Origin of the sequence: Bacteroides sp. AM16-13 (assembly GCF_003602705.1) — a bacterium.
Taxonomy (GTDB): Bacteria; Bacteroidota; Bacteroidia; order Bacteroidales; family Bacteroidaceae; genus Bacteroides; species Bacteroides xylanisolvens.
In genome coordinates this window covers 115,344-173,014 of the sequence record NZ_QTLK01000013.1, presented here as the reverse complement: position 1 = coordinate 173,014, position 57,671 = coordinate 115,344, and the positions used below count along the sequence as shown (strand labels likewise).

The 57,671-nt window shown below is 41.8% G+C and carries 42 protein-coding genes and 1 tRNA gene (2 of these 43 cut by a window edge); 21 read left to right on the top strand and 22 right to left on the bottom strand.

Annotated features, from left to right (window positions below; translation table 11 throughout):
* On the top strand, positions 1 to 77 hold the 3' end of the coding sequence (locus DW173_RS12650; RefSeq protein ID WP_004314595.1) for an RsmD family RNA methyltransferase. 457 nt of this gene lie to the left of the window's left edge; the window shows 77 of its 534 coding nt (coding positions 458–534); its start codon lies beyond the left edge, outside the window; the stop codon is at positions 75 to 77.
* Between the two features lie 24 nt (positions 78 to 101).
* Here the strand turns inward: DW173_RS12650 and cls are convergent, their stop codons facing one another.
* The 3 genes from cls to DW173_RS12635 form a co-directional block, all read right to left on the bottom strand.
* Positions 102 to 1,541: a cardiolipin synthase gene (gene cls / locus DW173_RS12645; RefSeq protein WP_061447537.1), complete on the bottom strand. Its 1,440-nt coding sequence runs from the start codon at positions 1,539 to 1,541 to the stop codon at positions 102 to 104.
* 132 nt (positions 1,542 to 1,673) lie between these two features.
* On the bottom strand, positions 1,674 to 4,595 hold the full coding sequence (locus DW173_RS12640) for a TonB-dependent receptor (protein ID WP_004311007.1): 2,922 nt from the start codon (positions 4,593 to 4,595) through the stop codon (positions 1,674 to 1,676).
* Positions 4,596 to 4,678: 83 nt separating this feature from the next.
* Positions 4,679 to 5,083: a hypothetical protein gene (locus tag DW173_RS12635; protein ID WP_004305412.1), complete on the bottom strand. Its 405-nt coding sequence runs from the start codon at positions 5,081 to 5,083 to the stop codon at positions 4,679 to 4,681.
* An 80-nt stretch (positions 5,084 to 5,163) separates the two neighbouring features.
* Here DW173_RS12635 and aroB point away from each other — a divergent pair, with 80 nt between their 5' ends.
* The gene (aroB, locus tag DW173_RS12630) at positions 5,164 to 6,225 is read left to right on the top strand and encodes a 3-dehydroquinate synthase (RefSeq protein ID WP_008020580.1); all 1,062 of its coding nucleotides are present in this window, start codon (positions 5,164 to 5,166) and stop codon (positions 6,223 to 6,225) included.
* A gap of 112 nt (positions 6,226 to 6,337) precedes the next feature.
* On the opposite strand, the gene DW173_RS12625 is transcribed toward aroB, so the two are convergent.
* Positions 6,338 to 7,207 (bottom strand): helix-turn-helix domain-containing protein, encoded by an 870-nt coding sequence (locus DW173_RS12625; RefSeq protein WP_004314597.1) that lies wholly within the window; start codon positions 7,205 to 7,207, stop codon positions 6,338 to 6,340.
* 463 nt (positions 7,208 to 7,670) lie between these two features.
* Here DW173_RS12625 and DW173_RS12620 point away from each other — a divergent pair.
* The 3 genes from DW173_RS12620 to DW173_RS12610 all read left to right on the top strand — a co-directional run bounded on the left by DW173_RS12620 (position 7,671) and on the right by DW173_RS12610 (position 9,586).
* A tRNA-Pro gene (locus DW173_RS12620) sits at positions 7,671 to 7,745 on the top strand.
* Positions 7,746 to 7,802: 57 nt separating this feature from the next.
* Positions 7,803 to 9,023, top strand: coding sequence for an S-adenosylmethionine:tRNA ribosyltransferase-isomerase (locus DW173_RS12615; protein ID WP_004314598.1), 1,221 nt, complete (start codon positions 7,803 to 7,805; stop codon positions 9,021 to 9,023).
* 44 nt (positions 9,024 to 9,067) lie between these two features.
* Positions 9,068 to 9,586 (top strand): NUDIX hydrolase, encoded by a 519-nt coding sequence (locus DW173_RS12610; protein WP_120144521.1) that lies wholly within the window; start codon positions 9,068 to 9,070, stop codon positions 9,584 to 9,586.
* On the opposite strand, the gene DW173_RS12605 is transcribed toward DW173_RS12610, so the two are convergent.
* A complete protein-coding gene (locus DW173_RS12605) occupies positions 9,564 to 10,106 on the bottom strand; it encodes a glutathione peroxidase (protein WP_120067214.1) in 543 nt (180 codons plus the stop codon). The two genes, DW173_RS12610 and DW173_RS12605, sit on opposite strands and share 23 nt — an antisense overlap.
* A 210-nt stretch (positions 10,107 to 10,316) precedes the next feature.
* Between DW173_RS12605 and DW173_RS12600 the strand changes: the two genes are divergently transcribed.
* The 4 genes from DW173_RS12600 to DW173_RS12585 all read left to right on the top strand — a co-directional run bounded on the left by DW173_RS12600 (position 10,317) and on the right by DW173_RS12585 (position 17,536).
* Positions 10,317 to 14,642: a CusA/CzcA family heavy metal efflux RND transporter gene (locus tag DW173_RS12600; RefSeq protein ID WP_120144520.1), complete on the top strand. Its 4,326-nt coding sequence runs from the start codon at positions 10,317 to 10,319 to the stop codon at positions 14,640 to 14,642.
* A gap of 62 nt (positions 14,643 to 14,704) precedes the next feature.
* Entirely contained in the window at positions 14,705 to 15,598 is an 894-nt protein-coding gene (locus tag DW173_RS12595; protein ID WP_120144519.1) for an efflux RND transporter periplasmic adaptor subunit, read from the top strand.
* 70 nt (positions 15,599 to 15,668) lie between these two features.
* Complete coding sequence (locus tag DW173_RS12590; RefSeq protein WP_004313051.1) at positions 15,669 to 16,736, top strand: sensor histidine kinase; 1,068 nt, start codon at positions 15,669 to 15,671, stop codon at positions 16,734 to 16,736.
* Between the two features lie 5 nt (positions 16,737 to 16,741).
* Positions 16,742 to 17,536 carry a LytR/AlgR family response regulator transcription factor gene (locus DW173_RS12585; protein WP_004311025.1) on the top strand — a complete coding sequence of 265 codons (795 nt, stop codon included), beginning with the start codon at positions 16,742 to 16,744 and terminating at the stop codon, positions 17,534 to 17,536.
* Positions 17,537 to 17,943: 407 nt separating this feature from the next.
* Here DW173_RS12585 and DW173_RS12580 read toward each other — a convergent pair whose 3' ends face one another.
* The 17 genes from DW173_RS12580 to DW173_RS12500 all read right to left on the bottom strand — a co-directional run bounded on the left by DW173_RS12580 (position 17,944) and on the right by DW173_RS12500 (position 47,891).
* Entirely contained in the window at positions 17,944 to 19,890 is a 1,947-nt protein-coding gene (locus DW173_RS12580) for a glycoside hydrolase family 97 protein (protein ID WP_120144518.1), read from the bottom strand.
* A 103-nt stretch (positions 19,891 to 19,993) separates the two neighbouring features.
* Positions 19,994 to 22,351, bottom strand: a complete 2,358-nt coding sequence (locus tag DW173_RS12575; protein ID WP_199722839.1) for a GH92 family glycosyl hydrolase — start codon at positions 22,349 to 22,351, stop codon at positions 19,994 to 19,996.
* Positions 22,352 to 22,361: 10 nt separating this feature from the next.
* Entirely contained in the window at positions 22,362 to 23,156 is a 795-nt protein-coding gene (locus tag DW173_RS12570; RefSeq protein ID WP_008020566.1) for a basic secretory family protein, read from the bottom strand.
* A gap of 13 nt (positions 23,157 to 23,169) precedes the next feature.
* Positions 23,170 to 25,512 (bottom strand): GH92 family glycosyl hydrolase, encoded by a 2,343-nt coding sequence (locus DW173_RS12565; RefSeq protein WP_049701844.1) that lies wholly within the window; start codon positions 25,510 to 25,512, stop codon positions 23,170 to 23,172.
* Between the two features lie 6 nt (positions 25,513 to 25,518).
* Positions 25,519 to 27,804 carry a GH92 family glycosyl hydrolase gene (locus DW173_RS12560; protein ID WP_120144517.1) on the bottom strand — a complete coding sequence of 762 codons (2,286 nt, stop codon included), beginning with the start codon at positions 27,802 to 27,804 and terminating at the stop codon, positions 25,519 to 25,521.
* A 249-nt stretch (positions 27,805 to 28,053) separates the two neighbouring features.
* Entirely contained in the window at positions 28,054 to 29,679 is a 1,626-nt protein-coding gene (locus DW173_RS12555; protein WP_087318128.1) for a RagB/SusD family nutrient uptake outer membrane protein, read from the bottom strand.
* Positions 29,680 to 29,706: 27 nt separating this feature from the next.
* Positions 29,707 to 32,844, bottom strand: coding sequence for a SusC/RagA family TonB-linked outer membrane protein (locus tag DW173_RS12550; RefSeq protein WP_055235515.1), 3,138 nt, complete (start codon positions 32,842 to 32,844; stop codon positions 29,707 to 29,709).
* 282 nt (positions 32,845 to 33,126) lie between these two features.
* A complete protein-coding gene (locus DW173_RS12545) occupies positions 33,127 to 37,086 on the bottom strand; it encodes a helix-turn-helix domain-containing protein (protein WP_120144526.1) in 3,960 nt (1,319 codons plus the stop codon).
* A gap of 819 nt (positions 37,087 to 37,905) precedes the next feature.
* On the bottom strand, positions 37,906 to 39,294 hold the full coding sequence (glmM, locus tag DW173_RS12540) for a phosphoglucosamine mutase (protein WP_004313060.1): 1,389 nt from the start codon (positions 39,292 to 39,294) through the stop codon (positions 37,906 to 37,908).
* A 37-nt stretch (positions 39,295 to 39,331) separates the two neighbouring features.
* Positions 39,332 to 40,021, bottom strand: coding sequence for a DUF4827 domain-containing protein (locus DW173_RS12535; RefSeq protein ID WP_049701840.1), 690 nt, complete (start codon positions 40,019 to 40,021; stop codon positions 39,332 to 39,334).
* Positions 40,022 to 40,139: 118 nt separating this feature from the next.
* Positions 40,140 to 41,177 carry a DHH family phosphoesterase gene (locus DW173_RS12530; protein ID WP_120144516.1) on the bottom strand — a complete coding sequence of 346 codons (1,038 nt, stop codon included), beginning with the start codon at positions 41,175 to 41,177 and terminating at the stop codon, positions 40,140 to 40,142.
* A gap of 46 nt (positions 41,178 to 41,223) precedes the next feature.
* Entirely contained in the window at positions 41,224 to 43,371 is a 2,148-nt protein-coding gene (locus tag DW173_RS12525) for a ComEC/Rec2 family competence protein (protein WP_120144515.1), read from the bottom strand.
* A gap of 119 nt (positions 43,372 to 43,490) precedes the next feature.
* Positions 43,491 to 43,733: a hypothetical protein gene (locus DW173_RS12520; protein ID WP_008020549.1), complete on the bottom strand. Its 243-nt coding sequence runs from the start codon at positions 43,731 to 43,733 to the stop codon at positions 43,491 to 43,493.
* A 76-nt stretch (positions 43,734 to 43,809) separates the two neighbouring features.
* A complete protein-coding gene (gene rpe / locus DW173_RS12515) occupies positions 43,810 to 44,460 on the bottom strand; it encodes a ribulose-phosphate 3-epimerase (RefSeq protein ID WP_049701837.1) in 651 nt (216 codons plus the stop codon).
* A 67-nt stretch (positions 44,461 to 44,527) separates the two neighbouring features.
* Positions 44,528 to 45,499 carry a methionyl-tRNA formyltransferase gene (gene fmt / locus DW173_RS12510; protein WP_120144525.1) on the bottom strand — a complete coding sequence of 324 codons (972 nt, stop codon included), beginning with the start codon at positions 45,497 to 45,499 and terminating at the stop codon, positions 44,528 to 44,530.
* 34 nt (positions 45,500 to 45,533) lie between these two features.
* On the bottom strand, positions 45,534 to 47,327 hold the full coding sequence (locus DW173_RS12505; RefSeq protein WP_004313072.1) for a chloride channel protein: 1,794 nt from the start codon (positions 47,325 to 47,327) through the stop codon (positions 45,534 to 45,536).
* Positions 47,328 to 47,891, bottom strand: a complete 564-nt coding sequence (locus DW173_RS12500; RefSeq protein ID WP_004313073.1) for an L-threonylcarbamoyladenylate synthase — start codon at positions 47,889 to 47,891, stop codon at positions 47,328 to 47,330.
* A 314-nt stretch (positions 47,892 to 48,205) separates the two neighbouring features.
* Here DW173_RS12500 and DW173_RS12495 point away from each other — a divergent pair, with 314 nt between their 5' ends.
* The 12 genes from DW173_RS12495 to DW173_RS12440 form a co-directional block, all read left to right on the top strand.
* Positions 48,206 to 48,637: an acyl-CoA thioesterase gene (locus DW173_RS12495; RefSeq protein ID WP_004313074.1), complete on the top strand. Its 432-nt coding sequence runs from the start codon at positions 48,206 to 48,208 to the stop codon at positions 48,635 to 48,637.
* A 158-nt stretch (positions 48,638 to 48,795) separates the two neighbouring features.
* Positions 48,796 to 50,319, top strand: coding sequence for a histidine ammonia-lyase (gene hutH, locus DW173_RS12490; RefSeq protein ID WP_008641972.1), 1,524 nt, complete (start codon positions 48,796 to 48,798; stop codon positions 50,317 to 50,319).
* A 1-nt stretch (position 50,320) separates the two neighbouring features.
* The gene (gene fabG, locus DW173_RS12485; RefSeq protein WP_008020540.1) at positions 50,321 to 51,049 is read left to right on the top strand and encodes a 3-oxoacyl-ACP reductase FabG; all 729 of its coding nucleotides are present in this window, start codon (positions 50,321 to 50,323) and stop codon (positions 51,047 to 51,049) included.
* A gap of 26 nt (positions 51,050 to 51,075) precedes the next feature.
* Entirely contained in the window at positions 51,076 to 52,299 is a 1,224-nt protein-coding gene (locus DW173_RS12480) for a beta-ketoacyl-[acyl-carrier-protein] synthase family protein (RefSeq protein ID WP_120144514.1), read from the top strand.
* Between the two features lie 21 nt (positions 52,300 to 52,320).
* Positions 52,321 to 52,572, top strand: a complete 252-nt coding sequence (locus tag DW173_RS12475; RefSeq protein ID WP_004305450.1) for an acyl carrier protein — start codon at positions 52,321 to 52,323, stop codon at positions 52,570 to 52,572.
* Between the two features lie 2 nt (positions 52,573 to 52,574).
* On the top strand, positions 52,575 to 53,510 hold the full coding sequence (locus DW173_RS12470; RefSeq protein ID WP_008020537.1) for an acyltransferase: 936 nt from the start codon (positions 52,575 to 52,577) through the stop codon (positions 53,508 to 53,510).
* Positions 53,497 to 54,567 carry a methyltransferase gene (locus DW173_RS12465; protein WP_008020535.1) on the top strand — a complete coding sequence of 357 codons (1,071 nt, stop codon included), beginning with the start codon at positions 53,497 to 53,499 and terminating at the stop codon, positions 54,565 to 54,567. The genes DW173_RS12470 and DW173_RS12465 overlap by 14 nt, the downstream gene beginning before the upstream one ends.
* Positions 54,564 to 54,998, top strand: coding sequence for a hydroxymyristoyl-ACP dehydratase (locus DW173_RS12460; protein WP_120144524.1), 435 nt, complete (start codon positions 54,564 to 54,566; stop codon positions 54,996 to 54,998). Before DW173_RS12465 ends, DW173_RS12460 begins: the two co-directional genes overlap by 4 nt.
* A complete protein-coding gene (locus DW173_RS12455; protein WP_008020530.1) occupies positions 54,995 to 55,438 on the top strand; it encodes an acyl-CoA thioesterase in 444 nt (147 codons plus the stop codon). The genes DW173_RS12460 and DW173_RS12455 overlap by 4 nt, the downstream gene beginning before the upstream one ends.
* Positions 55,423 to 57,273: a beta-ketoacyl synthase N-terminal-like domain-containing protein gene (locus tag DW173_RS12450; RefSeq protein WP_120144513.1), complete on the top strand. Its 1,851-nt coding sequence runs from the start codon at positions 55,423 to 55,425 to the stop codon at positions 57,271 to 57,273. Before DW173_RS12455 ends, DW173_RS12450 begins: the two co-directional genes overlap by 16 nt.
* Positions 57,266 to 57,547 carry a phosphopantetheine-binding protein gene (locus tag DW173_RS12445; RefSeq protein ID WP_008020527.1) on the top strand — a complete coding sequence of 94 codons (282 nt, stop codon included), beginning with the start codon at positions 57,266 to 57,268 and terminating at the stop codon, positions 57,545 to 57,547. The genes DW173_RS12450 and DW173_RS12445 overlap by 8 nt, the downstream gene beginning before the upstream one ends.
* A 3-nt stretch (positions 57,548 to 57,550) precedes the next feature.
* On the top strand, positions 57,551 to 57,671 hold the 5' end (the start) of the coding sequence (locus DW173_RS12440) for a beta-ketoacyl-[acyl-carrier-protein] synthase family protein (RefSeq protein ID WP_120144512.1). 1,187 nt of this gene lie beyond the right edge of the window; 121 of the gene's 1,308 nt are visible here — the first part of the coding sequence; it begins with the start codon at positions 57,551 to 57,553; its stop codon lies beyond the right edge, outside the window.

Here is a 57,671-nt window from a genome sequence, read left to right as displayed (position 1 = left end):
ATAATAATTTCGAAGAAAATCCACATTTCCTTGAGAGAAGGGTGTATGGAAGTGTGAACTTCTCACTATTCAGATAAGATCCAAATACAATTTCATCCTTATTAAAGTAGCGGAGCCAATAAACGCACGATAGACTCCACAGCTTTTTGTCTCCACGAACGTCTGCCCCAATTCTTCAAAAAGATCTGTGTACTTTCGCGCTGGTCCTGAAGAAATATTTCTTTCATTTCAAGGGCAGTTTCTACGTCATACATAAAAGCATTCACCTCAAAGTTATGCTCAAAGCTACGGAAGTCAACATTGGTAGAGCCTACAGTGGAAAGCATATCATCTGAAACCATCAGCTTAGAATGTAGAAAACCTTTCTTATAAAAATAGACCTTAACACCTGCCTGCATCACATCTGCCAAATAAGAACGCGATCCAAGATGAGTTATCCAGTTATCTGCACGTTCCGGTAACATCAAGCGTATATCCACCCCAGACAATGCTGCTGTTTGCATAGCTGCTAATATTGGTTCTGTAGGCAAAAAATAAGGTGTTTGCATATAGAAATATTTTTTTGCACTGGTAATGGCAACAGTCAATCCCTGCATGATTTCTTTCCATGGCCCGATAGGCTCACTCGTGACAATTTGCACTAAAGAACTTCCGCAAGAGTCAATCTTCGGAAAATAACGGGAAGCGGTTATCAACGTACGGTCTACAAAATACCAATCAAGCAAAAAAGCCGTTTGTAAACCATGCACTGCCTTGCCTTCCAACATGATATGCGTATCTCGCCAAATCCCCCAAGAAAAGCCACGCATATAACGTTCTGCCAGGTTCATTCCCCCAACGAAGCCCACGCGTCCGTCAATAACGACAATCTTTCTATGGTTGCGGTAATTCACCCTACTGGTAAATAAGGGAAAACGTACTTTCAAAAAGCTCCTGACTTCAATACCGGCATTGCGCATTTCTTCAAAAAAACGGTTAGGCACATGCCAGCAACCTACATCATCATAGATAACCCGTACTTCAACCCCGTGAGAAGCTTTTTCTATCAGCACATCCCTGACCATACGCCCGATAGCGTCATCTTCAAAGATGTAATATTCCATGTGGATATGCTGCTTCGCTTTTTGCAGTTCACGCAACAATGATTGAAGTTTGGTATATCCTTCGGTATAGACTGCCACACGGTTCCCCTCAAATGGAAACGCTTGATTCGTTTGCTGGAAAAGCTGAATAAGACGGGAGTATTCATAAGGAACGTCCGAACAATCCTGTGCGAGATATTCGGCCATTGGTTTCTTCAATAAGCGGTCGTAGCTTTTTTGCCCAATGATACGTTCGCGACGTTGACTCCGCCCAAAGAAAAAATAAAAGACAAGTCCGACAATAGGAAGGAAAAGTAATATGAGTATCCATGCCATGGTTTTAACCGGATTCCGGTTGTCAAGAATGATGATGACAATCGTACCGATAATGGCTCCAAAATAAAGAATATCAAAAGCCACTGTTGCTATCTGGCTAAGCATATAGTTCCAATCAATCATAGGAATCTCCTTTCATACGGATACTAAACAACAAATATAGAGTAAATTCTCGGATTAACAAAGAAGTCCCGGCAACAACATTGAATCGTTGTGCCGGGACTTCCTGTTTTTATTTAAACCTATTACTCTGCTTTAGTGTGGTCTGCCACCTCCAAAGCCACCACGCGGGCCACGAGGTCCACCACCATCAAAACCGCCATGACGCATATTGCCGCGAGCTTCTTTATTTCCAAAAACATTCAGACGATAAGAGAAACGAAGCATGCAGTAGCTATTAATTCCGTTATATTCAGAAACAGAACGCATATCGGCTGTTAACGAACGGCTGATATTAGATTGCTGCCGCAGAATATCATATACTTCAAAACTGATGGTTGCGGCATTGCCTTTCAGGAAGTTTTGGGCAATCTGTGCATTCCAAATAAGTTCATTCTTATTCATACTGGCATCACGATAACCACGACGAGCGTTATTAGTGATATTGGTAGACAACGTCATACTCCAAGGTAAAGAGATATTAGTACTTGCACCATAACCAAATGTATAGGGTTCTTGATTGTTTTCCGGACGCAGTTGATTTCGCTCAAAGTTATAGTTGATTGAACCATTCAAGGTAAATTCAAACCAGTCGTTACGGAAAGTTCCATTCAAATTCTCTCCGAAAGTCAGTGTCGTACTAGTGTTCTTGTCATTTATTTTAGTATCGTCATTAAAAAGATAAGAAACCGCATTGGTATAATTAGCACGGGAAAAAGAATTTATGGTAAACCGCTTGTCTCTCAATGCTGTATTGAATCCAAACATTCCCATCGCATTCCAGTTTCCGTTGATATTCTCCGGTTTAACAGTCACTCCACCAGTACTCTGATTATAAGTAGTGGCATTAGTAATGCTATTTTGAGTCATATTCAAGTTTGCATGAGCCATCATGCCACGCTGTTTATCTGCATTATAAGTATTATAAAACAAACGCATAGAATGAGAGAAAGAAGGTTTCAATCCCGGATTACCCTTACGGATATTCAACGGATTAGAGTCATCAGTTACATCAAGCAAATTTTCCATACTCGGCTGGCTTGCACGTCCCCGATAGGTAAAGCGCAACTGGCTGACTTTAGAAAATCTGTAACGAAAATCAACGTTAGGAGCAAAATTGAACACATTTCTTTTTACCACAGTATCTACTTCGGCCTTCTTATAATCCAATCTGGTGTTCTGCGGTTGCAAAGATACTCCAAAGTTCAATCTATATTTCTCGCGGATAATATTTAGTCCTGCATTAATATCATGGTTATAATATTTATATTGAGCATACTTACTCAAATCTCTATCTTTATTCTCTTCATATCCTACAGGCAGGCCATCACCAAAATTCCAAAACCAATCCTGTCCTTTATCGGCATCAGGAATCAAGCTGTATGTACTTCTGTCACTTTCACTATATTTATATTGAAATTTATAGCGGAACTGTAAGAAGGTAGCTCTCGCAATCGGTTCGCTATAAGTCAGTTCGGCAGTATAATCATAATTCTTGGTTGGAGAAGTAGTATATTGTTTACGCTCATCATCTTCTTTTTTTGCATTATCATCAAAATAACGCGTCAATGATTCACTAAACTGTTCGCTGTCATTATCTCCATAACTAAATGTACCACGGAAAGTGATGTTTCGTCCCTGATTATTCAATCTACGATTCACTTGCAAAGAAGCATTTGCAGAGAGATTCTGCCCTTCAGATTTTGATTCACTATTACTGGCGTTGACACGAATAGCTTCTAAAGGATCATCCGTACTTCCCCAGAAAATCTTATTCAAAAACTCATTAGGATTAGACACCAAATTAAATGGATCTCCATTAAAAGTACCCGATTCGGAAATAGAATAACTATTAGACTTTCCATAAGAAACGTTCGGACGGAAAATGATATTTGTCAATGTGTCCGGTTTCCACTCCAACCGAAAGTCTGCATTAAAGTTCGTATTCTTATTGCGGCCTTTACTGTTCGAATTTGAATAAGAATTTCCATTTTGCAGGAAACGTTCCGAGTAGTTTGTAGATGTTGCATCCCGATCACTGAAATTATAACGGGCACTACCTCCCAGTTCCAATTTTTCAGTCTGGGTAGCAAAGTTAGCCCCTAACATCTTGGTAGCAGTCAAACCATTGCTGTTCCGGAAACGAGGTCCGCCACCTCCACCGGAGAATCCCTGATCGTTCACATTATTAGCAGAACCGATTAAAGAGAATTGGCTATTATCGACAAAACGATTCAACATCAAGTTGCTTCCGTAACGATCTTCTGTACCACCGGCAACACTTGCATTACCAAACCAACCTTGATTCATACCTTTCTTCACTTTCAGGTCAAGAACAGTTTCTTCTTCTCCGTCATCTATTCCGGTAACACGTGCCAAGTCCGATTTTTTATCGTATGTTTTCAGTTTGTCGATCATGTTGACCGGTAAGTTCTTCAATCCGGTTTTCACATCACCGCCAAAGAACTCTTTACCATCCACCATAATCTTCTTTACTTCTTTACCATTGATTTTGACGTTACCGTCATCGTCTATTTCTGCTCCCGGAAGTTTCTTCACCAACTCTTCGAGCATCGCCCCTTCGGGAGTACGGTAAGCTGTTGAGTTATATTCCAGCGTATCTTCTTTCACGACCACCTGCGGAGCTTCGGCAGTAATCACCGCTTCCTTCAGCATGACAGCATCAGGGTCCAATGTAATGGTTCCCAATTTTTTATCAGTGGCGTTAGCAGATAATTGTACCGGTACGAGCTTGGTTCGGAATCCAATATAGGAAACTTTCAACACATATTTTCCGGCTTTTACTTTGGGGAGAGTAAACCATCCTTGGTTACTACTGGCTATACCGGCGGCATAAGCACTATCAGGTAATGATAGCAATTGAACTGTAGCCTGCGCTGCGGGCTCTTTAGTATCGGATTCCACCACACGTCCCGAAACGGTAATAACCTTATTCTGTGCAAAAATTGAGAAGGTGCATAGCAACATCAGCACCAACCCTGCTGAAAATCTTTTCATTTACCTTATTTACGATTATATTAGTAGCAATAACAATGTCTTTTTGACAAATCGAATCGTAAAAGGTTTAATTGAAAAGAAAATTATCTTTTAAAGAATCGATCAACAAGCGCTTTTTTCAGACCAAACTCCAGACAAAGCACATTAAAAACCAGAAAAGTAAGGAAAGAGGAAGTATCGACGTTTATCACATCTCCTTGCATAACACGCCACAACATACCACCAAAGACGAACAAGAATGTCAAAAAGATAGCATTACGAACAGCCGAATTCCGGATTTGCTCCGTTTCACGGCTTTCATTCTTACTCAATGCAAAGATTATTAACAAGCATCCTGCCATCATCAACAACTTTGTACATTCTTTATAAAACAGCAAGTTAGTATCAGTTACTACTCCCTGCATCACCAAAATAAAAGGGATGAACAGAGCTACCAACAAGACAACATATCCTAAAGGACGACAATATACAGGTAATAATGCTTTCATGATTAAACGTTTTAATGAGACAAAAGTAAGTAAAAAAAGATATTTTATATACATTTGCAGAGTAAAAAAGCAAAAGAATCATGAGTAAACAAGAAGTTATTCTCTGCGAAAGCTTGGAAACGAGCCTCGGTCGTGCCATTGAGCTATGTCCGCATGACAAATTATTCGTCCTCACAGACGAGCATACCCAGCGTCTTTGTCTCCCTTCTCTAAAGGAATCGGATCTGTTAAAAGATGCTGTAGAAATCTGTATCGGAGCAGAAGATGTGCATAAAACTCTGGAAACACTCGCTTCCGTCTGGATGGCATTAAGTACTCAAGGGGCTACCCGCCACTCTTTACTTATCAATCTTGGAGGAGGGATGGTGACAGATCTCGGAGGTTTTGCCGCAGCTACATTCAAACGGGGCATTTCCTATATCAATATACCAACTACTCTGCTCGCTATGGTGGACGCATCAGTGGGGGGTAAAACAGGAATCAACTTCAACGGACTGAAAAATGAAATCGGTGCTTTCGCTCCGGCAAACAGTGTATTGATTGAAACTGAATTCCTACGCACATTGGACACACACAATTTCTTCTCCGGATATGCTGAAATGTTGAAGCACGGTTTGATTAGCAATACGGCACATTGGGCAGAATTGCTCAATTTCGATTCCTCTAGTATTGATTATGCAGCTCTCAAACAATTGGTAGGTCAATCGGTACAAGTGAAAGAAGATATTGTAGAACAGGATCCCTTCGAACATGGAATCCGCAAAGCATTAAATCTGGGACACACCGTAGGACATGCGTTCGAAAGTATGGCACTGGCAGAAAACCGTCCTGTATTACATGGATATGCAGTAGCTTGGGGAATTGTGTGCGAACTGTATCTTTCTCATCTCAAAGTAGGTTTCCCGAAAGAGAAAATGCGGCAAACGATCCAGTTTATCAAGGATAATTATGGTGTATTTACTTTCGACTGCAAGAAATATGACCAACTGTATGCATTTATGACGCATGATAAAAAGAATACTTCAGGTACTATCAATTTCACCTTACTAAAAGATATTGGAGACATTTGCATCAATCAGACTGCCGATAAGGACACTATCTTCGAAATGCTCGACTTCTATCGCGAATGTATGGGAATTTAATCCATCCTACATCAGATATACCACATAGTAAAAGGGAATGAAATAGACTTCATTCCCTTTCTCTTCCCAATCCCTATAGATATTATTGCCTATTGTGAGGCAATTGTCCGCACTATTGTTCTAAGTTACTCATTCGATATTGTGAAAGCGACATTCCTGTATGCTTTCTAAAAAAACGTCCAAGCGACGATTGATTCGCAAAGTTCGTTTTAATCGCTATTTCCTGAATGTTCAGGCTTGTGTTTTTCAACAAAGCCTTGATTTCTAATATGATGTATTCAACAATCCAGTCTTTAGCAGACTTCCCGCTTGTCTCCTTAATTACCATAGTCAGGTATTTGGAAGTAATACACAGTTTATCCGCATAAAAAGCCACATCCTTATTCTCCTTAAAATGCTTCATGATAAGCCCAAAGAATTTATTAGCCAACTCTTCTTTACGGGTATCCCTGCGGGCAGTCATCAAGGTCGATTCCTTTTGATAAGCATTGAACAGTTCCAGATACAGATACCTCAACAAATGAATAATCAGCTCACGCCTATATATATCTTGAGAGGTAACTTTATCTTTTATCATACCCAGATAATTATACATCCGGGGAATATCGCGTTCCGTCTGCGGATACCAGTAATGAGTCCGCATATAGAAAAAGAAATGCGGAGAAAATCTGGGCACACCACTTAACGCATCACTAAACAGTGAAGTAGATATAACCATCGTAACGGTCGAGAAATCTTCACTTGGCTCACTAAATGAGACAAATTGTCCGGGTAATAATATAATCAATTCCTCCGGTTGTATCCAATGTACATCTTCATGCACTGTAATTTTGGCCTTTCCACCTAAACAATATATAATCAAAGCTGATTGATTATTAGAAGGATAAGAAGTCAAAGGAAGATACTTCAGATTTTGATAAAATTTAAAATCGTCACCCAGGACGTATATCTCTAATGTCTCTCTATTTTTAATGTCTAACATTTAACACCTTTCTAAACTAAGTCTTTTTACAAATGTATAACTTCCTAATTTACCACGCACCAAAAATGGAAATATAGTATCATACTAAGGAAGTCAAACACCTTTTATTTACATTAATTTATAAACAAACTCTCTGATTGTTAGTTCATTTATCATTTTCCTATTTCGTTTTATTATAGACTGACCTGGTTTTTATAGTGTTTTTAGGACAAGAAAAGGATTAATGCTTTCAAATGAAAAATAAGTAGATTGTTTTCTAATTCAAGCAAAATTAAAGAAATGTACTTTTATATCACATAAGAGGCAATCAAAAGAACTACTAACTCATTGAGATAAAGATTTGCATGACCACAAGAAAGACTAATAATCAGAATAATAGCTATAAATCGGCACAATTCATACTAGAAAAATCAACGGATTATTTGCTAATTAAAAATTAATCTGTACTTTTGCATCCGCAATTCGGGGTGTAGCTCAGCCCGGTTAGAGTACGCGTCTGGGGGGCGTGTGGTCGCTGGTTCGAATCCAGTCACCCCGACTGGTTAAAGAGGTTAGAAACCGAATGGGTTCTAACCTCTTTTTATTTTAGAAAACAATGAAAGAAGATCCTAGACATATCCATATCAGTGAATACAGTTATCCTCTTCCGGATGAACGTATTGCTAAATTCCCGTTACCTACCCGCGACCAGTCCAAACTCTTAATATACCGTCGTGGAGAAATCAGTGAAGATGTTTTCACTTCTTTGCCGGAATATCTGCTGCAAGGCAGTCTGATGATATTCAATAATACAAAAGTCATTCAGGCGCGCCTCCATTTTCGAAAAGAGACGGGAGCACTGATCGAAGTGTTTTGTCTTGAACCGATCCAGCCAAACGATTATGTCTTGAATTTCCAACAGACAGCACATGCCGCCTGGCTTTGCATGATCGGCAATCTGAAGAAATGGAAAGACGGACAGTTGAAACGCGAAATGACCGTCAAAGGATTCCCTATTACCTTGACCGCTACCCGAGGAGAATGTAAAGGAACCAGCCATTGGGTAGATTTTGCATGGGATAATCCAGAAGTGACGTTTGCCGATATCCTTGAAGTATTCGGAGAGCTTCCTATTCCTCCTTACTTGAACCGGGATACGGAAGAAAGTGACAAGGAAACTTATCAGACTGTTTATTCTAAGATTAAAGGTTCGGTAGCTGCGCCTACGGCGGGATTACATTTCACTCCACGAGTATTGGATGCACTTCAAGAGAAAGGCATCGATCTTGAAGAATTAACTCTACACGTAGGAGCAGGCACATTCAAACCTGTAAAAAGTGAAGAAATCGAAGGTCACGAGATGCACACGGAATATATATCGGTCAATCGGAGTACCATCAAAAAACTGATTGACCACGACGGTTGTGCTATTGCAGTAGGGACTACTTCTGTACGGACTCTGGAAAGCCTGTATCACATTGGAGTTACATTGGCTGAAAATCCGTATGCTACGGAAGAAGAACTACGTGTCAAACAATGGCAGCCTTATGAAAAGTACGACCAGATTCCTCCCGTTGTTGCGTTGCAAAAGATATTAGGATATCTCGACAGGAATGGTTTGGAAACCCTTCACACCAGTACACAGATTATCATAGCACCGGGATACAATTATAAAATAGTGAAAGCGATGGTTACTAATTTCCATCAGCCGCAAAGTACCTTGCTGCTTTTGGTTTCAGCTTTTGTAAAAGGGAATTGGCGCACAATTTATGATTATGCACTGGCGCATGATTTCCGATTCCTAAGTTATGGAGATTCTTCTTTATTAATACCATAAGATATTCTCCTCTCCGAAAGATTTTACGCAATATAAAAGACACTATGCCAAGCGATAATAACCAAGAAATGTTCCCTATCGTAGACGAACAGGGAAATATCACCGGGGCCACTACTCGCGGAGAATGTCACAGCGGTAGCAAACTGCTTCATCCGGTAGTTCACCTTCACGTATTCAATGCCCAAGGAGACATCTACTTACAGAAACGCCCCGAATGGAAAGACATTCAACCGGGGAAATGGGATACGGCTGTGGGCGGACATATTGATTTGGGCGAAAGCGTAGAAATCGCCCTAAAGAGAGAAGTCCGTGAAGAATTGGGCATCACAGACTTCACCCCCGAGCTTCTCACCAGTTATGTTTTTGAATCCAGCCGTGAAAAAGAGCTTGTTTTTGTCCACAAAACCGTTTATGAGGAAGAAATCCATCCCAGCGACGAACTGGACGGTGGACGATTTTGGAAGATCGAAGAAATAAAAGAAAATCTGGGTAAAGGAATCTTCACTCCCAACTTCGAAGAAGAGCTGAAAAAAGTATCTCTTATTCCTTCTCTATCCAAGTAATAATCTTTTCAGAGAACGGACTTTCTTTCGGAGACACAACTCCCGCCCAACGTCCGTTCTCATCAATCATAAACTTCTGAAAATTCCACTGAACCGGTGCGTTTTCTTTTCCATTCTGTTTTTTCTCCGTCAACCATTGGTAAAGAGGAGCCATATCTTTTCCTTTAACGGAAATCTTAGCCATCATCGGAAAAGTAATATCATAGTTCAAAGAACAGAACTTGGCTATTTCCTCATTACTACCCGGTTCTTGTCCCATAAAGTTATTCGCCGGAAAACCGATAATAACAAAGTCTTTTTCTTTATATTTCTCATATAGTTTCTCCAGTTGAGCATACTGGGGCGTCAGCCCACACTTAGATGCCACGTTGACTACCAGCACTTTCTTACCTTTCAGTGAAGAAAGAGAAAAGTCCTTACCATCAATAGTTTTCACTGTAAAATCATAAAAAGACTTGTTTTGCGCTTCCGAAGAAATTGCAAACAACAGGCTTACCATCATCAAGACGAATGTTTTCATGCTGAATATACATTTAGTTTGTTTTTATATTAAACGAGTAAACTGAAAGAAATGTTTGTTCAGCAGTGAAACAAGAACTATGATTTTACATCTTTCAATTCCCAAATCCGTCACTTCACCCCACAATCTTTCCGCTTCATTTATTCTTAGTGATAACGGATGAAGATAGGTAGTAATTTTGTATCGTGAAATAATAATACAACGAAAGTCATGTTTACAGCTATTGTACGTTTTTCAATCAAGAAGAAACTATTTGTAGGACTCACTACTCTCTTCCTGTTTATCGGAGGTATCTATGCGATGCTGACACTACCTATTGATGCCGTGCCCGACATTACCAATAATCAGGTACAAATAGTGACCGTATCTCCTACACTCGCGCCACAAGAGGTGGAACAACTCATCACTATGCCTATCGAAATAGCGATGAGCAATATTATGAATGTCGAAGATATCCGTTCTGTCAGCCGCTTCGGGCTATCGGTCGTAACGGTCGTTTTTAAAGAAAGTGTCCCCACACTCGATGCACGGCAGTTGATAAATGAACAAATACAAAGCGTAACAAGCGAAATTCCCTCCGAGCTCGGAACACCGGAGATGATGCCCATCACCACCGGTCTGGGAGAAATTTACCAGTATATATTGAAGGTAGCTCCCGGATATGAGAAGAAATATGACGCAATGGAACTCCGCACCATTCAAGATTGGATGGTGAAACGTCAGTTGTCCGGTATCCCCGGTATAGTAGAAATCAATAGTTTCGGCGGTTACCTGAAACAATATGAAGTAGCCGTCGACCCGGACGCCCTTTTTTCTTTGAATATCACTATCGGCGAGGTGTTCGAAGCACTTAGCAGCAACAACCAAAATACCGGCGGAAGCTACATTGAGAAGATAAAGAACGCCTACTATATCCGGTCGGAAGGTATGATTACCCGCATCAAGGATATTGAACAGATTGTAGTGACCAACCGAAATGGGATTCCGGTACATATCAGTGATGTAGGAGTTGTCCGCTTCGGCTCTCCAAAGCGTTTCGGTGCCATGACAAAGGATGGTGAGGGCGAGTGTGTCGGCGGAATTGCCATGATGCTGAAAGGTGCCAACGCAAATGTAGTGACTCAAGAACTCGAAAAACGGGTAGAAAAAATACAGCAGCTATTACCCGAAGGAGTCAGTATAGAACCTTACTTGAACCGTTCGGAACTGGTAAACCGGAACATCTCTACGGTTGTCAACAACCTGATTGAAGGAGCGGTTATCGTCTTCCTTGTACTCATCCTCTTCCTCGGCAACCTCCGTGCCGGACTGATTGTCGCATCCGTCATCCCGCTGGCAATGCTCTTCGCTTTTATCATGATGCGTGTATTCAATGTCACCGCCAATCTAATGAGTCTCGGTGCCATTGACTTTGGTATTGTAGTAGATGGCTCTATCGTTATATTGGAAGGTATCCTCGCCCACATTTACGGAAAACAATTCCGAGGCCGCACACTGACCCGCAAAGAGATGGACAAAGAAGTGGAAAAAGGAGCTTCCGGCGTTGCACGTTCCGCCACCTTTGCTGTATTAATTATCCTTATCGTCTTCTTCCCCATCCTTACATTGAACGGGATTGAAGGGAAATACTTCACCCCCATGGCCAAAACACTTGTGTTCTGCATTATCGGAGCCTTAATTCTTTCACTGACTTATGTTCCTATGATGGCCTCCCTCTTTCTGAAGCATACCATTGTTGTGAAACCCACCCTTGCCGACCGCTTCTTCGAGAAACTGAACAAGATCTACCAGCACACCCTGCGCGCCTGTCTTCGTTACAAATGGCGTACCGTCATCGTAGCCTTCTCTGCGCTGATCGGTTCACTTTTTCTCTTTACCCGCCTGGGAGCAGAGTTCATTCCTACTTTGGACGAAGGAGATTTTGCCATGCAAATGACACTACCCGCAGGAAGTTCGCTGACCGAAAGTATCGAAGTATCCCGCTTGGCAGAGAAAGCATTAATGGATAAATTCCCTGAAATCAAACATGTTGTAGCCAAAATAGGAACGGCGGAAGTTCCCACTGACCCGATGGCAGTGGAAGATGCCGATGTGATGATTATCATGAAACCATTTAAAGAATGGACAAGTGCCGGAAGCCGTGCAGAAATGGTGGATAAAATGAAAGATGCACTTGCTCCGCTCTCCGAACGTGCCGAATTCAACTTCTCGCAACCGATACAACTTCGCTTCAACGAGCTGATGACGGGAGCAAAAGCAGATATTGCCATCAAATTATATGGAGAAGACACGCACGAATTATATGAAAGAGCCAAAGAAGCAGCTACCTTTGTAGAAAAAGTGCCGGGAGCAGCGGATGTCATCGTTGAGCAAACGATGGGATTACCTCAATTGGTAGTGAAATACAACCGTGGCAAAATAGCCCGTTACGGCATCAACATACAAGAGCTTAACACCATTATCCGAACTGCCTATGCCGGAGAGTCAACAGGTGTAATCTTTGAAAACGAACGAAGATTCGATCTCGTGGTCCGGCTTGACCAGGAGAAAGTGGCCGACTTGAATCTTGATAAGTTGTTTGTACGCACTTCGGAAGGAATTCAAATCCCTGTTGGAGAGGTAGCAAGCATCGACCTTGTCAGTGGACCACTGCAAATCAACCGGGATGCAACCAAACGGCGCATCGTCATCGGTGTCAATGTGCGTGACGCAGACATCCAGCAAGTTGTCGCCAATATTCAAGAGACATTGAACAAGAACATCAAACTGAAGCCGGGATATTACTTCGAATACGGCGGCCAGTTCGAAAACTTGCAAAATGCCATCAATACCTTACTGGTGGTCATCCCCGTAGCATTAATGCTCATTCTATTGATTCTGTTCTTCGCATTCAAGAACATCACCTATACCCTGATGGTATTCTCAACCGTCCCCCTATCGCTCATCGGTGGTATCGCCGCACTTTGGCTACGCGGACTTCCGTTTAGCATATCGGCCGGAGTAGGATTCATCGCTTTGTTCGGGGTGGCAGTATTGAATGGTATCCTGATGGTAAATCACTTCAACGAACTTCGTAAACAAAATACCTATTCCATGACTACAAACCAGATTATCAAAAGAGGGACTCCACACTTGCTCCGTCCTGTATTCCTGACAGGACTGGTTGCATCTCTGGGATTCGTCCCGATGGCAATAGCCACTTCAGCCGGCGCAGAAGTACAACGTCCGTTGGCAACAGTGGTCATCGGTGGCTTGATTATTTCTACCGTACTGACTTTACTCATCATTCCGGTGTTTTACAAAATTGTAAATTCATTTGCTACCTGGAGACGTCCGGGAATCAAACTGCGCTGGCCTTTCGGGGGATTGTGTCTCCTGTTCTTGTTTCTTCCCGCGTTCGTTTCCGCTCAACAGACACAAACAGTCAGTCTCGAACAGGCGATAGAAATAGCCAAACAAAATCATCCTCGCCTGAAAATAGCCAATAATGCTATTCAACAAGCCAAAGCCACTCGCGGAGAAGTGATAGAAGCAACGCCTACCTCGTTCAGCTATTCCTGGGGTCAACTTAACGGAGAAAACAAAAAAGACAAGGAACTGGCTTTCGAGCAAAGCCTGGGCTCCCTTCTAACGCCATTCTACAAGAATGCGTTAGTCAACCGTCAGGTAAAAACAAACACCTATTATCGGCAGATGGTAAAGAAAGAAATCACAGCAGAAGTGAAAAGGGCGTGGGCCTACTACCAATATGCCACTAATCTCTGTTCAATGTATCGGGATCAGGATAAAATGGCAGAAGAACTGCAGCGCATCGGAGAATTACGATACCAACAAGGAGAGATTACCTTGCTAGAGAAAAATATGATGACCACCATAGCTGCCGATCTGCATAACCGCTGGTTCCAAGCAAAAGAAGAAGAGAAAATGGCATTGGCACGTTTCCAATGGAGTTGCTACTCCAACGATCCCATTGTTCCGGTGGATTCCACTTTATCCTTATTCTATACCGGCATTTCGGATGGAAACCTGTCGGGAGCACATACTGCCTACTTTCAAAGCCAGGCAGATGAAGCGAAAGCAATGCTCCGTGTAGAGCAGAGCCATTTCTTTCCTGAAATCAGTGTGGGGTATACACGTCAGGACATTCTCCCACTTAAGAATCTGAATGCCTGGATGATCGGGGTTTCTTTCCCCATCTACTTCCTGCCACAAAAGAGCAAAGTGAAGCAGGCACGGCTAACTGCCACTTCAGCGCAAATACAGGCAGATGCCAACATCCGGGAGTTAAGAAATAAAACACTCGAACTAGAAGCATCCCTCCGCAGATACAACGAAAGTTTACGATATTATACCTCTTCTGCCTTGAAAGAAGCGGACGAACTGACAAAGGCAGCCAACCTGCAATTGCAGCAGAGCGAAACAGGCATTGCCGAATATATACAGTCGATTACCACCGCCAGAGAGATACGCAGAGGCTATATTGAAACAGTCTACCAATACAATATTGCTGCACTGGAATATGAACTTTTCAAGTAGGTGGAAGATCGAGACATTGAATGACATACATCACCCAGAATAATTATTATAAAACATAAGATATGAAAAAGATAGTTTATCCCATCCTTTTACTAATTCTAACGGCTTGCAAAGGAAACCAGCAAACTACAAATAACGAATCCGCCGCAATTCCCGTTGCCGAAACGATAGCAGATACCATCACACAACCCGAAGTGGATGCCATCACTTCAGCTACCTCAAAGCCTAATCAGGTTTCGTTCAACGGACGAATCGTTCTTCCTCCTCAACGTCAGGCAACCATTGCTTTAACCATGGGGGGCATTGTAAAAAAAGCGTCTCTGCTTCCAGGGCAATGGGTGGCTGTAAACAGTGTAATCGCCACGTTAGAGAATCCGGAGTTCATCACCCTGCAACAAACTTATCTGGACAGTCACGCACAGACCGAATATCTCTTAGCTGAATACGAACGGCAAAAAAATCTGTCTGCCGAACAAGCAGCTTCTCAAAAGAAATTCCAGCAAAGTAAAGCGGACTTTCTCTCCATGAAGAGTCGCCAGGACGCCGCTGCTGCACAACTTTCTCTTTTAGGCGTTCAAACGGAGGCATTACTTAAGAACGGAATACAACCGCTACTGGAAGTCAAAGCCCCCATTAGTGGTTATGCCGCTAATGTAGCGATGAATATCGGCAAATATATCAATCCGGGAGAAGCACTTTGCGAACTTATCGATAAAAGCAGCCCGATGCTTTGCCTGACTACTTACGAGAAAGATCTTGCAGACATACAAGTCGGCAGCCCGGTACAGTTTCGTGTAAACGGAATGGGGACACAAACCTTTCACGGCGTCGTGATTTCCATCGGACAAAAAGTAGACGAAACCAATCGTTCGCTCGAAGTGTATGCTTCCATCAAGGAGGAAAATGTACAATTCCGCCCCGGTATGTATGTCACGGCACACATTCAGAAACAATAATTGACCAACTGTGACAACAGCATTGACATTTTATAACCGGTAACTCATAATTTACCACTATCTTTGTTGTATGATAGCCAAAGCAATAAAAAAAGATAAATATATACTTTCCACAGTCATCATCTCCTTAGCGGTTGCTGTACTGATTCATTTTCCTGAATCAGTATCTCTTTTCGACCGTTTCGAAAGTCATTCCTTATTCCCAGGGATGAAGTTTATAGATGTGGCAAACGAAATACTGTTTACCTTTCTGTCGCTATTGTTACTTTTTGCCATCAATACCCGTTTGTTTCATTTCAATCAGGCTTCCATTAAAATTACAGGGACAAAGATTTTGCTTTCCTTTATCGTGACATGGATATTGAGTAACTTGTCAGGACAGTTTTTTGTTTTCCTTCACAGAACGTTTGATATTCCGGCCATCGATGCCATGGTACATCATTATTTGCATCCATTGCGGGATTTCATTGTAGCATGTCTCGTCACCAGTAGTTGCTGTATCATTCATCTTATATTCAAGCAGCAACTGGTACTTATTGAAAACGAACAGCTTCAGGCAGAGAATCTCCGCAATCAGTATGAAGTACTGAAGAATCAGCTGAACCCACACATGCTGTTCAACTCGCTGAATACCCTGCGTTCGCTGGTACGCGAAAATCAAGATAAAGCGCAGGATTACATTCAGGAACTCTCCCGGGTACTAAGGTATACTTTGCAAAGTAATGAGTCACAATGTGTCAGTCTCCGGGAAGAAATGGAATTTGTTTCCGCTTATATATTTCTATTAAAGATGCGTTTTGAGAACAATCTACAATTCGACATACAGATAAGCAATGCCTACGAAGAATATCTCCTCCCTCCAATGGCGGTGCAAGTGTTGATTGAGAATGCAGTAAAGCACAACGAAATCAGCAACCGGAAGCCGTTGACCATTCATATCACGACGGACGATAACGGCAATTTGTCTATCAGCAACGACATTCAGCCCAAATGGACTGCAACTTCCGGAACCGGCATCGGACTTGCCAACCTTGCCAAGCGATACAGGCTCTTGTTTAAACGGGATATACAAATAACGGAGGACAGAGAGTTTACAGTTTGTATTCCTTTGATTGAAAAATCACAACTAGAACAATAATCACCATGAAGATTGTCATTATAGAAGACGAAAAAGCAGCAGTACGAAACCTGACTTCACTGCTTAATGAAATAAAACCGAATGGAGAAATCGTGACCATACTGGATAGTATCAGTTCCACTATCGAATGGTTCAGTTCTCATCCGATGCCGGAACTGGTATTCATGGATATTCACCTGGCAGATGGTTCCGCCTTCGAGATATTCAATCATATCAATATTACTTGTCCGATTATCTTTACAACTGCCTATGATGAATATGCGTTACGTGCATTCAAAGTAAACAGCATCGACTACTTATTAAAACCCATCGGTAAGGAAGACATAGAACACGCTTTCGATAAGCTCCAAGGTTTACAGGATGCTGCTGACAAACACCAGTTTCCTTTTCCACAACAGGAGAATGAGCTACTGAAACTGATACATTCACTCCAAAAGCAAGAAAACTATAAAAGTCATTTCCTTATTCCTACCAAAGGAGACAAACTATTGCCCGTTTCTGTAGATATGATACAATTGTTTTATATTAAGGACTGTCAGGTCAAAGTAGTCTTAACCGATGAAACCGAATACTGTTTTTCTCAAACATTAGATGAACTTACGGAGTGTCTCAATCCTTCTCTTTTCTTTCGGGCTAACCGCCAATATCTTATTTCGCGAGAAGCTATCAAAGATATTGACTTATGGTTCAACAGCCGACTGTCCATCAACTTGTACTATTCAGGAATCAAAGAAAAAATACTTGTCAGTAAAGCCCGAGTAGCAGAGTTTAAAGAGTGGTTCTCTAAGAGAAAACGTTGATTCCGAAGCATTGCCTTCTTAGAACAAATAGCAAAACAAAGTGTTTCGTGCCGTGAAACGATTGGTTTCAACGCTTGAAACAAGCAGTTTCACGGCATGAAACACTTTGTTTCTCACCGAGGAAACTTTAGTTTCAAGCCTCTGAAACTGCAGTTTCCCCTAATGGAAACTAAAGTTTCCCGCCTTGAAACTAAAAGTATCCCCTGTTGAAACTTCTATTTACATACAAGCTTATATTTATATGCAGGCATGTTCATTTCAAACGGTGATAGATGAATGATTAGGTGACAGGTGGAGAACAATCTATCACCACCCTGAAAGCTCGATGAACAATACGTTTCAGAAGGATGGTGATAGATTGAAAGATGATTTCCATTTTTACGTATGGAAAGTTAGAATATGTGCCATCATTCAATGACAGCTGCAAAGCCACCATTTCTAACCATCTTTATAGCTAGCTGCTCTCCGGCTTTCACCTGGGATGACTTGCAACGATAATCCATCGCCTGACGTCCTGCGTTGATACCATCCTCAAAAGATATCATTTGATAAGAGCGATCTTTATTCAAGAAATCTAACTTTATGGTAAACTCACGTTCCTTTTCACCATTGTTAGTCATTCCTCCTATAAACCACTTATCACCTTTCCGTTTTGCTACAATGACATATTCACCCGCTTTAGCTTCCAGTGCCACAGTCTCGTCCCACGTTACGGGAACTTGTGTAATGAAACGGGTACAATCTTCATTACGATAATAAAGAGTAGGATTATCCGCCAACATCTGCAGACCACTTTCAAAAACCACAAAGAGTGCCAACTGATAAGCGCGTGTTCCGATACTTGCAGCATTGGGACGTTCCGAGCGATACACATTAGGCTGCATACTAATCATCGCTCCGGGAGTATAATCCATCGGACCGACAGCATTACGCATAAACGGTAAATACAGACTATTATCCGGATAACAACCGCCCATTTGTTCCATGCCACGCACTCCTTCGTAAGACAATACATTCGGATATTTATATTCCAGTCCGGCAGGTTTGAAAGAGCCATGAAAATCGACAAACAAATGATGTTTGGCTGCTTCCCGGGCTACCCGTTCGTAATAGTTGACCATCCACTGATCGCTTCTGTCCATAAAATCAATCTTAAGTCCTTTTACTCCCCATTCATTGAAAGTCTTGAAGAGATCAAAATTGTTTTCTACCGTCAACCACGTCAACCAAAGCACAATCCCTACATTTTTTTCTTTGCCATAACGAATCAACTCGTGCAAGTCTACTTTGGGATTAGGCGTATAAGGATCACGTGTACTTTTAGCCCAGCCTTCATCCATAATGATATATGGAATACCAAATTTAGAAGCAAAATCAATGTAATACTTATAAGTATCCAAGTTATAACCGGAAACAAAATTCACATCCGGTCCGTAAGGAGAAGCGTCATTCCACCATTCCCAGCTCACCTGTCCCGGCTTAATCCATGAAACATCCTGAAGTTGATTCTTTTCAGCCAGTTTATAAGTCATTGTATTCTCAATCAACTGCTTATCATTTTTACTTATCACAAAGTAACGCCAAGGATAATTTCTCGTACCTTTTGTTTTAGCAATGTAATCAGCTTCTTGAGTAATCTTCACGCTACGATCACTGTTTTCGGCAAACGCAAGCGGAGCTTTAGGAAAAACAGAGATTGCTCCGTTCGTACCCGTTCCTTTGAGAAACATACATGGATAATCAGCCAGATCCGACTCGCTGATTAATATTTTATAGTCTTTTTGTGTGTCAATCAATACCGGCAAAACAGCTATCCGTTCTTCAGGCTTCCACGCATTACTTTGAACATGTGTGTAAGGTTCCTCATAAGCTGTATGGAAGCCTCCCGGTTGTTGCAAGTGAAGAAGATAATCCGACGGGAAGTTGATAGCAAACTCTTCGTTCATTACTTCAACATCACCTTTTTGTGAAGTAATAAACCGGTAAGCAACTCCATCGTCAAAAGCACGGAATTCTACTGCATAATCTTTAAAGGTCAGTAGCAATTGATTATAACGATTATTGACTTTCGAATATTTCAAAGGAACAATAGGAGTTAATTGCTCGTCGACACTCCATTGCTTCTGACGACGCAACTTAGGGTTCTGTCCCAACACTTGATTTTTCAGAACCAACAAAAGAGAATTGTCTTTCAACAATACATCTCCGTTATAATCTATACTATAATAGATTTTATCCGAGAGATTCAAGGACACTTTCAGCTCTCCATTGGGAGAAATTAACTCTAACTTATTCTGTGCACGAAGTAGTGATGCCAAGCACAAACACACAACTAACAGGAAATATCTTCTCATGATTTAGATATTTAATTAATAATCGTTTTACAATGGCAAATGTAATAAAAACATCACTTCGTACTATCAAACGGACTGGGTAATACTCCTTCAAAAGTTATTTTCACTGGTTTGATATACCCGTTTTCATCAAATTTACCTGATATTTCATTGTCTTTCCAGGCAACGACAAAGAAGGAGCTACCGCTTCATCCGATACCGCACGCTTATAGTTCGGTTTACTGCTCATGACAAAACGTAGTTTCACGCCATCACGTATATCCTCATATTTCAAATAAGATTTGTCATACTTCTTGCCATTCACATACAATTCCTTTACATACACATTCTTCGGCGACCAATTATCTGCTACCATTTCAATCACTTTTCCGTTGCTCATCCGAACTGTTATTGCCTCAACGCAAGGAGAACCGATGTTATACATATTGCTTGAAGGAGCCACCGGGTAAAAGCCAATGCAATTGAACATATACCAAGCCGACATCTGTCCGCAATCGTCATTGCCACTTAATGCATCCGGAGTATCGCCATAGAAACGTTCAGCAATCGTCCGTACCCACTTCTGACATTTCCAAGGTTCTTTCAAGTAATTATAAAGATACGCTACATGATGGCAAGGTTCATTTCCATGCCAATAGGCTCCGATACGGCCTTGAATATCATGTGCTCCCGGAATGTCATCCGGCAGCTCTACTGTGAACAGTTCATCCAACCGGTTGCGGAACCAATCTTCGCCAGCTTCGTTCATATATCCTTGTACATCTTGTGGTACGTACCAGGTATATTGTACAGTAAAGCCTTCCGTAATATCCCCCCATCCATTTACAGATCCGGGTCCCTGATAAGCTACCGGAGTAAACGGTGTACGCCAGTTTCCCTGACTGTCCTTGCCACGCATATACTTCGTTTCCGGATCAATCAAAGTCTGATAAGAGAGTGCACGATTCAAGAAATAACGATAATCATCCTCTTTACCCAAAGCCTTGGCAGCCTGTGCCATGCAATAATCATCATACGCATATTCCAATGTTTTAGATACTGACTCCGCCTCTTTATCGAAAGGCACATATCCCATCATACGATATTCCGGCAAACAGTCATAATTCGGATTCATCGCCGTGGTCTTCATAGCCTCATACGCACGTTCGTAATCGAATCCTTTCACTCCCTTCACAATCATGTCAGCCAATACGGAAACTGCATGATAACCAATCATACACCAAGTCTCATTTCCATAAAACGACCAGATAGGAAGCATTTTCTCCACACTCTTATCATAATGAGCCAACATGGAATTGGCAATATCGGCATTCACTTCCTGCTGCACCAGATTGAACCAGGGATGCAAAGCCCGGTAGGTATCCCAAAGAGAGAATACCGTATAGTTGATAAATCCTTCGGCTTTCTCTATATTTTTATCTAATCCGCGAAACTGCCCGTCTGCATCCTGAAAGATGAACGGATGCAAAGCCGCATGATAAGCCGACGTATAGAATGTTCTTTTCGTTTTACGGTCGGCAGTAAGGGTATATTTTCCAAGTTCTTTTTCCCATAGTGCTTCTCCTTTAGCTTTCAGATCATCGAAAGTGAGTCCAGCAAGTTCCGCCATATTGTTTTTTGCCCCGTTTGTGCTGACCGATGAAATAGCAGTTTTTACAATCACTTCCTCTCCGGCTTTCGTATCAAAAGAGATGCAAGCCATCAGATTCTTTCCCCAAGCTTCATAGCTGCTACGAAACCGGGAGGTATTGTAAATCACCGGTTTCTTATTCTGCATAAAGCGCAAGCCGGTCAACTTTTTAGAGAAAGTAGCCGTGAAATAAATATGCCGTTCCGGTCCCCAACCTTTCACCAGTTTATATCCGGTGATGGTAGAATCATTTTCCATGCGCAGATTCGCCCATTCACAAGATTGCCATAAAGTATGGTTCATATCAATCATTATAAAAGCTTTATCCGATTGAGGATAGGTGAAGCGAAACATACCACTACGTACCCCTGACGTCATTTCAGCCTTTACTCCATAATCTGACAGTTCCACCGCATAATAATTAGGTGATGCCCATTCCTTTTCATGAGAATAACGTGAACGGTATCCCTTTTCCGGCTCCTCACGTGTCCCCGGATCCAGTTTCATCTCTCCTGTTCCGGGAATAAACAAGAAGTCTCCCAAATCAGGTATACCAGTCCCGCTTAAATGAGTCAGACTGAACCCCAACAAGGTGGAATGATTATATTTATAACCGGAAGCCGCATCATAGTATTTACTATCCGTGTCCGGACTCATCTGAATTCCCCCGAAAGGAATCTGCGCACCCGGATACACATTACCATAACCATCTGTTCCCACAAATGGATTCACATAATCAATCAGTTTCTCGGTTTGAGCCATGCCTGGCAAAATACTCACCAGGCACAGCCATACTAAAAACAATCCTCTTTTACCCATTACACTCACCATATTTACATTATTATGCTTGTATATCACCTACCGCAACTTGATATTCATGCCACAGTTCATCAATATTATATTCGTCTCCTAAAACATGCTTGATAGCTCCATCAAACGACCAAGGGATAACCTCCAATGTACTCCGGTTAAACTTACGCAGGAATTCAGGATCTTTGTTGTCACGTAACCACACGAAGAAATAACCCGCCGTACGGTATCCGTCCATATAATTTCCACCTTTCGGACGGGCATTCGGTCCGTCAAATCCTCCATTGGCAACCCGCACAGCATCTGCCATTCCCTCGATAAATGCCCAGAACACACGATTGGTTCCATAAGAACCAATTCCCTGCGGTTCCAGCTGATATGCGTGCGTCAGTTCATGCAAGAGCACCCCGCGCGTTTCGAAAAACAACTTTGCCGTATCATTCGCTGCAAAAGATTTTTCAATATGACGTGTACTGTAGAAAATCGTCACATCACCATTGCCACCGCCTTTAGCAGAAATACCGTTGATATCTTCCAAAGTATAATGTATCTTGTGCACTGCGGGAATACTATCTTCCGGAGAATTGTAAAGAGTAGCTAATACAGTACGTGCCTGTTCCTTGATGTACGATTCAGCATCGGGAATGATCCGGTGGTAAATGTCCGATCCCAGCGTTTCCGGTGCTTTATCCTCAAACAATACAGCACCTGTATTGTACTCTTTCCATACATCAGAATTATCCTTCACCTGTTTTTGCACACTTGCAGCACAAGCCCCCATACCTACCAGCAGGCAGGCTGCATAGATTAAATGTATCTTTTTCATACTCCTTTATTGATTATTCGTTGATTCCGTTAGTTAATGAATAAGGTTTATCCTCCGGTGATAATCCGCGACGTTTATTAGGTGACGCCCCCATCTTGAATTCAAGCACGCCTCCTTTCAAAATGTCTTCATGTGTAATGTACATCTTGTCGTATACCTTACCGTTCAATTTCAGCGACTGCACGTAACGTTTCTTATCGCTGACACCCGGCGCTTTGATCTCCAATGTCTTTCCATTAGGAAGCGTCATCTTCAGATAAGGTAGGTAGGGCGCTCCCAATACATACTGGTCTGTACCAGGACAAACCGGATAGAAACCCATCACGGAGAAAAGGTACCATGCTGACATCTGTCCGCAATCATCATTTCCACCCAATCCGTTAATATCATTCTTATACATCTTATTCAGAATCTCACGCAGCCAGTACTGTGATTTCCACGGCTGGGAAGTCCACGCATATAGATAAGGAACATGGTGGCTCGGTTCATTACCATGCACATATCCGCCGACCAAACATTCTTCAGTAATATCCTCATTATGCTCATAGTACTTCTCCGGCAGATGCATGGAGAACAGTTCATCCAATTTCTGTACGAACGTCCCTTCTCCTCCCATCAAGTCGATCATGCCAAATACATCGTGTGGCACATGAAAAGAGAAATTCCATGAATTGCCTTCAATAAAACCTTCACCATAGGTTTGCAATACATCAAACTCTTTCTTGAAAGAACCGTCACTATAACGGGGACGTGCAAAACCAATACTTGTATCATAGATAGTACGATAATTGAGGGCACGCTTTCGGTAAGTCTCCGCTATTTCCTTGTTACCTGCCTTCAAAGCTGTCTGATAGATAGTCCAATCGTCGTATGCATACTCCAAAGTAGAAGAAGCTGCTGTACCACTTTTGTCAAGCGGAATATATCCCAGCTTCATATAATCAGCTATACCTTCATAATACGGAACGGTGGATGTACTGACCATTGCCGCCAATGCCTCATCCACATTCGAAAAGACGCCTTTGGTTATTGCATCCGCCAGTACAGACACAGCATGATAACCGCTCATACACCAGTTTTCATTTCCCATCAGACTCCATATCGGCAACATTCCGTGCACGCTTTGTTGCTCATGTTTAATCATGGATTCCACCATATCCGCATTGCGTCCCGGTTTCACCAGATTCAGGAAAGGATGTTCCGCACGATAGGTATCCCAAAGGGAAAATATAGTATAGTTGGTGAATCCTTCCGCCCGGTGTATGTTATGATCCAGCCCACGATAGGAACCGTCTACATCCATATACACAGACGGATTAATCATGGTGTGGTAAAGAGAAGTATAGAACATTGCTTTCTGATCGGGCGTACCTTCGATCTCGAAATGCTTCAGTTCACTATTCCAATCTGTACGAGCAGCTTCCGCCAACTGTTCGAAACTCTTTCCGGAAGCCTCGGCATGCAGATTCTTAATGGCCCCTTCCGTACTGACTGCCGACAATGCCACTTTTACAACCAGTTCCGAATTGTTAGCGGTATCGAAGTTAAAGTAAGCCACGATTTTTCGACCTGTGATTTCGGGGAAGTTCTTTTCCAACTTAAAACGACGCCAAAAGCCATTGTACAATACTTTTTCCTTATCCTTATATCCGTAGTCTTTAATCGGCTGTGACAAAGAGATAGCAAAATAGGTATAATTCGTACGCGCCCATCCATTGGTGATACGATATCCGGTCAACAGAGTATCGTTTTCGACTCTCAAATTGGCCCATAGAACTTTGCCGTCATAATTATAAATACCATGCACCAGATCCAAAATCAAATGACCATCTTTTCCTTTCGGGAAGGTATATTTATGTATACCCGTCCGTTGTGTTGCTGTCAGTTGGGCCTTAATGCCATAATCGTCCAGTATCACTTCATAATATCCGGGAACAGCTTTTTCTGTAGCATGGTCAAAACGTGAACGGTATCCCTCTTCCGGATAATCCGCCCGACCGGGATTTAACTTCACATCGCCAACAGCAGGCATCAACAAGATGTCTCCCAAGTCAGAATGTCCCGTACCACTAAGATGAGTGTGACTGAAGCCAACAATGGTCTTGTCCCTATATTGGTAACCGGCACAATACTCGTAGGCATTTTTCTGATAAGCTCCATTTACATTATGCGGAATTGTGTCTGTGTCCGGACTCAACTGTACCCATCCGAAAGGAGTGCAAGCACCGGGAAAAGTGTGCCCCATCCCATTGGTCCCGATAATCGGATTCACATAGTCTACCGGCTGTTGGGCTATGGCGGACAAAGTTGCTGCCGCCATAGTCATCATCAATACTTTCTTTCTCAAATTATTCATATCAGCTTACTTTGCGTCACGAGAGAATGAATACGGGAAGTCTGATTCGTTGATACCTCTTCCCTTATTCGGTTTGTTATCCATATCAAACACCAGACGACCGCCTTTCAACAGATCGAAATGGTTCAGATAATTCTTTGTATAATTCTTGCCATTATAATTCAATGAACGAATATAACGATTATCATCGTTATTCTTCGGGGCGGAGATTTCCAGTTTCTTGCCGTTCTCCAGTGTAATCGTTGCTTTCTTGAAGTAAGGAGCTCCCATTACATATTCATTGCTACCGGGACATACCGGATAAAATCCCAATGCAGTAAATACATACCAAGCCGAAGTCTGACCGTTATCTTCATCTCCACAATAACCGTCCGGAGTAGGAAGATAGAGGCGGTTCATCGTCTCACGCAACCAATATTGGGCTTTCCACGGTTCGCCGGCATAGTTATACAAGTAGATCATGTGCTGGATAGGTTGGTTGCCATGTGCATAGTTACCCATGTTAGCAATTTCCATTTCACGAATCTCGTGAATCACTCCTCCATAATAGCTATCATCAAATACAGGAGGAAGATTGAATACAGAATCAAGCATACTGACAAACATCTTCTTGCCGCCCATCAGATCAACCAGTCCTTGTACATCGTGGAATACCGACCATGTATAATGCCAACTATTTCCTTCCGTAAAGGCATCTCCCCATTTAAAAGGATTGAAAGGAGTCTGGAAAGTTCCGTCGGAATTCTTTCCCCGCATCAACTTAGTTTCTGGATCGAACAGATTACGATAGTTCTGACTCCTTTTCTTATAAACATCCAGTTCTTCTGCCGGACGGCCTAATTTTTCACCCATACGGTAAATGCACCAGTCATCGTATGCATATTCCAATGTGCGTGCCGCATTCTCATTAATTTTCACATCGTATGGCACATAGCCCAGTTTGTTATAATATTCATATCCACGGCGTCCGGTAGTAGAAACTTTCGGATGTACGCTATTGGCCCCTTTCAGTAGGCCTTCGTACATTCTTTCTGCATCCGCTTTGGTCACATTCTTCATGAAAGCATCCGCCACTACAGAAGCTGAATTGTTCCCAACCATACAACCACGATGGCCCGGGCTTGCCCATTCTGGAAAGAATCCACTTTCAAGATAGGTATTCAACAGGCCTTCCTGCATCTTCTCACCCATTGAAGGATATATCAAATTAACAAATGGAAACAAGCAACGGAAAGTATCCCAGAATCCAGTGTCGGTAAACATATATCCCGGACGGATTTCACCATTATAGGGACTGTAATGTATAGTCTCCCCCTTACCGTTTACCTCGTAAAACATACGGGGAAACAACACCGAACGATACAAGCAAGAGTAGAACGTACGCATACGGTTCTCATCGCTGTCTTCAACCTTGATACGCCCCAAGACATTGTTCCATGCCTTACGACCGGCCTCTTTTGTCTGTTCAAAAGTCTTATTACCAATTTCCTTCAAGTTCAGTTCCGCCTGTTCGGGGCTGATGAATGAGGATGCCACTTTTGCATGCACTTGTTCTCCTTTTTTCGTCGAAAATCCGATAGCAGCACCCACGTGATTGGATTGCAGTTCGAGATGTGTTTCAACCAAATGATAGTCTGCCCATACTTTATTGAAAGTAAAAGGCTTGTCGAACTCTATCACAAAGTAATTCTTAAAGTTTTGAGGAACACCGCCACTATTGCGTGTCGTATAACCAACTATTTTATTTTCTTCGGGAATCACCTTCACATACGAACCGCGGTCGAAAGCATCTACCACCACATAGGCATCGGAGGTTTCAGGGAAAGTGAAACGGAAATATGCGCAACGTTCCGTCGGAGCTATTTCAGTTGTCATGTCATACTCTGACAAATAAACACTATAATAATAAGGAGTGGCTTTCTCTGCCTTATGAGAGAACCAGGAAGCACGACTGTCCTGATCGATCTTCAACTGTTTAGTCATCGGCATGATTGAGAACTGACCGTAGTCATTGATCCACGGACTAGGCTGATGGGTTTGCTTGAAACCTCTGATTTTGTCGGATGCATAAGTGTAAGCCCAACCGTCACCCATCTTTCCGGTTTGTGGCATCCAGAAGTTCATTCCCCAAGGCAACGCGATGGCAGGATATGTATTCCCATTAGATAGTGATATTTTCGAATCAGTTCCCATTAAAGGATTCACATAGTCTACCGGTTGCTTTTGCGCAAAGGTAGAGGAAGCTCCCAATAGCAGGGCTATTGCGATAGATAGTAGTTTCTTTTTATTCATGGTCTACGAATTAAGCTATTAATTAAATTATCAAGTCTTTTTTATTTACGTTACAAATTAAAGCATCTTTCTGCAATTATCCGTCCTCTGATACGCCAAAATAAGAAAAAATAGCATGTGGTCAACCAAAGGATACGAGCGTCAACGAGAGTACAACCGAAAGACTAACCGTTTAAGCAATAGAGAGAGGATAATTAGCCTTTACCCTCTCTCCAATTCTATCAGAAACAAATATTTATTATTACCTAATTAATTCCATCCCGGGTTCTGATGTCCTTCCAACGCAGGATTAGCCTGAATTTCATCTAACGGGATAGGCCATAACAAAGCATATTCAGGAATGGCACCGGCTCTTGTGCTTCCATCGGGCTTGTTTTGGATTTGAGCCGATGCAAGAGCAGTCCATTTCAATTTTCCTGATTCGGTAGATGCTTCCGGATACAAACGAGTACGACGAATGTCATCCCAAATCTTAAATTCCAACGGTAACTCATGCAAACGTTCAGTCAAAATCGATTGTATTAAATCGTTTCCTGTAGCCGTCTCATCTGCCAATCCAGCACGTTTACGCACTTGATTGAGATAATATTTAGCTCCACCGACAGCATTATCTTCATGATTTGTACGTGCCAGACCTTCGGCCGCAATCAGCAAGACTTCCGCAAAACGGAATACTGGCATATTATAATCACCGTCGTGACCACTAATCAAAGCATTTTCATCAAACCATGCCCAGTTGCCTGCATTGTTCAAAGTATAAGTCTTTCCTTCAGCATCGGTATATTGCTTAAAGAAGAACTGTTTCTCATGTCCTCGAATATCATTAGAGGCATAGCTGTTAAGCAACATATCACAGGGAAGGTATGCATTATACAGCACGTCTCCTCCCGGATGGAACACTCCCCACTGGAAAGCATCTGTTCCGATAGAACGGCAAGCATAAGAGTTACCTACACTATAATTGGTGTAATTGTATTCTTTAGCATAAATGATTTCAGCAGATTCTTTCGTCGTCTTAATTACATTATATGCTGAGTTTAAATCATCAGTCGTTCCATTCGGATGAATAAGTTCGTGAGGACTGTCATTGATCACTTTCAATGCCATCTGTGCAGCTTTTCCATAATAGTCTGCCCCTCCGTTTAACGGTGCACCAGCCCATTGTAGATAAACTTGTGCCAGCAAAGTCTGCGCCATTGCTCTGGTAACATAACAGCCATTTTCATAGAACGTTTTATTCGGCAATGCATCCCCGTTGACAATATCCAGCAAGTCGGCTTCAATTTTCTTATAAACCTCTTCAGCAGAAAGACGTTCTTTGTACATACCTTCTGTAGATGTGTAAGGTTCTGAAATATAAGGAACGCCACCAAATTCTTTGACCAGCCAAAAATACCCGTATGCACGGAAAAATTTACCTTGAGCCACATAATTATTAATAGTAGCTTCATCCAGCACACCGGTCATTGTCGGAATATTGGCAATAACAAAGTTGGCACGTGAAATACCTTTATAAAACTCATGCCAGTATTTCATTGCAATATCATCAAAAGATTCAATATTGAAGTTACACCCTTCGGATGCCGTAGTAAATGTTCTATCCTTACGCTTATCAACGTACAATCCGGACACAATACCACCCCACATTGTCGCTTTAGGAGTCCAGCCACCGCCTACATCAGTGTTGTGTAAATAAGGTACACCACCAAAATACAATGCGTTCACCCCCGACTCCGCATCAGCTTTCGTCTTCCAGAATTGGTCAGATGATTTCATATCCAATGGTTCTTCTTTCAGGAAATCGTCGCATGAATTCAGCAACACAGAAAGTGAACACATACAAAATGCAGATATATATACTTTTAATAGTTTCATAATTCTTATGGTTTTTATAACGGTGAATTAAAATGCTACATTAAGACCGAACGTAAACGTTCTCGGACGCGGATAGGTGAAGAATTGGCGGTTAGCCCCCCATTTGTTGTCACCTAAACGAGATGAGTTATCCGGATCGTATCCGTTATAGTCCTTAGAAGTAATCAGGAACGCGTTATTCACATTCGCATACAAACGCAATGAAGACAGACCGATCTTCTTAATCAATGTTGGATTGAAGGTATATCCGAGCTGAATCATGTTACAACGCAAATAAGAACCATTGCAAACCCAGTCATCATCTGCCTGGTTATTAGCTCCCTGACCAAAGTTATTCAGACGAATTGCCTGTTCTTTACCCGACGGATTGAGAGTTGGATGCCATGCTTCCTTATAAAGACGGTCTATACCGTTAGTTAGGAAACGGGCTACAGTAGAGTGATAATATTCTTGCATCACGTCTACCCCCCATGTAAACTGAAAGTCTAAAGTCAAATCAAATCCTTTATAATTGAAGGTATTGATAAATGAGCCCATCCAGTCAGGTAATCCGTTACCGATAATTTCGCGTTTCTTATAAGTTACCTTTTCACCGATAGTGGAAGGTATGTTCATTGTCTCCGGATCCCAGTTAGACGGAATACCATCGTAAATACCGGCACGCTTATAACCATAGAAAGAAGAAAGCTCTTCACCTTCACGGATCAACATATCGTAACCCACAAAACCATCGGTTGTAATCTGACGCTTACCGGTGACAGGATCAACAGATGCACTTTCATCCAGTTTCTCTACACGATTTTTGTTGAAACCTAAATTAAGAGTGGAAGTCCATTGGAAATCATGTGTCTGAATAGGATATGCTGTAACCAGAATATCTAAACCACGATTGGAAACGGCTCCAATATTATCCATAATGGAAGAGTAACCTGTTGATTCAGGAACCGGACGGTCGAGCAACAAATCCGAAGTATACTTATAATAATAGGAAATATCGAAATTCAGTCTGTTATTGAATAAACCCAACTCGAATCCTAAGTCCCACTGTCCTGTCTTTTCCCATTTCAGGTCCGGATTAGGCATATTGTCCAGATAAGACACTACGTGCAGAGCATCACCAATGATCGTATTCGACTGGCTCACCGTAGCCAATGATTTATATGTACCAATTTCCGAATTACCTGTCAGACCGTAAGAAGTATGTAATTTCAGCTTGCTGATCAATGAGTTATCTTTCAAAAAGTCTTCATTAGAAATCATCCAACCCAAGCCGACTGACGGGAAAAATGCATATTTATTGTTCTGTCCGAATTTGGAAGAGCCATCATAACGACCGGTTACGGTAGCCATATACTTGTTGTCATAAGAATATGCCAGACGCAAGAAATAAGAGTTCATCGCCCACTTGTCGTAATCATTGCCTACAGAAGGACGGTTCGTTCCGGAACCTAAATTATAATATCCGTAGAAGTCATCAATATACTTACTGTCGGAAGCTTCGAATTTGGTATAATTATACTCTTGCCAAGACATACCCGCCATTGCATTAATGTGATGTTTGTTTATATCTTTCACATAAGTCAAATAGGTTTCTTCCTGCCAATACAAAGAGTTGGAGTTATTTGCAGAAGCTGCTCCCTCGGAACTTTGATTAATCATCGGACGCGGAGTGAACGGCGTATAGTTAGCATCACGATTATTGTGGTAGTCGATACCGAACTGGGTCTTCAAATCCAATCCTTTCATGAGATGGAAAGTCAAAGCAGCATTACCAAAAATCTGCGTACGATATTGCATAGCCTGCATCCGTTCGAGCAACTCAACGGGATTACCTACACCTTCCGGGCTGAATCCTTGTTTTCCGCTATTAGGATCAGTCTGATTATTGAGAATAGAGCTTGTATTAATAATGTTCGTCTGCGTATATTCACCATCCAGCTTAACCGGTAAGAAAGGCAACTGTTCGATCATCGTACGCAATGCGCCTTGTCCGTAAGGGTTATCAGAAGTTCTATTACCCCAAGTATGATTTACTAATAAATTAACGGAAGTAGACAGCCAATCAGTCGGTTTGTCATCATACGCCAATTTTGCATTGATACGTTTAAAGTAAGAATTCAACAAAATACCCTGTTGATCGGTATAATTGATGAATGCTCCGATAGAAGATCCTTCTCCTGTACGTTGGATACTGATCTGATGGTTATGAGAGATGGCAGTGCGGGATGCTTCATCCTGCCAGTTGGTATTATATTTCGGAGAACCGTCTGCATTGAACAAACGTTCGTCTGTGAATATCTGTGACAGATCAGTTGTGAAGTTCTTGCCTTGAAATTCGTTGGCATTTTCCAATCCCTGCTTGAAAGTAGACATCCATTCGTTAGCATCCATTACGTCTATTTTTCTAGCCATCTTACCGATAGACAATGAACCATCATAGGAAACATGGACTCCTTTTCCTGCATTACCGCGCTTGGTAGTCACCATGATAACACCATTCGCACCACGGGCACCATAGATGGCAGCAGAGGAAGCATCTTTCAATACTTCGATAGATTCGATATCATTCGGATTAAGCAATTCGAAGTTTGACATCACCACTCCATCGACTACGTACAGCGGTGAAGCCGACGCGTTGATAGTAGAAATACCACGAATGATGACACGTGATTCTCCACCCGGCTGACCGGTATTAGAGAAGATATTCACACCGGCCACTTTACCCTTCAATCCGTCAAGCGCATTGAATGATTGTGCTTTCAGCATGTCTTTACCTTTGGCTGTGGAAATGGAACCCGTCAAGTCTGATTTGCGCATGGTACCATAACCTACAACGACTACTTCGTCCAATGCTTTCGTATCCGATTGCAGAACTACGTTCAGAACATTACTCTTTAATTCCGAGACTTTAAATTCTTGTGTGATATAACCAATATACGAAAACACCAAGGTGGCATTGGAAGGAACAGAGAGAGTGTATTTACCGTTAATGTCAGTGATTGTTCCTGTACTACCGTTTTTAACTTTCACCGTACCACTGATAACCGCCTCTCCCTGATCATCGGTTACCGTACCGGAGATTGATTTTACAGATTGAGCATTCATGCCCAAACTCAACATCATACCTATTACAAATAAGGTAAGATACTTTAGTTTTTCATTCATAATTCCTTTAAATTTGATTAGTAATAAGGTTAATTCCCTTTAAAAAGATTGTTGCAAATAAAGGCTATTCGAATAAAAGTCCAATGCTCTACCTTGCCAAAAAAACGGCAAAATAAAGACACATATTTAAAGCACAGAATGGTAAATTAGAGCACAGATTAACATACTAATAATCAATACAATAAAATCAACAAAAGGAATTTAGAGCACAAGGTTGTGACAAACAAATAAATAATAATGTTTCCCAACTAATCACCTATACGAAAGAATTTAACCTGACAATCAGCATACCTTTCGCTGTTCCCGATAATCTTTCGGTGTCATCCCGAACCGACGGGTAAACTCTTTATAAAAATAAGACCGGCTGGAAATACCGACCTCCATAATAACATCTTGAATAGAAAGTTCTTCATCAAGTAACAAGCGGGCTGCCTTTTCCATACGGTAACTCTTTATTAAATCACCGGGAGCAGTATTGGAGATTTCCTTGAATTTACGATAGAACTGACGGGAACTCATTGCCATACGATCAGCGATCAACGTTGAGCCCAGTTCTTCCTTGTCCAGGTTTTCTTCAATCACCTTTAACAATTTACGAATAAAATCAGCTTGTTCGGTAGTTGTACAGACAATCTGTCCCGCCAAATCTCCCAGTTCCTCCATATATATCTGCTTCGCTTCCCGCTTTCCATAAATAGCATTATGGACAACTTCCCGCAAGAATAATATATCATAAGGAAGTACAATATAAGAATCAGACCACAAGATCAGTTCCCGCTGAATGGCCGAACCAACTTTCCAGGTTAACAATGGAATAAAAGCTGTCTTTGAAAGCAGAGTACGATTCCGGCTAACATACTCCATAAAAGTACTTTCAGCATTGGCATACATTGTCATATCCACTAATAATAGAGCCGGAGCCGACCGACGAATTTCGTCAAAAGCAAGCTGCACACTCTTTACTTGATGAACCACGTATTCATCAGCCAGGAAATTACTAATCAACCAAGTCATTTCATCTCTGTCTTCCAACAAAAGCACAGTTTTTTTCCCTTGTTCACCTGCCACTGTCAAGACTGCCGGTTCAAAGATAATCGTCAACCGACTACCACTCTCATCATTATCATAACGAAGAACGGCATGAATACGTTCCAAAGCCGACCGTACAAAACCTAAAAGTAAATGCACAGCAAACACATGATCGGAATCTTTCTCCGTCACCGAAGAAGCTTTATCTGAAAGATATTCATACAACGCTTTCGCAGTAGCATCTTTAGAAGAAAAATGTAGCTGCATCTTACCATCCTGTTCTGACATTTCTACTATTACGCCATGAGTACCTTTCATTTCAGTAATCCGGAGATAACAGCAATAAAGAATACTGTATAATGCATTCTTGTAAACTGGAAATGTTAAGTGTTCCGGAATCATTGACGATATAGAAGAATGATCAATCCCTTGTTCTTCCAACGTACGTAACACCTCTTGAGAAACTCCCTGTATACTCATACGTGCAGAAACAATAAACCGATCCGGAAAGAATTGTTTAAGTTCTTCCAAAAACAGAGCGTCAGGATTAAGAAGTGCGTTCATCACAGTTTCGCGTATCAGTGACACTTTCTCAAGACATTGCTCATAAGAAAGATTCTCTGCACGCAATTGGTCACAATAATTATAAATAAGAGTAAAATCTTCAAGCATCCTACGGTTTGTATATACAGTCTCGGATTTCCGGCAACTTTCTGTCCCCATCAGTGTTTTCATCATCCGTTCCTGAAGATAGTTTTTACGTAGTAAATATATCACGTACCCTAACAGCAACAAGAAAATGACCAAATAAACAAAATAAGCCGCCACCGATCGATACCAGGGAGAAAGGATATATACCGGAATAGAAAAATGCCGATATTCCGTATCAAATACATCCCTCTTATAGCGTACCTTAAAGATATAATCACCTGCCGGCACTCCTGTATATGAGGCTTCATTAATACTACTAAAAGAGGTCCAATCCTTATCATATCCTTCCAACTGGTAAGAATATTCTATATCTTCTCCTGATAAAAAATCCGGAACAACAAAAGAAAGTGCAAATGAAACCTCCGTCCCCTTCAACTGTAATGCCTTACCATCGTCTGTATAGTAATCTCCATCCCCCTGAACCACTTGCGTATGTCCAACAGTCAACTTACGTAACAAAATATCCGGATAAAATTCCGGAGCAGCCTGCACCTCTTTATCCAGATAAAGTAACCCGTCAATCCCACCGAAAAAAAGCTCCTGTGTATATGGACACATGTAATAAGCATCATCGCTAAACTCACCGATTTGAACACCTGCACTGTAAAAGTAGGCATGTGATGAGCCATTTATCGGATTGTATTTAATCAGCCCCCGATTCGTACCAAGCCATAAGAGTCCGTTCTCATCTTCAAGTACACCATGAATCATATCATTGAGCAAACCTTGCTCCCGTCCGACATAGGTAGCTTTCATCTGTTTTCCATTAGAATTCAGACATACCAATCCTGATGTTGTCCCTACATATAACAACCCTTCTTTGGTCCGATACAGGCTGAGCACATCGTCTACCGACTTATGAAGCATTTCTTTCAAAGAAATCACTTTATATTCTTCAGTCCGCTTATCAAACCGTACGAGTCCTTTCTCCCGACTGCCAAGCCACAAAATAGAATCCCCTTCGGGCAACATTGGATAGAACATCGTAATTTCTCGCTGACCGTGAAAAAAATGATAACTTTTCTGCGACTTGAAACGAATGGTACCTGCCTGCTTCTCAAGTATTAATTTATGAAAACCGGAACCGGCTGTCACCACATAAAGTACACTATCATTTTCCTCATAAATGCCATGTATCTCGGTGGGTTGTGCCGGCAGATTCTCCACAGAATGCAAAGCTTTGTCTTCAAAAGAATAGTAAAATAGTCCCGGATCTCCAGATCCTATCCAAAAGCCATCCATATAACGGCTTTGAACCAATTTATAAACGGGAAATTCTTTATTCCATCGTATATAAGACACAACATTTTGCTTTCCTTCAGGAGAGTAAACTGTAACGGCAGAAGCCTCCTCATTCTCACGATAATCCGGTATATGCAGCAGTCCATCACCTTTCGTCCCGAACCATAGCCCACCACTATTGTCTGTCATAACAGAACGTACCTGCCTGCTTAAGTTAGATGACAGTTGATTGAGCATCAAATTGGTGGCAATAGAATATTTCTTAGCATACATAATCGTTCCTTGTCCGTCCGAAGCAACCCATAAGACATTCTGATGAGGATCTCGATAAATACTATATATACGTACATTCCGGTCGACCACTTCTTCTTTATATTTTTGTGAAGTACGGAGACGGACTAACCCATTCGTTCGAAAACCAATAATAATATCTTCATAGAAAAGGGCTATTCCTGCAATAGTTCCATTCTTCTGCACTAATGAAGAAAGGTTACGAATATAAATTTTAGATTGTCGGGAAATATCATAAACATAAAGATCATGCTCACTATCGATAAAACAGAGAACGCCATTCTGATAAAAGACATCTTCAATAGGTTTCGCATGAAAATTAGTAGATGAAACAGTTGAATGAATTGATAATGTGTCACAATCAAAAGCATCCTGCGAAACCTGTAACAGCTCCCCTGTTTGTTGGGTGAAAATCCACAAAACACCATCATCCGTTACGAACGCCCGTTTATCCATATCCTCTACGGGTACTTTCAGATTCTTAATCTGTACAAATCGTTTATAAGATGTATTATAGTAGAAAATTCCACCATGACTCACCACCCATGTGTTTCCTTTAGAATTGGAATGTAGATAATAATCATCTGTAAAGTCATAATATCCGACAACTTGCCGTGAATCCTGTGAAAGACGATTAATCCCCAAATGAGTAGAAATCCACAAACAATTATTATCCGCCTGCTGAATAGAATGGATTACGTTGTTACTCAAAGCCTTGGGAGCTGAAAAATCGGAACGGAAAACTTCCATGCTTCTGCCGTCATAACAATTGACGCCATCGTAAGTACCGAACCACATCAACCCTGTATTGTCTTGAAAAAGACAAAGCACAGCGCTATTAGATAATCCTTGCTGATAATCTACTTTCCGGAAGATATATGAATCTTTACCGCCATCTGCCTGACAGATCAATGAATAAATCAATAGAACAAAAGGAAAAATCAAGCGCATTTTCATTGTGTTAATCATTAATATCATCTATTAAATATCAGGCAATCGCTTATATGTTTTGTTTCGCAGTGCGAAAAAAATAGCCATTAATAATCGATGTCTTTGATTCTCTTTACACAAAGATACGTTTTTATACGGAAAATGCAACTCTATTTTATCAAGTACCTCTATTTTTCAACAATTACTTCACTACTAAGTTCACACAATCTAAGAGTCTGCCTCTTCCATTTTTCAATGATCTCATCATTATAAATAATAATGCAATCAGTTTTATTTTCATATCGCACGTTTATCAATATGTATATTTAAGCCATGTGTTTATCATTGATATAAGACCTATAAAGTTTTGTATACCAATTGATATTCTTGTAGTGTATCTATGCTAACGACGCAGAAAAGTAAGCTTCGTTGATTACTTCTCTCTCAACACTGCTTACTTCTCATGTAATCTATTAATAGAAAAGTTGCTCTTGATTAAGTCCAAACTTTCTTTTTATTAACAGTAAAGTTGCTTTTCATCCCTTCCAATCTATAAATGCAAGCTTCATTTATAAAAACAAAGGTTCCGTTTTTAAAAACAAAACTTGCATTTATAAAAATGAAGCTTGCATTTTAAGTTTGTAAATAACAAAAGAGAAGTTTACTATTGGACGAAAGGAAGTTTAGACTTAATCAAAAGAAACTTTATTGTTAATACTCAAGGAGAAGAGTAACTATCATTATTCAGTGGATATCATCCTAATAAAAAGTCTCGTATATCAATGAGACAACTTATTCAGTTATCTTTATGATATACGAGACTCAAATGTTATAAATAAAATCCTATTTTGCAGGATATTATTTTGCTAATTCATTAATCACATCCATTATCTTCTGACCGATTTCCTCGGCAGCTTCCATAGTAGAAGCTTCACTATACACACGGATGATCGGTTCTGTATTACTCTTACGCAAATGTACCCATTTGTCGGCAAAGTCAATTTTCACACCGTCGATATCGTTGATTTCTTCGTTCTTATAGATTTCCTTCACTTTGGCAAGGATAGCATCTACATCGATTTCCGGAGTCAGGTCTACACGGTTTTTAGCAATGAAGTAAGGAGGATAAGTAGCACGGAGCTCGCTAACCTTCTTTCCTTCGTGAGCCAGATGGCTAAGGAATAATGCGATGCCTACCAATGCATCACGTCCGTAGTGACTGGCAGGATAGATTACTCCACCATTTCCCTCACCGCCGATAACGGCATTGGTTGCTTTCATCTTCGTTACAACATTTACTTCGCCTACGGCAGAAGCGCTGTATTCCATTCCATATTTGCGAGTTACATCACGCAAAGCACGGGTAGAGCTCAAATTAGAAACAGTGTTACCGGGAGTATGTTTCAGTACATAGTCGGCAACAGTAACCAATGTATATTCTTCACCGTACATTACGCCATTCTCGCAGATCATTGCCAGACGGTCAACATCGGGGTCTACAACGAAAGCTACATCGGCCTTTCCACCTTTCATTAAGTTCATGATGTCACCGAGGTTCTTTTCAAGCGGTTCGGGGTTGTGCTGGAAGTTTCCGGTAGGTTCACAGTAGAGTTTTTCTACATGTTTCACACCTAAACGTTCAAGAAGTTCGGGAAGAATGATACCGCCTACCGAGTTTACACAGTCAATAGCTACCCGGAAATCGGCTTTTTTGATAGCTTCTACATCTACCAGATCGAGAGCCAATACACTGTCGATATGTTTCTGATTATAAGTCAGGTCTTTGCGGTAAGAGCCCAAGTGATCTACGTCGGCATAGTCAAATTCTTCTGCTTCAGCAATACGAAGTACTTCGTTGCCTTCAGCTGCATTCAGAAATTCGCCATGTTCATTCAGTAACTTCAGTGCGTTCCACTGTTTCGGGTTATGAGAAGCTGTCAGGATAATACCGCCACAGGCGCCTTCCATTGTCACAGCAAGCTCTGTGGTCGGAGTAGAAGCAAGATCGATATCTACTACATCCCAGCCCATTCCCATTAATGTGCCGACTACTACGTTTTTTACCATTTCACCCGAGATGCGGGCATCGCGTCCCACAACAATCTTGTTGCTCTTCGCTTTGCAGGTCTTACGAATTAAAGTAGCATAAGCCGAGGTGAATTTTACAATGTCAAGCGGGTTCAGTCCTTCTCCCGCTCCTCCGCCGATGGTTCCGCGGATTCCAGAGATAGATTTGATTAGAGTCATAGGTTTTTAACTAAAAGATTTATCTAATGTTAGTGCTTTAGCTTTTTGCTTTCTCAAACTTCCAGATATCATAGAAATAAGGATTGACATATTGTTGTGCAGTTGTATGCCCCATCTTAGAAGGTACGATCAGACGTACATGGGCATTATTACGCAAATAAGGTAAGGCAATCAACCATCCGGATGGAATTGCAGTTCCATAACCTTGATTAACCCATAATAAATCATATTCCAAACTACCGGATAAAACGATTCCATAAACAGTAGACGCGTTTTGTACATAACGGAATGTTAATGGAAACTTATAATAATCAGGAACATCCATCCATTCTTCTAAAGGTACATTGAAACAAGTAACCTCTCCTGTCATCATATCCTTTTCTACATAACGAGTACAAATGACATTATTATTAGCAAAAGTGTCTACCGCATTCTCAAATTCACTTTTATCTTCATCTTTCCCGCCACGATCTACGATCTGCATATATACGCCATTGGAGAAAGCAACATATTCGTCATATCCATCCCCAGCTTCTTTTGAAGCCGTAACAGTGTCTCTTTCGAACTCTTCCAGTGAAATGACACGAATATCATTATCTTTGATGAACTTATTCACCGCATTTTTCTCGTCTTCCAGCATTTCTGCATAAGTCTTCGAATTGTCGCATGCCTGGAACAGACTTCCGGCGGTTAACAAAGAGAGAAATAAAAATACAAGTTTCTTCATTATCTGTTATTTAGCTATATTCCGCACAAATGTATCTCAAAATCATTAAAAGTTGAAAGGGGGAAGTTGAAAGTTCGTATCTTTTAACCTTTCCATATTCACTTTTAACCTTCCATCTTTAGCTTTTTGCTGTTAACAAAGGTTTATACTTCTCAAGCGCTTTCTCAAAGACCGCTTTTGCCTCTTCCATCGTTCCGAAAAACTCACCGCCCGAAGCGTTCAAATGTCCGCCACCGTTGAAAAATTCAGCGGCTAACTGATTACATGGAAAGGTTCCTACCGAACGAAGGGAGATTTTAATCATCGGCTTCTCTGTATCTTCCCGCAAGAAGCAGGAGAAACAAACATTCTTGATGGAAAGGGGGATGTTTACGAAGCCTTCGCTATCACCTTTTATATAGTTAAACTTACTTTGCTCGGCTTTTGTCAATGTGATTAATGCCGAATTACAATCCGGATAAACAGTCATGTTCGACAGTACATAGCCCATCAAACGCAAACGGCTCTCGGAATAGGTATTGTACACCTTACGGTAAATATCATCCTTATCGATTCCTTTGGAAAGTAGTTCGCTAATGATAAAATAAATTTCCCGGTTATTCGAATTATAAGTGAATCCTCCTGTATCTGTCATCATGCCTGTGTAGATACATTCTGCGCCTTCCTTCGTGATATCACTGAAATATCCCATACGACAAATCAGCCGGAATATCAATTCGGAAGTAGAAGAAATCTTAGGATAGGACATTACAATCTTACAGAAATCTTCGGGATACAGGTGATGATCGATCATGATTTTACGCGCAGGAGATGCAACCACAGCATCTGCCATATCGTCAATACGCTTCAGTGCATTGAAGTCGAGACAACAGATTACGTCAGCTTCGGCTATCAACTTATCGGCAAAATCTTTGTAACGGTCATACAAAAGAATATCCTTACTGCCCGGCATCCATCGCAAGAAATCGGGAAAGGCATTCGGCACAATTACGTTTACTGTTTTTTCCTGTGAATCCAGGAAATGATACAATCCCAATGATGAACCAATAGCGTCGCCGTCAGGAGAAACATGGGATACAATTACTATTTTGTCAGCTCGTTCAAACCATTTGGAAAAATGGTCTATTTTGGCTTGTTCAATTACTTTCGTCAACATACTCTTAAACTTTATCAAGGTGCAAATGTACGATAAATCTTTGTACTTAGAGCAAAAAGTGGACAGAACCTTCGTCAGACAAAGAGATAAATCGCAGACCGGATTTCTTGCATTCGCTTTCAAGTAGGTGTTTGCGGTATTCCGAGAGGGACGCGTCCAATATGACGTAAGAGAAAGAAAAGACTTGGGCGAGTTCTTCCAGATGACCGTCATATCCTTTGCATAAGTAAAGATACTGAATATATAACGGAGAAACGGTAGATTTGTTTCGCCAACGGTTATCGTTTATGACACATACACGACAACCATGATAGGATATAATCTGCTGTTGACGGTTAAGTTCAGCGTGCCGGCAATCAGCCGTTATTTCTTGGGGAGGAAGAAGGTGATGACGCTTCCAATAGTTAGCTGTCATGTGTTTCAGACGTTTTTCATTGGAGAGAGTATCCATATAGTTTATCCAGGATTGCCCGTCACTCTTTATGCAATGTACTGCCGGACAACCACGCATATTGTAAAAGACTAAACTCGTTTGAGGACGATCCAGCCAATACAGCGTTGTATGATAAGTCCCCATCAACAAGATAGAAAAAAGACAGATTTGCAGATTCCGGTATCGGCGATTCATAAAATAATAGGTTAGCAGAGCGATGACAATATAGATACCTAGCACTTCTGACTGATAAAGCCAAATTCCATCTATAGAAGCGTAAGGAAGCTGTTCTACCCATCGGACAAAGAAATTAAGTCCTTCCAACAGCTTCTTAACACCTCCGGCCGCTCCTATCTGAAGCCAGGAGAAAGGAGTCAGAAGAAGCATTACGACAGCAGCATATAAGATAATCGTAATCAAAGGTATAACAACTAAATTCGTCAACAGAAAATGCACGGAGAATCGAGAGAAATAAAACAGAACAAGCGGAGCTGTTCCTATTTGTGCGGCAATAGACACGCTCATGAGTCCCCAAACAGACTTTCCTATTCTACTTTTCACGGTAATCAAATGATAGATCGGCCTTTGAACAAGCAAGATAGAAGCAACAGCAAGGAAAGAGAGCTGAAAACCAACATCGAACAGCCATGCAGGATTGCAGAATAACATCAACCACGCAGCTACCGCCAATGTATTTAAAGATAAAGGTTCACGACCAACCATATCCGCCATAGCTAAAATCGAAAACATACTGACCGAACGTACTACCGACGGAGAAAGCCCTGTAAAAAAAGCAAAGGTCCACAATAAGACAAGAAGAAAAACAGAACGCACACATCTACCTATATTTCCTCTTCGGGCAATAGGTTTCAGAATGAAAAAAAGCATTGTATATAAAAGTCCGATATGCAAACCGGATAAAGCAAGAATATGACTCACACCGGCCACAGAATAACTTTCACGAACCGAATCACTTAATTCCGTCTTATCACCTATGGTTAGTGCTGAAAGCACAGCCAATTCATCGTCAGCGAATCCGAGTTCCCGATAGAACGAGAGCATTTTTCCTCTATAATAACTAGCTATACTGTTGAGATAAAGTCTACTCATCCCACCCTGTTGCAAAGAGCCGGGTAGTTCGTCTGAAGATAATGGTGGTTTGTTTGAGGATAACAAAGTCCATTTCCCGGATACAACATATCCTGTTCCGCTAATACCTTTCCGCATCAGGAAGCGGGCATAATCAAATTCATCAAAGTTTCGATTGTTGAGAGGAGGAGAAATGCGGGCAGAAATCAGCAGTTCATCTCCACTCTTCAAACGGGAGGCAGACGAATCTTGCTGTAGATAAAGAACCGCAGTATGTCCTATCGGATATATGCCCGCAGTATCACGACGTTCTTTTAATAATGCCTGACAGAGGTAAGTATGTTCTTTAGGTTGAGGCGCATCCGTTATCAAAACCCGGTACACAGTTTCTTCTTTCGGAAAAGAGCAGACAGCCTGTTGCAATTGTCCAGTCATCCCAAGCCATCCTCCCGTAAAACAAAGAGCGGAGATAGCTATCCCAAAACACCATCGCAGCGAATAGCGCTTCAGAAAATAAAGAGCAAAAGACAATGCAGCAAAAAAGCCAAAGAAGAGAATACCACAAAGGGGGGCCCATGAACGGTCAAAAAAATGATCTCCACAAAAAATGCCTGCTATCCAGGGGATAAGCAGGCGTATAAATGGATATCGATGGAGGTTATAAAGAAACAATGTCGCAGTTATTTCACAGATTCTTCAGCCACTTCTTTCCCGACTTAGTGAATGTCCACAGATAAATACCTCCAACAATCACACATCCTACTGTAAAAACAAAACCTAACATTTCCATATCATTTTAATATTTTATTAGCTAATAATGCAGACAAAGTTGTCAAAACAATACCCGTTACAGCTATATACCAATTATTTTCATCCAAAAAGTTGGCGTATAGAGGTATAATTATACCAATCACAAGTCCAGCAAATGAAAGCTTCGAAAGATCAAAAAAATAACCAGCCAATTTTTCTTTTCTAGTCTTATCTCTTTCTTTGGTTTCTTTTCTAACCTCCTGCTGTTGACTCCAAGTTCCCATTTTTGTTTATTTTCCAACAAAGGTAACTTTTATATTTTATATCTAAGCTAATTTACCAATATTTATAATTCATCCACTACAATTCGTGCAACTGACGAATCATTCCTTCCGGATCCTGTGCACCAAAGACAGCATTTCCAGCCACCAGCGCATCGGCTCCCGCCTCAACCAAACGGGCCCCTGTTTCCAGGTTCACGCCACCGTCTACTTCAATCAGGGCTTTCGAACCTGTCCGTTCAATCAAGGCATGCAGTTCACGAACTTTTTCTACCGAATGTTCGATAAACTTCTGCCCACCAAATCCTGGATTCACGCTCATAATAAGCACCATATACACGTCCTGAATAATATCTTGCAGAAGAGCTACAGGAGTAGCAGGATTGATCGTTACAGCAGGCTGCATCCCGGCTTCTCTGATTTGTTGAATCACCCGATGCAGATGTGGACAAGCTTCATAATGCACATTCATCGTATGAGCACCCAATGCTTTTACTTCCGGAATGAATTTCTCCGGATTCACAATCATCAAATGCACATCCAACGGCTTCTTACTTAACTTCGCTACATATTTCAGTACCGGAAAGCCAAATGAAATATTCGGAACAAATACTCCGTCCATAATATCAATATGTACCCACTCCGCTTCACTGCGGTTTACCATTTCAATATCCTTTGCCAAATATCCAAAATCGGCAGAAAGAATAGAAGGAGCGATAATCGGTTTCATAATTCTTTTATTTTAGGTTCTAATTGTCTCGTGTTCGGGACGGTTTTTATTCTATCTTATTGTCAGATCACTTCATCTTACACCCATCTTCCAGGTGATAACCACGAAGCAACTCATCTGTTTTCAGTCGTTTCTTACCGGGTAGTTGTAAAGAAAGAATAGATACAAATCCATCCGGTACAGCTACTTTCATAAATTTCTTGCCATCAGTCACGATTGTTCCGGCAGCCAATTGATGTGATTCATAAACTTTCTCACTTTCAAATATTTTCACGACCACACTTTCTGCTTTTTCGGAAGCAATCAGTTCACTCCAGGCAGCGGGGTAAGGTGATAGTCCACGGATAAAATCGTAGATCTTCTTCACCGGCTGGTTCCAGTCAATCCGGCAAGTTTCTTTAAATATCTTCGGAGCAGGACGGAGTTCACCGACAACTGCCATTTCTTCTTGAGGAATTGGTTTGACCGTTCCATTCAGTATAGCATCTACTGTTTCAAGAACCAGTTTTCCTCCCAACATCATCAATTTATCATGTACCACTTCTACATTATCCGTATCTGCAATAGGCACACGTACCTGTTGAATGACCTCTCCGGTATCTATCTCATGCTTCAAAAAGAAAGTCGTAATCCCGGTTTCCGTATCACCGTTGATAACCGCCCAGTTGATAGGAGCAGCTCCACGATATTGAGGAAGTAAAGAAGCATGAAGATTAAATGTACCCAGTCGCGGCATATTCCATACCACTTCCGGCAACATACGGAAAGCAACTACAATCTGCAAATCCGCTTTCCATTCACGCAACGCTTCCACAAAAGCTTCATCTTTCAACTTTTCCGGTTGAAGCAACGGTAAATTCTGTTCGAGCGCATATTGTTTGACAGGAGAATATTGAATCTTATGTCCGCGTCCGGCAGGTTTATCGGGCATCGTAATCACACCCACTACATTATAACCGCCTTCTACCAATTGACGCAGGACCTCTACCGCAAAATCGGGAGTCCCCATATATACTATTCTTAAGTCCTCTTTCTTCATCATTTTAAATATGTTATCATTACTTAGGCACGGATTAGTCTTCAGAAAAATGTACCAGCACTTGCCGATACGAATTAAATATCTTTGATTTAGAGACAAATCCCTGATAGCGGCCTTCCTCATCTACAACCGGAAGATTCCAGGCTTTCGTATCGTCAAATGTTTGCATAACCTGCTCCATTCCATCCGTATCGAAGATTTTGGCAGGAGCAGATATCATCAATTTATTAACAGTGAAACGATGATAAAGTTCTTGCCGGAACATGATGTTGCGAATATCGTCGAGCAATACAATTCCCAACAATTCACCCGTTTTCTTATCTGTCACCGGAAAGACATTTCGATGGGAAGCTGCAATTGCTTTCACCAGTTCGCCCAAGTCCATTTCCGGGTGTACGACAACGAAATCTTTCTCCACCACGTTTTCCATTTTCATCAGCGTCAACACAGCTTTATCCTTGTGATGTGTCAGCAATTGTCCCTTCTTAGCCAAACGCATCGAATAGATACTATGAGGTTCGAAAGCAATAATTGTCAGATATGAACTTACAGATACAATCATCAACGGAAGAAATAAATCATATCCACCTGTCAGCTCGGCTATCAGGAACACCCCTGTCAATGGAGCATGCATGACACCACTCATTACTCCCGCCATTCCCATCAATGCGAAATTCTTCTCCGGCAAATAAGCGGAGAAAGCAAAGTCATTGCTAAAATGAGAGAAAACAAAACCGGCAATACACCCCAAATAAAGCGAAGGAGCAAAGATACCACCACAACCACCGCCACCGTTTGTTGCACTGGAAGCAAACACTTTCAATAAGATAATCAGCATCAGATAAACCAGCAACAAATTGCCATAGCCATAAAACATAGAGTTGTTCATGACCGTATCCCACTCTTCGGCAGACGTTCCATTCAACAAAAGATTAATCGTATCATATCCTTCACCATAAAGAGGCGGGAAAAGGAAAATCAATACACTCAACATCACACCACCAAAAGCCAGTTTCTTGTAAGGGTTATTGAGTTTGCCAAATACACCTTCTACCGAATTCATGGCACGTGTGAAGTACAACGAAATCAGTCCGCAAAAAATTCCCAGCAAGATAACGAAAGGAATACGCTCCAGTTCGAATGCCTGATCGAGGTGGAACTTAAACATAGCCTCCGTACCGGTGACTATGTACGAAACAGTTGCTGCTGTCACGGCAGAAATCAACAGGGGAAGCAAAGAAGACATGGTTAAGTCAATCATCAGCACTTCCAAGGTAAATACCAGTCCCGCAATCGGAGCTTTAAAAATACCGGCAATGGCACCTGCCGCACCACAACCTACGAGCAGCATCAACGTGCGATGCTCCATCTTAAACACGCTCCCGAGATTGGAACCGATTGCCGAACCTGTCAGTACAATTGGCGCCTCTGCTCCGACCGATCCACCAAATCCGATGGTTATGGCACTGGCGATAGTAGACGACCAGATATTGTGTCGCTTGATACGTCCCTGCCTACGGGAGATGGCATATAAAATCTTGGTGACCCCATGACTGATGTCATCCTTTACAATATTACGCACAAACCAACCTGCAAGGAAAATACCGACTACCGGATATACCAAATACAGGTAGTTAGCTTCTGTTGCATTGAAATTATTAGTCAGGAAATTCTGTATCTGATGGATAAAGAATTTCAATATTAACGCAGCAAACGCAGTGAAGATTCCGACCAGGAAACTTAATATCAGGATAAATTGCTTCTCCTTTATGTTCGCTTCCCGCCATTTGATACAACGCTGCAATAAACTAAGTTTTTCTCCTTTCATTTATTCGCGAATTATCTTTATCACTCCACCTTTTTCCAACTTAATAATACTTGAGGGTTTCGGCTTATTCATATCATCCTGGCGAAAGCCAACTATATAATCTACCGCCGATTTGATCTCATCACTAATTTCACTAAAATTAGCAGCACCCGGCTGCCCGCTGACATTAGCCGAAGTAGAAACAATTGCTTTACGGAACTGCTGACAGAGTCTTCTGGAAAAATCTTCATTCGTCACACGAATCCCTACACTGCCATCTTCGGCCAGCAGATTAGGTGCTAAATTTCGTGCTCCGGAATAAATAATCGTCAACGGCTTGTCGGCAACTTCAATCAAATCCCATGCTACATCAGGTACATCCTGTACATAAAAATCCACTTTAACCGGAGAGTCCACCAACACCAACATAGCTTTGCTATCAGCACGTTTCTTAATCTCATACACCCGGCGTACAGCCTCCTCATTAGTCGCGTCACAGCCTATACCCCATACGGTATCAGTGGGATAAAGGATCACTCCTCCTTCATTCATCACCTGACAGGCTTTTTTAATATCTTCTATCATTTCTTGATTAATTTCCGTTAAGAACAAGACGCAAAAATAACACATTTATTCCATTTAGTGAAATCTATCCTGACGTTTTTAAATCACCCTTTAAAATCAACTATTAGCAGACAATAATTTAACTATTACATTATTACAAGCGTGTTTCCCTAACAGGACAAACATCCCAAAACTTCGTTTTAAACGATTATTAACGAAAATCTTCCTTATCTCCGAAAGCAGAATCATTAGAAATCTCTATCTTTGCCTCAATTTCAAGCAAGAAAGCAAAAGTGCTATTTTTGTGTCGAATTTAAAACGTTTAAGAGAAAACAATGGAAGAAATCGTATTTCATCACACATTACCTATCCAATTGCGATTCAATGATGTAGACAAATTTGGTCACGTCAACAACACAGTTTACTTCTCCTTTTACGACTTAGGAAAGACTGAATACTTCGCTTCAGTATGCCCCGGAGTAGATTGGGAAAAGATCGGGATTGTCGTTGTCCACATCGAAGCGGATTTCGTCAAACAGATATTCGCATCCGATCATATCGCCGTACAGACTGCTGTTTCTAAGATAGGCACCAAAAGCTTTCACCTGATCCAGCGGGTTATCGACACAGAAACGAATGAAGTAAAATGTATCTGCAAGTCTGTTATGGTTACTTTCGATCTTGAAAGACATGAATCCATGCCACTGACAGAAGAATGGATAGAGGCGATCTGCAAATATGAAGAACGGGACTTGCAAAAAGCATAGATAGTTTTTTTTTGAAAAAGCCCCCTCACGAATGAGAAACAAAACAAGCAAAACCAATTCTCCGGAAAAAGTTTTATTCTGATTCATGTCCGCTATATAACAGAAATTGCCTATTTTTGTACCTTAATTAATAAGGCATAAAATATCTAGTACAGAAAATGATAGCTGACAAAAGTATAAATTTAGATACCCTTTATAAAGTATTGTTTGATAATGAGAAGCTGGAACTCTCTAAAGAATGCATCCGAAAAGTAGAGGAAAGCTTCGATTTCCTACAATCTTTTTCCAGCGATAAGATTATTTATGGTATCAATACGGGGTTCGGCCCAATGGCACAATACCGGATAGAAGATCAGTCACTGATCGAGCTTCAGTACAATATCATTCGAAGCCATTCCACCGGTGCCGGCAAACCACTTCCCGAACTTTATGTAAAAGCAGCTATGATTGCCCGCCTGTACACTTTTCTACAGGGGAAATCAGGAGTACACATGGAGCTGGTATCTCTTCTCTGTGAATTTATCAACCGTGGAATTTATCCGTTCATACCCGAACATGGAAGTGTAGGTGCCAGCGGCGATCTCGTGCAACTGGCCCATATTGCCCTGACATTAATAGGAGAAGGGGAAGTTTTTTATCAGGGGAAATTGCGTGATGCCGCTACTGTGCTTGAGGAAAACGGTCTGCAACCTTTTTCAATGCGCATCCGCGAAGGATTATCCGTCACAAACGGTACTTCTGTGATGACAGGAATCGGTATCGTCAATCTGATTTATGCCAAAAAGCTGCTCCGTTGGTCGGTAGCCGCTTCTGTCATGATGAATGAGATTGCCGCCTCTTATGATGATTTCATGGCACAGGCATTAAACGAGGCCAAGCATCACAAAGGGCAACAAGAGATAGCCGCTATGATGAGAGAATGGGTAGCGGGCAGCAAATGTGTACTTCAAAGAGAGAATGAACTATACAACCAAGTGCACAAAGAAAAAATCTTCGAGCACAAAGTACAGCCCTATTATTCTTTGCGATGTGTTCCGCAAATCCTCGGTCCCATCTATGATGAGCTGAAGAATGCGGAAGAAGTATTGATTAACGAAATAAATTCCGCCTGCGACAATCCTATTGTCGATCCGGACACACAAAATATTTATCATGGCGGTAACTTCCACGGAGATTACATCTCTTTCGAAATGGATAAACTGAAAATCGCCGTGACCAAACTGACCATGCTTTGCGAAAGACAGATCAATTATCTGTTCCACGACCGTATCAATGGCATCCTGCCTCCTTTTGTAAACTTGGGAGTGCTTGGATTGAACTACGGTTTGCAGGCTTCGCAATTCACAGCAACGTCCACTACCGCCGAATGTCAGACATTGTCGAATCCGATGTATGTGCACAGTATTCCTAACAACAACGATAATCAGGATATTGTCAGCATGGGAACCAACTCGGCTCTATTAGCAAAAACAGTCATAGAGAATTCTTATCAGGTGATGGCTATTCAATTTATGGGAATGGCACAAGCCATCGACTACCTGAAAATACAGGATCGTCTAAGTCCCAAAAGCCGGCAGGTGTATGAAGAGATACGTAGCTTCTTCCCTGTATTTACCAATGACACACCTAAATATAAAGAGATAGAAAGAATGATGGACTATCTCAAAAAAGAAAATAAATAAAATGAAATACGCATTAGTAACCGGAGGAAGTCGAGGTATCGGCCGTGCTGTCAGTTGCAAACTGGCGGAAATGGGCTACTTTATACTGATTAATTATCAGAGTAACGACGCAGAAGCAGAAAAAACGTTGCAGTTAGTGCAGGAAAAAGGAAGTAACGGAGAAATCATGAAGTTCGATGTGACAGACCCTGCCGCTATTGCCCTTGCCTTGAACAACTGGGCGTCACAACATCCTGACGAATACATCGAAGTACTGATCAACAATGCGGGCATCCGTAAAGACAACCTGATGCTCTGGATGACAGGAGAAGAATGGAACAAAGTGCTCGATATCAGTCTGAACGGATTCTTTTATGTGACACAGCCTTTATTGAAGAATATGCTGGTCAAGCGTTATGGACGTATTGTCAATATCGTATCCTTGTCAGGTATTCAGGGAATGCCCGGACAAGCTAACTATTCCGCAGCCAAAGGTGGCGTAATAGCCGCTACCAAAGCACTGGCACAAGAAGTCGCCAAGAAAAAGGTAACAGTCAACGCAGTAGCTCCGGGATTTATCCGCACGGATATGACGGAAGGGATTGATGAGAACGAATGGAAAAAACACATTCCTGCAGGACGTTTCGGTACTGCGGAAGAGGTTGCCGATCTCGTCGGTTTTCTGGCATCTCCGGCCTCATCCTATATCACAGGAGAGGTGATTTCCATCAACGGAGGACTATATACTTAAAACAAAAGCATAGAATAGACAAAATAATGAAAAGAGTTGTTATCACGGGAATGGGGATTTACTCTTGCATCGGCAAGAACCTGGATGAAGTAAAAGACTCACTATACAATGGGAAATCGGGGATTGGCATAGATCCGGTACGGAAAGAGCTGGGCTATTTTTCTGCATTAACAGGCATATTGGAACGTCCCGACTTGAAGAAACTATTAGATCGTCGTAAACGTCTCTGCCTGCCGGAACAGGGAGAATATGCTTATCTCGCTACTTTGGAGGCTTTCCGTAACGCCGGTATTGACGAGGCTTTTCTCGAAGCTAATGAAGTGGGTATCTTGTATGGCAATGATAGTAGTGCCGCCCCTGTTATCAACGCAGTGGACATCATTCGTGAAAAGAAAAACACAGCGTTGGTAGGTTCCGGTTCTATTTTCCAGTCGATGAATTCTACCGTGACAATGAACCTGTCGGTTATCTTCAAGCTTAGAGGAGTTAACTTCACCATTGCCGGAGCTTGTGCAAGTGGTTCTCATGCTATTGGCATGGGGTATCTGCTCATTAAATCAGGATTGCAGGATTGTATTCTTTGCGGTGGCGCACAAGAAGTAAATCCTTATGCGGTCGGCAGTTTCGACGGGCTAAGCGCATTTTCCACCCAGGAAGCAGAGCCCGAGAAAGCCTCCAAACCTTTTGATAAACGACGTGACGGACTGATTCCGAGTGGAGGAGCCGCCAGTCTGGTATTAGAGAGCTATGAATCGGCAGTAAAAAGGGGAGCTCCCATTTTGGCCGAAGTTATCGGTTACGGTTTCTCTTCCAATGGAGATCATATCTCCGTACCGAATGTGGACGGTCCGAAACGTTCTCTTCAGATGGCCATCAAAGATGCGGGTATTGCACTCGAACAAATCAGTTATATCAACGCACACGCCACTTCCACTCCGGTAGGCGACCTGAACGAAGCGAAAGCCATTGCGGAAGTATTTGAAGGACATCACCCGTATGTCACTTCCACGAAGTCCATGACCGGACATGAAATGTGGATGGCAGGTGCCAGTGAAGTGATTTACTCCATCCTCATGATGAATAACGGTTTCATCGCTCCCAACCTCAATTTCGAGGAACCGGACGAGGCTTCCGCACAGTTGAATATACCTACCCAACGGGTAAATCTGGAATTTGATACGTTCCTTTCCAACTCGTTTGGATTCGGAGGAACCAATTCCACCCTGATTATACGCCAAATCAAAGAATAAATTACTAAAGAAAACAGATATATGACAAACGAAGAAATCATCGAGAAAATAAGAACAACTCTGGCAGAAGAGTTTGAAGTAGACATCGACGTCATCCAGCCGGATGCGCCGTTAATGGAAACTCTTGAACTGGACAGTCTGGACTTGGTCGACATGGTGGTACTGGTAGAAAAGAATTTCGGTTTCAATGTAACCGGACAAGACTTTGCAGGTATCAAAACCTTCCAGGACTTCTACGATCTCGTTATCACCCGTATGCAGGAAGCCAAGTAAATATGTCGACGTGGAAAGGCAAAACCCGGGGAGGAACGTTCGGATACTTATTCTTTATTTACCTGATTAAGTATCTGGGCATCACTGCCGCTTATCTTTTTCTAAGCCTGGTAGTGCTCTACTTCATACCGTTTGCTCCGAAAGCAACCAAAAGCACCTGGTTTTATGCCCGTCACATTCTGAAATACAATAGGATACGTTCTTTGAAGATGTTACTACTCAACTATTACCGATTAGGACAAATCCTGATTGACAAGGTAGCCATCGGTAATGGAAAAGTAAATCAATATCAGTTCAAATTCGAGCGGTATCCGGAGTTTCTGCAACTGCTGAACAGTGAACAGGGAGTGATTATGATTGGCGCCCATGTGGGAAACTGGGAAATAGGCGTTCCTTTCTTTGATGATTACGGAAAGAAAATCAATATCGTGATGTACGATGCCGAACATCGTAGAATCAAAGAGATCCTGGAGAAAAACGGTCAGGACAAGGAGTTTAAGATTATCCCTGTCAATGAAGACAACTTGACACACGTTTTCCGCATAACCGAGGCGATCAACCAAAAAGAATATGTATGTTTCCAGGGCGACCGTTATCTGAACAAAGAGAAACTTCTGCCAGGAATTTTACTGGGACAGAAAGCTCCTTTCCCTGCCGGTCCTTTTCTGCTGGCTTCGCGAATGAAAGTTCCGGTGGTATTCTACTTTGCTATGAGGGAACCGGGAAGAACTTACCGTTTTCATTTTATAATAGCGGAACCGGTAGTACGAACAAAAGAAAAGAAAGCGGAGATGGCTCTGCTCGAACAATATACTGTTGCTTTGGAACAGATACTAAAACGCTATCCGGAACAATGGTTCAATTATTATCCATTCTGGGAACCTGCCGGAAAGCAGTCACCGGATTTAAAAGAGAAACAAAAAGATGCAACAGAATAAATATGACAAGGAGCCGTTGACAGCGGTAGAGGCACAACGCCTGGCACAAGAAATAGCTTTTGGGCCTATTGTTTTTCAGGTATCACGCCTTATGCTTAAATTCGGTATTTTCCAGTTATTGGCCGACGAGCGCAAAGGTATGACGCAAGAAGAAATCAGCAAAGCTTGTGGGCTGTCCTCTTATGGCGCACAAGTATTGTTGGAGGCATCATTGACTATTGGCACCGTATTGTTGCGTGAAGGGCGATACTGCCTTGCGAAAGCCGGCTGGTTTCTGCTCAATGACAAAATGGTACGTGTCAATATGGATTTCAACCATGATGTCAACTATCAGGGAATGTTTCATCTGGAAGAAGCCATCACCAACGGACGTCCTGAAGGACTGAAAGTATTCGGTGAATGGAGTACTATCTATGAAGGGTTGTCAAGTCTGCCTTCACAGGTACAAAAGAGCTGGTTCGGTTTCGATCATTATTACTCGGATTGTTCGTTCGATGAAGCACTGGCAATTGTCTTCGCCCGTCATCCCAAGACTTTATTGGATGTGGGAGGCAATACCGGCCGTTGGGCGACCAAATGCGTAAGCTACGACGACACAGTGGAAGTAACCATCATGGACCTTCCGCAACAATTGGAGATGATGCGTCAACAAACCAAAGAGCTGCCCGGAGCTACACGTATCCACGGTCATGGTGCCAATCTGCTTGATCCGGAAGTGCCTTTCCCGACAGGGTTCGATGCTATTTGGATGAGCCAGTTCCTCGATTGTTTCTCGGAAGAAGAAGTTACCAGCATATTGACCCGTGCAGCCCGTTCCATGAGCCGGGAGAGCCGCCTGTATATTATGGAGACTTTCTGGAACCGGCAGAAATTTGATACAGCCGCTTATTGCCTGACACAAATCAGTCTCTATTTTACAGCGATGGCAAACGGAAACAGCAAGATGTATCATTCGGATGATATGCAACGATGCATCGAAGCAGCAGGATTGGAAATCGAAGAGATACATGACCATTTAGGAATGGGACACAGCATCGTACAATGCAGATTGAAATGAACAGAGAAGCCGTCATACAAGGAGAAGGAATACTCAACCTGATTCCACAGCGTCCGCCAATCGTTATGGTGGACAGTTTCTTCGGATTTGAAGAAAACCGTTCATATTCCGGACTGACTGTCACTACCGACAATTTATTTTGTGAAGCAGGCAGACTGCAAGAGCCGGGAATTATCGAGCATATCGCACAATCGGCGGCGGCACGTATCGGGTTTATTTATACCCGGCAGGGTGAAAAAGTTCCGTTAGGTTTTATCGGTTCGGTAGACAAACTTAAAATCTACAACTTGCCGGAAGCCGGAATGAAATTATTTACAGAGATTACCATCGTACAAGAGGTATTCGATATTACGCTAATTTCGGCACAAGTGAAAACGGAAGAAGAGCTGATTGCTGAATGTAAGATGAAAATATTTATCAAAAAAGAATGAAACGGAAAACAAATCAACAGATTGCAGCTTTGACTAACCGGACTACTTTCAGAGTACGGTTCAGCGAAATTGACTCCATGCAAATTGTATGGCATGGCGAGTACGTGCGCTACTTTGAAGATGGGCGGGAAGCTTTCGGCAAACAGTATGGTTTGGATTATATGAGCATTTACCGGGAAGGCTACATGGTTCCCATCGTAGATTTAACCTGTCAGTTCAAGCAATCATTGTCCTTTGGTGAAGAAGCAATTATCGAAACACGCTATATTGCCTGTGAGGCAGCCAAGATCAAATTCGAATACGTTATCTACCGGGCTACCGACCAGAGTGTAGTGGCCACCGGAAGCACCATACAAGTGTTCCTGAACCTGAATAAAGAACTGGAGCTTATCAATCCTCCGTTTTATCTGGAATGGAAAAAGAAATGGAATATCCTTTAAATATATACATCACAGCCCATACGCTGATTAGTTCGTTAGGTTTCGGTATTTCGGAAAACAAAAAAGCAATCCATGACTATCGAAGCGGGATTCGTATGCAGGAAGCCGGACGGATTTCTGACAGTCCGATTCTGGCAGGGATGATTGATTCTGTCGAGTTGGAAAAGAGAGCTAAAGAACAATTAGAAAAGCGGGCAAAGGAGCTGGATATTTCCTCTTATACCCGGTTGGAGCAACTGTTTATATTGACTATTCAGGAAGTGATTTCCCAATCGGGAGTGAATCTGCAAGAGTCGGACTGTGCTTTGTTGCTCTCTACTACGAAGGGAAATATTGATTTATTGAGCGATCAAGAAAAAAGAACTAATTCGGACAAGCCAAGCGGTTCTGTACAAGCAACAATTGATAATCCTTCCTTTTTACAGGAATTATCAGCCGATAGTCCGACTTTTCTTTGGAAAATGGCAGAACGAATCGGGCATTTTTTTGAGGCAGCCAATCAGGTAGAAGTTATCTCCAACGCCTGTATATCTGGAGTCTCGGCACTGGTTGTTGCCAAGAGATGGATAGAATCAGGACGTTACAAACGGGTGATTGTCGCCGGTGGAGATATTCTTTCTCATTTTATTACCAGCGGTTTCCTGTCTTTCCGGTCAGTCAGTGCACACCGATGCCGGCCATACGATATACAACGGGATGGATTAAGTCTAGGCGAAGCCTGTGGAGCTGTGCTTTTAGAAACTCAAGGAAACGCAAATCATATTATTCTATCCGGAGGAGCGATCAGCAATGATGCCAACCATATATCCGGTCCTTCCCGGACAGGAGACGGACTGGCGCTGGCTATCAATCAGGCAATGGAAGAAGTCGGAGCACTTCCCGAAGATATCAGCTTTATCAATGCACACGGAACAGCTACGGTTTATAATGACGAAATGGAATCCAAAGCCATACATTTGGCAGGATTGTCAGCAGTTCCGGTAAATAGTCTTAAGCCTTATTTCGGGCATACATTAGGAGCTTCAGGCATTATTGAAACCATACTCTGCATAGAGCAACTGAAAGAAGGAATATACTACGGAACTTTAGGATATGAGACACTGGGCGTTCCCATGCCCATCACCGTTTATGGTACCCATCAGCCGATGCCGATGAAATGTTGTATCAAAACCGCTTCCGGTTTCGGAGGCTGTAATGCCGCACTGGTATTATCTCTCCCAGATGCTCATTTGAAACAGAAAACCGATTCTCCGGCATTTTGCAAAGCTGTCGTGGAATCAGCCAATATAGTCACGATCAAACCGGGAGTGGTAGAAAACCAAGGAACAGCTATATTCAATTCTTCGGAGACTGACTTTGCGCCGTTTATCCGGGAAGCATACAAGCATCTGGGAGAAAACAATATGAAGTTCTACAAGATGGATAATCTTTGTAAGCTGGGATATGTAGCTGCCGGATATTTATTGAAAGATACCAACTACCAGCCGAAAGAGATTGGAATCATTCTAGCCAATGCATCTTCCTCTTTAGATACGGACTGCAAACATCAAGCTATCATCAATAAAGAAGGAGATAAAGCCGCCAGTCCTGCCGTGTTTGTCTACACTCTCCCCAATGTAGTATTGGGAGAAATCTGTATACGACACAAAATTCAGGGAGAAAATACATTCTTTGTCTGTCAGCAATCCGACACTGCTTCCTTAGAGGATTACGCAAGAATTGTGATGGCGAAAGGTAAGTTACGCACATGCATCATAGGCTGGTGCGAACTACTGTACGGACATTATCAAGCAGAATTTAAACAACTTAATAATATATCAACGATTTATGAATAATTTAGATCAAACCAAAAGAGAACTGATGGACGAAGTGAAAGGTAAACTAATCGAAGAGTTGAACCTTGAAGAAATCACTCCGGAAGATATTGACGATGAAGCCCCTCTGTTTGGCGACGAAGGTCTTGGCCTTGACTCCATTGACGCACTCGAAATCATCCTGATTTTGGAACGTGAATATGGCATTAAAATAGAGAATCCTAGTGAAGGAAAACAAATCTTCTACTCGGTATGTACACTGACTGACTACATCATTGCTAATCGGAAAGCTTAACTTATGAAGATTTACGTCACCGGATTGGGAGTTGTTTCGGGCATCGGCATCGGAGTTTCCGAAAATATAGAGGCACTACAACAAGGGAAGCATGGCATCGGAAAGGTAACTCTTTTCCCGACTG

Excerpts from the sequence above, each read along its gene's own strand:
- cls (WP_061447537.1), bottom strand. The coding sequence starts at position 1,541 with ATGATTGATTGGAACTATATGCTTAGCCAGATAGCAACAGTGGCTTTT.
- DW173_RS12640 (WP_004311007.1), bottom strand. The coding sequence starts at position 4,595 with ATGAAAAGATTTTCAGCAGGGTTGGTGCTGATGTTGCTATGCACCTTC.
- DW173_RS12635 (WP_004305412.1), bottom strand. The coding sequence starts at position 5,083 with ATGAAAGCATTATTACCTGTATATTGTCGTCCTTTAGGATATGTTGTC.
- aroB (WP_008020580.1), top strand. The coding sequence starts at position 5,164 with ATGAGTAAACAAGAAGTTATTCTCTGCGAAAGCTTGGAAACGAGCCTC.
- DW173_RS12625 (WP_004314597.1), bottom strand. The coding sequence starts at position 7,207 with ATGTTAGACATTAAAAATAGAGAGACATTAGAGATATACGTCCTGGGT.
- DW173_RS12615 (WP_004314598.1), top strand. The coding sequence starts at position 7,803 with ATGAAAGAAGATCCTAGACATATCCATATCAGTGAATACAGTTATCCT.
- DW173_RS12610 (WP_120144521.1), top strand. The coding sequence starts at position 9,068 with ATGCCAAGCGATAATAACCAAGAAATGTTCCCTATCGTAGACGAACAG.
- DW173_RS12605 (WP_120067214.1), bottom strand. The coding sequence starts at position 10,106 with ATGAAAACATTCGTCTTGATGATGGTAAGCCTGTTGTTTGCAATTTCT.
- DW173_RS12600 (WP_120144520.1), top strand. The coding sequence starts at position 10,317 with ATGTTTACAGCTATTGTACGTTTTTCAATCAAGAAGAAACTATTTGTA.
- DW173_RS12595 (WP_120144519.1), top strand. The coding sequence starts at position 14,705 with ATGAAAAAGATAGTTTATCCCATCCTTTTACTAATTCTAACGGCTTGC.
- DW173_RS12590 (WP_004313051.1), top strand. The coding sequence starts at position 15,669 with ATGATAGCCAAAGCAATAAAAAAAGATAAATATATACTTTCCACAGTC.
- DW173_RS12585 (WP_004311025.1), top strand. The coding sequence starts at position 16,742 with ATGAAGATTGTCATTATAGAAGACGAAAAAGCAGCAGTACGAAACCTG.
- DW173_RS12580 (WP_120144518.1), bottom strand. The coding sequence starts at position 19,890 with ATGAGAAGATATTTCCTGTTAGTTGTGTGTTTGTGCTTGGCATCACTA.
- DW173_RS12575 (WP_199722839.1), bottom strand. The coding sequence starts at position 22,351 with ATGGTGAGTGTAATGGGTAAAAGAGGATTGTTTTTAGTATGGCTGTGC.
- DW173_RS12570 (WP_008020566.1), bottom strand. The coding sequence starts at position 23,156 with ATGAAAAAGATACATTTAATCTATGCAGCCTGCCTGCTGGTAGGTATG.
- DW173_RS12565 (WP_049701844.1), bottom strand. The coding sequence starts at position 25,512 with ATGAATAATTTGAGAAAGAAAGTATTGATGATGACTATGGCGGCAGCA.
- DW173_RS12560 (WP_120144517.1), bottom strand. The coding sequence starts at position 27,804 with ATGAATAAAAAGAAACTACTATCTATCGCAATAGCCCTGCTATTGGGA.
- DW173_RS12555 (WP_087318128.1), bottom strand. The coding sequence starts at position 29,679 with ATGAAACTATTAAAAGTATATATATCTGCATTTTGTATGTGTTCACTT.
- DW173_RS12550 (WP_055235515.1), bottom strand. The coding sequence starts at position 32,844 with ATGAATGAAAAACTAAAGTATCTTACCTTATTTGTAATAGGTATGATG.
- DW173_RS12545 (WP_120144526.1), bottom strand. The coding sequence starts at position 37,086 with ATGATTAACACAATGAAAATGCGCTTGATTTTTCCTTTTGTTCTATTG.
- glmM (WP_004313060.1), bottom strand. The coding sequence starts at position 39,294 with ATGACTCTAATCAAATCTATCTCTGGAATCCGCGGAACCATCGGCGGA.
- DW173_RS12535 (WP_049701840.1), bottom strand. The coding sequence starts at position 40,021 with ATGAAGAAACTTGTATTTTTATTTCTCTCTTTGTTAACCGCCGGAAGT.
- DW173_RS12530 (WP_120144516.1), bottom strand. The coding sequence starts at position 41,177 with ATGTTGACGAAAGTAATTGAACAAGCCAAAATAGACCATTTTTCCAAA.
- DW173_RS12520 (WP_008020549.1), bottom strand. The coding sequence starts at position 43,733 with ATGGGAACTTGGAGTCAACAGCAGGAGGTTAGAAAAGAAACCAAAGAA.
- rpe (WP_049701837.1), bottom strand. The coding sequence starts at position 44,460 with ATGAAACCGATTATCGCTCCTTCTATTCTTTCTGCCGATTTTGGATAT.
- fmt (WP_120144525.1), bottom strand. The coding sequence starts at position 45,499 with ATGAAGAAAGAGGACTTAAGAATAGTATATATGGGGACTCCCGATTTT.
- DW173_RS12505 (WP_004313072.1), bottom strand. The coding sequence starts at position 47,327 with ATGAAAGGAGAAAAACTTAGTTTATTGCAGCGTTGTATCAAATGGCGG.
- DW173_RS12500 (WP_004313073.1), bottom strand. The coding sequence starts at position 47,891 with ATGATAGAAGATATTAAAAAAGCCTGTCAGGTGATGAATGAAGGAGGA.
- DW173_RS12495 (WP_004313074.1), top strand. The coding sequence starts at position 48,206 with ATGGAAGAAATCGTATTTCATCACACATTACCTATCCAATTGCGATTC.
- hutH (WP_008641972.1), top strand. The coding sequence starts at position 48,796 with ATGATAGCTGACAAAAGTATAAATTTAGATACCCTTTATAAAGTATTG.
- fabG (WP_008020540.1), top strand. The coding sequence starts at position 50,321 with ATGAAATACGCATTAGTAACCGGAGGAAGTCGAGGTATCGGCCGTGCT.
- DW173_RS12480 (WP_120144514.1), top strand. The coding sequence starts at position 51,076 with ATGAAAAGAGTTGTTATCACGGGAATGGGGATTTACTCTTGCATCGGC.
- DW173_RS12475 (WP_004305450.1), top strand. The coding sequence starts at position 52,321 with ATGACAAACGAAGAAATCATCGAGAAAATAAGAACAACTCTGGCAGAA.
- DW173_RS12470 (WP_008020537.1), top strand. The coding sequence starts at position 52,575 with ATGTCGACGTGGAAAGGCAAAACCCGGGGAGGAACGTTCGGATACTTA.
- DW173_RS12465 (WP_008020535.1), top strand. The coding sequence starts at position 53,497 with ATGCAACAGAATAAATATGACAAGGAGCCGTTGACAGCGGTAGAGGCA.
- DW173_RS12460 (WP_120144524.1), top strand. The coding sequence starts at position 54,564 with ATGAACAGAGAAGCCGTCATACAAGGAGAAGGAATACTCAACCTGATT.
- DW173_RS12455 (WP_008020530.1), top strand. The coding sequence starts at position 54,995 with ATGAAACGGAAAACAAATCAACAGATTGCAGCTTTGACTAACCGGACT.
- DW173_RS12450 (WP_120144513.1), top strand. The coding sequence starts at position 55,423 with ATGGAATATCCTTTAAATATATACATCACAGCCCATACGCTGATTAGT.
- DW173_RS12445 (WP_008020527.1), top strand. The coding sequence starts at position 57,266 with ATGAATAATTTAGATCAAACCAAAAGAGAACTGATGGACGAAGTGAAA.